This window comes from Streptomyces sp. x-80, from assembly GCF_046549095.1.
GTDB lineage: Bacteria > Actinomycetota > Actinomycetes > Streptomycetales > Streptomycetaceae > Streptomyces > Streptomyces celluloflavus.
Genome location: NZ_JAJPWM010000006.1, coordinates 171965 through 228378, shown reverse-complemented (window position 1 = coordinate 228378; position 56414 = coordinate 171965). Strand labels below are relative to the sequence as shown.

Genomic DNA, 56414 nt, shown 5'->3' with positions numbered 1-56414 from the left:
AGCCGACAGTGCGTCCGCAAGAGCAGTGGGTCCGCGGAAGCCGGCAGCGCGCCCGCAGAAGCCGACAGTGCGCCCGTAAGGGCCGGAAGTGTCTCCGTGAGCCCCGTACGTCAGGTCACCGGGCGAAGCCCGCCGTCCGCCGTACCTCCCCATACGCCTGGCGAAGAGCCGCCATAAGGGCCACCTCTGGCCGCCGAAACGGCTCTGACCTGCTTCGCAGCAGCGCGGCGCGCGCCGCGAAGCCCGTCGGCCGCGCAGAATTCCCGTATCAATGGCGGCTCCCGGCATCGCCTATGGCGGTGAGGGAATCCGTGGCGCGGATCCGCGCTTGTCGATGCACGTCAGCTCACGAATGAGATGAGGGAGCGCAGCGGTCGCGGCGCAGTCGGGCCGTGGTGCGCTCGCCCCTCCGAGGCGAAGGACGACTCATGGGTTCTTTTGATCTGACCGGACGCGTGGCCCTGGTGACCGGAGCGACCAGTGGCATCGGCGCCGCCACCGCGGCACTGCTCGCCGAGCGGGGCGCGCACGTGGTGGTCGCGGGCCGGGACCGTTCCCGCGGCGATTCCGTGGTCGGTGCCATCCGGGGCCGCGGCGGCAAGGCCGACTTCGTCGCCGCGGACCTGCGCGCGGCGGAGCCGGTGCGACAGCTGGCGCGGGAAGCGGAAACCCTGGGCGGGGGCCGGGTCGACATCCTGGTCAACAACGCGGGCAGCTACCCCTTCGGCCCCACCGAGGAGGCGCGGGAGCACGACATCGACGCCGTCTACGAACTCAACGTGAAGGCCCCCTTCCATCTCGTCGCGGCGCTCGCCCCGGCGATGGCCGAGCGGGGCGGCGGCGCGATCGTCAACGTCAGCACGATCGCCGCCGAGAGCGGTATCACGGGGATGGCGCTGTACGGGTCGAGCAAAGCGGCCGTGGAGCTGCTGACCAAGGCGTGGGCCGCCGAGTACGGCCCGCGCGGTGTGCGGGTCAACGCCGTCCGGCCCGGCCCGGTACGTACCGAGGGCACCGCCGGCATGGGCGAGGACCTCGAAGCCCTGGCGGCCCAGGCCCCGGCGGGCCGCGTGGCCGCACCGCAGGAGATCGCCGAGGCGATTGCCTATCTGGCCGGTGACGCGGCGAGCTTCGTCCACGGTGTGGTGCTGCCCGTCGACGGCGGACGCACCGCCGTCTGAGCCCGGCGGCGGCCCGCCCGGTGTCCCCGGCCCCGGAGCGGGCGGCGAGGACACCGGGCGGCGCCCCTGTTCCGCCGAGGGCCGCCCGGCACCTCAGTGGTGCGTCGAAGAGGCAAGGGCGGCGATGAACCGGCTCAGATCGCGTCGGGTCGCATCGGCCGGCCATACCGCCCACGTGCGCCGTACCAGCGGATGGCCGGCCAGCGGCGACCATGCCACCCGGTCCGGCAGCGGCTGCTGCCAGCGAGGCGGAGCCAGGGCGAAAGCCCGCCCCGCGCCGACGGACGCCAGTTTCACGTCGGCGATCAGGGCCTGCCCCTCCGGCGCCTCGGGGCCGAGGCCGAGACCGTGGCCCCGCAGGACCGCCGTCAGTTCGTCGTACCAGGCGGGGCTACCGGAGCGCGGAAACCCGACCCAGTGCAGGCCGATGAGCTCCTCCAGCGCGATGCCGTCCGGACCGGTGAGCTCGGCCGCCCGCTCCGCGGCGAGCAGCACCCCGAGCCGTTCGCGTACGACCAGCAGCGCATCGAACTCCGGCCCGGTCGGCCGCTCCCGCAGAAGACCGACGTCGAGCGCGCCGGTCCGCAACGCCGCCAGCTGTTCCGCACTGGAGAGATGGCGAGCCTGCACCCGGGTGTCCGGATGGGCCTCGGCCAACTCCGCCAGCGCCGGATCGAGCAGCCCGGCGGGCAGCTCCAGCGGGATGCCGATCCGCAGGGCCCCGCCTCCGGGAGCGGCGTACCCGGCCATCACCCGCAGTGCCTGGTCATGCCGGGCCAGCACCGCCCGCGCCTCGCCGAGCAGGGCGATACCGGCCTCCGTGGCACGCGCCCCGGTACTGCCGCGCACCAGCAGCTTCACCCCCAGCTGCCGTTCGAGACCGCTGACCGTCTGGGACAGCGCCGGCTGGCTCATCTGCAGCCGCCGTGCCGCCGCGGACAGTCCGCCCTCCTCCGCCACCGCGACGAACGCCCGCAACTCACGCAACTCCATGTCCCCATGCCATCACGCCCGTTCACCCGGCGTCACGCTCCCCGTACCGGCGCGGCCGGGCGCGGACGCCCACGACAGGCATCTCGCCGCGCGCGGACGCCCACGACAGGCATCCCGCCGTGCGCGACGCCGAGCCCCCAGCCCGTACCCACGGCCGGATCCTGACGCGAACACGGCGTTTCCTGCGTCACGCCCCGACGCCCCGACGCCCCGACACCCCAACACCCGGCCCACCGGCCGGAGTAGCCTCGGTGCGGGAACACCACGGGCCGGACCGGCCCGCCCGGACCGGCGTGCTCTCCCCGCCGGACGGGAGCCGTCGTCCGGGCGCGCGCCGAGACCGGTCGATGTACGTCTCCGCGGGCACCGAGTCCGCCGAGGGTGGCGCGAAGGGGCCGGGCCCCGGTCCGCTGCTCGCTCCACCGGGCGAAACGTCGGCGGGCCGTCCGCTCACGTGGTCCGTCCGCCCACGGGGACTGTCCGCCCACCCGCTCACGTGGTCCGTCCGTTCACGTGGTCCGTCCGTTCACGGGGACTGTCCGTCCACGGGGTCTGTCCGCTCACGGGGACCGTCCGCCCACGGGGACTGTCCCCCACGGGGTCCGTCCGTCCACCCGGACCGTCCGCCCACGGGGACCGTCCGCCCACCCGGACCGGAGACCGGCGGCACCGCCGCCCCGCTCCCGCCGCCCCGCTCCCGACGCGACGGCGACCGTGCGCCGCCGCCCGGCGCCGCGGCGTGTCCTCACCTCACGCGTCCGGGGCCTCACGCGTCCGGGGCCTCACGCGTCCGGGACCTCACGCCTCCGGGGCCTCACACGCAGGGGACCTCACGCGTACGGCACGACCGCGACCGGCGCCGGGCAGTGGTGCAGGACGGCGTGTGCGACGTGCCCGATGCGGGGCGGTCCCACCCAGGAGCGGCCGGTCCGTCGGCCGATGACGACGAGGCTGGCCTCGGCGCCCGCCGTCACCAGGTGACGGGCCGGCGGACCGGACGCGGACTGCTCGATCACGTCGATACCGGGGTACTTCTCCCGCCACGGCCGCAGCGCGGTGCGCAGCGCGTCGGTCTGCTCCGCCGCCATGTCGGCGTGGAGGGTGGGGCGCGCCACCGCTCCGTAGGCGAAGTAGGCGGGCGGGTGCCAGCCGTGCACCACCCGGAGTGGGGCCGCCCGGAGCGCCGCGGTGTCGAAGGCGAACCGGATCACCTCCGCGCACGGCCGGCTCAGATCCAGGCCGAGCACCACCGGACGGTAGGCCATCGCCGCCGGGGGCTGTCCGTCCGGCGCGGGCCGGTGCTCGTCGTCGGCCGTCGTCCCGGCGCGTACGAAGACGACCGGCCGCTCGCTGTGCGCGGCCGTGGACAGTCCGACGGACCCGAGGAGGAAGCCGGCGAGGGTGCCGATCCGGGCGCTGCCCATGGCCAGCAGCTCCGCCTCCCGGGCCGCGTCGCACAGCACCTCCGGGGGCGGGCCCGTGCGGTGGTCCGTGGTGATGTCCAGGTCCGGGTAGCGGTTGCGGAGGTCCGCGGCGGCCTCGCGGGGCACGCGCTCGGACCACTGCCGGGGTCCCTCCGTCCCCGCGAGCGGCGCGTTCGTGTAGGGCTGCCACTCCCAGGCGTGGACGAGGCACAGCGGCAGCTCCCGGCGCAGCGCCTCCCGGGCACCCCAGTCGGCGGCGGCGAGGCTCGCGGGGGAGCCGTCCAGTCCGACGGTCACGGGGCGGGTCATGGCACACCTCCGGGCGGGGAGCGGTTCCACGGTTCACCTCCCACGGTCGTCCGGTACGCGCGCGGCTCGCGAGGGGCCGCAGGGCCCCCACCCGGGCCGACCGGCCCACCCGGCGGAACGGACGGCACCGGACTCGGTTCCCCCGTCAGCCGCCGGGCAGGTCGAGCCGGCAGGTCGTACCGGGGGCGACCGTGAACGTGTGGCCGCCGAGCTTCACCCGCACCGGGGCGTGGCCCGAGTCCGGTACCGCCAGGTACACGTGCTCGGCCCGGATGTGCAGGTCGATGTCCCAGTGGCGCAGATAGCGCAGCCGTACCCCGAACTCCGAGAGCTGGGGGATCGGCGCCGGGGCGAGCCACAGCGCACCGTCGCGGGTCTCCAGGCCTGTCATCCCGCGCTGGACGAGATCCAGCGTGCCCGCCATCGCGCCCAGGTGGATGCCCTCGGCGGTGGTGCCGCCCTGGAGGTCCGCCACGTCCCCGGTCAGCGCCTCCTCGCAGTACGTCCAGGCGTCGGCCCGGCGGGCTCGGGCCAGCACCCAGGCGTGCACCAGGGAGCTGAGCGTCGATCCGTGGCTGGTGCGGCGCAGGTAGTAGTCGACGGTGGCGTGCCAGATGTCGTCGTCGAGGGGGTAGCCGAGCTGCCGGAACACCCCGGCGAGTTCCGCCGGTGAGAAGAGGTAGCCCAGCATCAGCACGTCGGCCTGCTTGGACGCCTGGTAGCGGTTGGGGGTGTCGTCCTCCGCCTCCAGGATCCGGTCCAGCCGCCGGATGTCCCCGTACCGCTTCCGGTAGCCCTCCCAGTCGAGCTCCGCCAGGTCGCCGTAGCCCGCGAACTGGCTGATGACCCCGCGGTGGTGCGGCACATGGAGCCGGTGCGCGATGTCCTCCCAGCGTTCCCGCTCGTCCGGACCGAGCCGGATGCGCTCGAACAGCTGCTGCCGCCGGATCTCGGGGAGGGTGTGGCAGAGCTCCAGCGCGCGCCGCAGCACCCAGGCCGCGGTGACGTTCGTATAGGTGTTGTCGTCCAGCCCCGGTTCGGTGGCCGACGGATAGCCGTCGTGGTACTCGTCCGGACCGACGACCCCGCGGATGCGGTAGCGGCCCAGGTCCGGGTCCCAGACCGAGCCGGCCGCCCAGAAGCGGGCGATCTCCAGCACCATCTCCGCGCCCTTGGTGTGCAGGAACTCCGTATCGCCGCTGGCCTGGCAGTACTGCCACACGTTGTACGCGATCGCCGAGCCGACGTGGTGCTGCAACCGGGAGTGATCGGGCAGCCAGCGCCCCGAGCGCGGGTTGAGGTGGACCTCCGGCGCCTCCTCCCGGCCGTCGCTGCCGCTCTGCCACGGGTACATCGCCCCCGCCCGGCCCGCCTCCCGCGCCGACCGGCAGGCCGCGGGCAGCCGCCGGTGGCGGTAGCCGAGCAGGGCCCGCGAGACCTCCGGCAGATGCAGGTTCAGGAACGGCAGCACGAAGAGTTCGTCCCAGAAGACGTGCCCGCGGTACGCCTCGCCGTGCAGGCCCCGCGCCGGTACCCCGACGTCCAGTTCGGCCGAGTGCGGCGAGAGGGTCTGGAGCACATGGAAGAGGTGCAGCCGCAGAATCCGGCCCGCCTCACCGGGGACCTCCAGCTTCGTCTGCTGCCAGAGGTGCTCCCAGGCGCGCTGGTGCGCGGCCAGCAGCCGCCGGAACTGCGGGGCCTGGTGCGCGGCGCGGACGGCCGCGCTCACGGGGTTGCCGATCGCCGGGTCGTGGGAGGTGTACAGCGCCACCGTCTTGTCGACGACCGCGTCGGTGCCGGGCCCGACGGGCAGGGTCAGCGTCTGGCGGGCCCGGCGTGCGGTGAGACCGGCCACCGGCTTCGCGCTCCGGGGCCCGGCCGCCCGGGTGCGGGCGGCCAGTGCGACACGGATGTCCGAGGTGACGGTGCGGCAGCCCAGCCACACCGTGTCGTCCTGCTCGGAACCGGTCGCCCAGCCGGTCAGATGCCGGTTGGCGAGATCGCGGTACCGCTCGACGCCGGTGTTGCGGACATCCCCGTCGATCCCGGACACCACCTCCACCTCGCCCGTCCACCCGTCGGCCGTGAACGAGGTGCGCAGCGCGGCCAGATGCGGGTCGCCCATGTGCACCAGACGGCACTGCTCCACGCTCAGCCGCCGCCCGTCGCCGTCCGCGTAGACCGTCCACCGGGTCAGGGTGCCGTGCCGCAGGTCCAGCGTCTGCCGGTGCTCCACCAGCTGTCCGCCGTCGGGGGTCAGCCAGGGCCCGGGGGGCGCGTCCGCCGGGCGCATGCGGTAGCGCAGCGGCAGCCAGTTGGGCAGATTGACCATGTCCTCGTGCTCGACCCGGCGGTCCGCCACGGTGGAGGCCAGCCGGTTGTAACAGCCCGCCACGTACGTGCCTGGACCGTGCGTGGGACCGGCGGGCGTCTCGGACGCGGCGCCGCGGGTGGCGAAGTAGCCGTTGCCGAGGGTGCACAGCGTCTCGCGCAGCCGTTCCTCCGCCGGTTCGTACCCCTCGTACGACCAGGTCCAGGCGCCGGCCATCAGCCTTCCCCGGATGTCAGCAGCTCGCCGGGGTCGGTCACCACGACATCGGCGCCGTGGCGGCGCAGGGCTGCCGCGCCGACCGGGCCGGCCGTGCGGTCCACGCCCACCACGAGGCCGAATCCGCCGCGCCGGCCGGCCTCGACACCGGCCAGGGCGTCCTCCACCACGGCGGTGTCGCCGGCCGGGACGCCGAGGCGCCGGGCCGCCTCCACGAAGAGCGCCGGGTCCGGTTTGCCCGGCAGCGCCAGCCGCCGCGCCTCGTTGCCGTCCACCACGGCCTCGAAGAGGCCGTCGATGCCCGCCGCGGCGAGCAGCTCGGCCGCGTGGCGGGACGCCGAGACGGCCGCGCACGGCATCCGCCTGTGCCGCAGCACGTGCAGCAGGCGTACGGTGCCGGGCCAGGCGACGATGCCCTGCGCGCGCAGCAGCTCGGTGAACAGCTCCTCCTTGCGGGCCGCGACCGCCCACACCGTGGCGGTACCCGGCGGGTCGGCGGGGTCGCCGAGCGGCAGGTCCAGCCCCCGGGAGGCGAGGAACCCGGCGGCCCCGTCCTGCCGGGACAGGCCGTCGACATACCGGCGGTAGTCGTCCACCGGGTCGAACGGCCGCTGCCCCGCGGCCGCCAGGCAGGCGTCGAAGGCGCCCTGCCAGGCCGCGGCGTGGACCCGGGCGGAGTCGAGGAGGACTCCGTCGGTGTCGAAGACCACGGCCCGCAGCGAGCGCAGGCAGGCGGCCAGGGACGGCGCGTCGCCCATGATGGCGGATCCCTTCGTCAGGGGCTCCACTCCATGGCACCACGGCCCCCGGCCGAGGGCGCGTCGCGGCGGGGGTGGCAGGCAGGGCCGGTTGGTCCTCGGGCGGTCCCGGAAGGCCCCTGTGACCGGGCCCCGCGCCGTCCGATCATGGGAGTGCCGCCCGCGAGAGCCGGGCCGCGCGGCCGCCGTCGGCACCGGCCGCCCGGCGGGGCGGGCGCCGAAGGAGGCGTGCGATGAAGCCACGGAGGGTCGGCAGTGTGATGACCGGCGACGTGGTCCGGGCGCTGCGCGCGACCCCGCGCGAGGACCTCCAGCGGTGGCTGGCCGAGTACGACGTCGGCGCGCTGCCGGTGGTGGACGCCGACGAGCGGGTGACCGGGGTCGTCTCCGCGGCCGATCTGCGGCGCGCCCGGCGAACCGGCGGCGCGGGACCGCCGACCGCGGGGGAGCTGATGTCCGTCCCGGCGATCACCATCCGGGCGGACGATTCCCTCGTCCGCGCGGCCCGTCTCCTGGCCGAGCACCGCATCGGGCGGCTGCCGGTCGTGGACGAGGAGGCCCGCCTGGTCGGCATCGTCACCCGGCGTGACCTGTTGCAGATCTTCTGCCGGCCGGATGCGGACATCCGCGACGAGGTCCTCGACGAGATCATGGTCCGCACCCTGTGGCTGAGCCCGCACCGGGTGCGGGTCTCGGTACGCGGCGGCGTGGTGACGCTGAGCGGCTGCCTGGAGAGCAGCGGCGACGCCGCCGTGGCCGTACGGATGACGCGCCAGGTCCACGGCGTGATCGCGGTGGTGGACCGGCTCACGCACCGCCGCGCGGCCGCCCACCACCAGCCGGGGGAGACCACCCCGCGCACCGCGGCCGCGCCCGGCCGGGGACGGTACAGCGGCGGCGGCCCGGCCCGCCAGGAGTCCCCGGCCGCCGCCCCGGGACGGAGGACGAGATGACCACGACCAGAAGTCTGCTCGACGTGCTGCCCGCCGGGACGTCCGAGCGGCTGACCGAGGTGGCGCGCGAGGTGTCCCTGCCGCGTGGCACCCGCATCTTCGAGGAGGGCCGCCGGGCGGACCGGTTCTGGGTCATCCGCTCGGGCCTGGTCGACCTCGACCTGCACGTCCCGGGACGGCGGGCGGCGGTCGTCGAGACGCTCGGCCGGGACGACCTGCTCGGCTGGTCCTGGCTGTTCCCGCCGTACCTCTGGCACCTGGGGGCGGCGGCCGTGCGTCCGGTGGATGCCGTGGAGTTCGACGCCACGGCGGTGCGCGCACTGTGCGAGGCCGACGCCGTACTGGGCCGCGCGATGTACCGCTATGCCGCGCAGACGGTGGCCGACCGGCTGCACCGCACCCGCACCCGGCTCATGGAGCTGTACGGACCACCGGGCAGCGCCGACCGCTGGTGACCGGCGGCGACGGGCCGGTGCCGGCGGCGGCCGGCATCCGGTGTGCGCCGCCCCGGCCGGCCCTGGCGCGCGCCGGGCACCCGCCGCACCATGGGAGACGGGGCGACGCCGGGCGACAGCGTGGAGGACGCCATGAGCGACACCGGACAGTTCTCACCGCGGGCGCCCATCCGGGTGTTCCTGCTCGACGATCACGAAGTGGTCCGCCGCGGTGTGCAGGACCTGCTCGACGCGGAGCCCGATATCGAGGTGGTCGGCGACGCGGGCACCGCCGACCACGCGCTGGCCCGGGTACCGGCACTGCGGCCGCATGTCGCGGTACTCGATGTGCGGCTGCCGGACGGTGACGGGATCACCGTCTGCCGGCAGCTGCGCTCGCGCCTGCCGGGTCTGGCCTGTCTGATGCTCACCTCGTTCGACGACGACGATGCGCTGCTCGACGCGATCATGGCCGGTGCGGCGGGCTACGTCCTGAAGGAGATCAAGGGCGAGGATCTGGTCGCCGCGGTGCGCACGGTCGCGTCCGGCCGCTCGATGCTGGACCCGGCGACCACGGCGCGGCTGATGAGCAGTCTGCGCGGCCCGGACCCCGGCGCGGAGCACGAGGAGAACGCGCTGTCCGGCCTGTCGCCGCGGGAGCGGGAGATCCTCGGCCTGATCGGCGAAGGGTTGACGAACCGTCAGATCGGCAAGCGGCTCTACCTCTCCGAGAAGACGGTCAAGAACCACATCTCCCGCCTGCTGGCCAAACTCGGCGTCGGGCGCCGCATCCAGGCGGCGGTCCTCGCCACCCGGGCGACCCCGCCGCCGGACCCGGAGGCCGGACCGCACCGGAACTGACGGCCCTGCCCCCGGCCGGACCCCGGCACCGGGCACCTCCCGCAGCGTCCCCGACGGCCACACGCGACTACGCCGACGGGGCGGAATGCCCCGGTATCTGGGGAACTGCGTGCTTTCATGGCGTCACCGTATGCCGTCAACGCGTGTCGTCACGGAGGTACTCATCGATGAGCCGAGGACAGCAGCAGGACCGGCGCGCGGGTGCGCTGATGGAGCGGCGACGGCTGCTGGCCGGGGCCGTGCTGGTGCCGGTGATGGCCGGGGCGGGCGTGGTCGCCGCGAGCTCCGGAGCCAGCGCGCTCAGCGGGCCGGTGAAGGGGAGGCCGGCCAAGCCGGTACCCACGACCGAGACGGACTGGCAGAGCGTCGCGGCGACACTGGGCCGGGCCGGCACGCTGATCCGGGGGGAGTACCACCACACCGCCTTCCCGCGCACCGACCTGCACGTGGTTTCCCAGGGGATCACCGTCCGACCGGCGCTCGCGCTCGGCTCCCATGTGTCCTTCGTCCGCTACAGCGACGGCATGACGATGACCATGGGCGATCTGGTGGTCACCGAATGCGAGTTGCAGCCGTTCAGCGATGCCGTGCACGCGCAGGGGTTCACCCAGACCGCGATCCACAAGCACCTGCTCGCCCAGAACCCCGACATCTGGTGGACGCACATCCACGGGCACGGACCCGACCCGGTGGCCCTGGCCCGCGGTGTGCGCACCATCCTCGATCACACGGATACCCCGCCCCCGGCCCGGCAGAGCGTGGCGCCGCCCCTCGAACTGGACACCGCCGGCATCGACGCCGCACTGGGCGTCAAGGGAACGAGCGACGGCGGCGTCTACTCCTGCGTCTTCGTCCGCCGCGAGACCGTCACCGACGGGGGCCGCGTCCTGCCGTCGGGCCTGGGAGCGACCACCAGCTTCAACTTCCAGCCCCTGGGCGACGGCCGGGCCGCGCTCAACGGTGACTTCGCCATGGTCGCCGGGGAAGTCCAGAAAGTTCTCAAGGCACTGCGCCGCTGCGGGATCGATCTCATCGAACTCCACAACCACGGCCTGACGGACGAACCCCGCTTGTTCTTCACCCACGTCTGGGCCGTGGACGACGCCGTCAGGCTTGCCCGTGCCCTGCGCGCCGCGGTGGACCTCACGAACAACGCGCCGGCCACCGACACCACCGGGTGACGAGCGGCGCCGGTGGGCTCTGACCGGCGTACCCCGGGCCGCCCGCGGCAGCTGCCGCGGGCGGCCCGGGGCCAGGGAAGGAGCAGCCGATGTCGGATGCCGCCACGACCGATCTGTACGAAGTGACCATGGCGCTCTCGTACCTCCGCGAGCGGATGACGCAGCCGGCGACCTTCAGCTGCTTCGTGCGCGACCTGCCGCCCGGCCGGGCCTTCCTGGTCGCCGCCGGACTGGAATCGGCCCTCGACTTCCTCGCCGGATTCCACATCGGGGCGGCGGACATCGACACCTTCGCCGAGACCCTGCACCGGCCGGCCGGTGACCTGGCACCGCTGCGGGACCTGCGGTTCACCGGTGAGGTCAGAGCCGTCCCCGAGGGACACGTCGTACTGGCCGGTGAACCGCTGCTGGAGATCACGGCCCCGCTGCCCCAGGCACAGCTCGTCGAGACGTTCGTACTGAACCAGCTCAGCCATCAGACCGCCATCGCCGCCAAGTGCGCACGGTGCGTCATCGCCGCCCGGGGACATCCGGTCGTCGACTTCTCGCTGCGGCGCACCCACGGCACGGCCGCGGGATTCCAGGTGGCCCGGCTCGGCGCCATGGCCGGTTTCGCGGGCACCAGCAACGTGGCGGCGGCCCATGCCGAGCATCTGACGGCGGTCGGCACCATGGCGCACTCCTACATCGAGGCGTTCGAGGACGAGGCGGCGGCCTTCACGGCCTTCGCCCGGTCCCATCCGGGACCGGTGACATTCCTGGTGGACACCTACGACACGGAGTCCGGCGTCGCGGTGGCGGCGCGGGTGCTGCGCGACCTCGGCCGCGCCGAGGGGTCCGCCATCCGCCTGGACAGCGGCGACCTCGGCGCGCTCGCGGTGCGCGCACGGGCGGTGCTCGACGAGGCGGGGCTGCACCGCGTCCGCATCGTCGCCAGCGGCGGGCTGGACGAATTCGCCCTGGACGACCTGACGGCGGCGGGGGCGCCGATCGACGTCTACGCCGTGGGCACCCGCATCGGCGTCAGCTCCGACGCCCCCTACCTCGACTCCGCCTACAAGCTCGTCGAGTACGACGGGCGGCCCGTGATGAAGCTGTCGTCGGCGAAGGTGACCGCGCCCGGCCGCAAGCAGGTGTTCCGCCGCCCCGGCTGCGCCGATGTGATCGGCCTCGCCGACGAGCCGCCGCCCGCGGACGGGGTGCCGCTCCTGGAGACGGTGATGCGGGACGGGGTGCGCACCGGACCGCCCGGCCGGCTGCCGGACGCCGCCCGGCGGCTCGCGGCCGACCTGGCACAGCTGCCGGAGACCGCCCGGTCCATCCGCTCCCCGACACCGGTGCGGGCGTCCCTCTCGGGCCCGCTCACGGACCTCGCCGCACGCGTCCGGCACCGGATCGAACACCGCGTCCGGGGCGCCGGCACCCCGCCCGGAGACGGCCGCCGCGCCCGGCAGCCGCCCCGGCACACCCCCTGAGGCACCTCAGGCGCCCGGCCGCGGCCGGGCATCCGGGCGGAGCGGTACGCGCCATTCCAGCCGGGTGCCGCCGTCCGCCGGCGCCTCGACCGTCAGCGCACCGCCCAGGCTCTCGGCCCGCCTGGCGAGGTTGCGCAGCCCGCTGCGGCGGCCGCCCGGAGGGATGCCCACCCCGTTGTCCGTGACCCGCAGCGCCAGCGTGCCGTCGCGCGCGGTCAGCGAGACGTCCACGCAGGTGGCGTGCGCATGCCGCGCGGCGTTGCACAGGGCCTCCCCGAGGACGGCGACGACATGGTCGGCGGTGTCCTCGGGGACGTCCGTGTCGATCAGTCCCGCCATGTGGAGGGCGGGCGGGAAGCCCAGGGCGCGGGCCGCCTGCTCCACCGCCGTGACGGCGCGGATCCGCAGCCCGTGGGCCGCGCGGCCCCGGTCGTGGGTGCGGAGCCCGAAGATGGTCGACCGGATGATCTTGATCGTCTCGTCCAGATCGTCCACCGCGCGCAGCAGCCGCTCGCTCGCCTCGGGATGGTCCACGAAGCGCACCGCGCTCTGGAGCGTCATACCGGTGGCGAAGAGCCGCTGAATTGCCAGATCGTGCAGGTCACGCGCGATCCGGTCGCGGTCCGCGAGCAGCGCGAGCTGCTCGGCGGACTGGCGCTGTTCGGCCAGTTCCATGGCGAGCGCCGCCTGCCCCGCGAACGTCAGCAGCGGTGCGGTCTCCGACGCGGTGAACGCGGCCCGCTGCCGGAGGCGGGCCAGCAGGAGGACGCCGCGCACCCGCTCACCCGTGATCATGGGAACCGCGACGGCAGGCCCCAGACCCGCCCAGCGCGGGGGACCCGCGGTGACCTCGGGATCGTGCTCGACATCGAGGCTGAGCAGGGGCCCGCCGGCGTCCAGGGCCGCGCCGGCGAACGAACCGTCCCGGGGCAGCACCAGACCCTGGTGCGCCTCGGCGTCGACACCGGACGCCAGAACCACGCGCAGGGCGTGGTCCCCGGTGGGCAGCGCGAGGACACCGAGATCGGCGGCGAGAATGCGCAGCGCGTGGTCGACGATCGTCCGCAGGACGTGCTTCTCGTCCGCCCCGGGCAGCAGACTGCCGGGCAGCAGACCGGCGACGATATCGCGGTGCGCCTCCAGCCACTGCTGGCGGCAGCGGGCCTCCTCGTAGAGCCGGGCGTTCTCGATGGCCATCCCCGCCGCCACGGCGAGGGTCGACAGCACCGTCTCGTCCTGCGCGTCGAACTCTCCGCCGCCCCGCTTCTCGGTGAGGTAGAGGTTGCCGAACACCTCGTCGCGCACCGTGATGGGGACGCCGAGGAAGGAGTGCATCGGCGGATGGCCCGGCGGGAACCCGTAGGACGAGGGGTGCTCGGACAGCTCCGCCAGCCGCAGCGGCACGGGGTGCCGGATCAGCTCACCGAGGATGCCGTGACCGGCCGGCAGCCCGCCGATGGCGCGCTCCTGCTCCGGGGTCACCCCGACGGGCAGGAACTTCGTGAGCCGGGTGCCCTCGCCGACGACGCCCAGCGCGCCGTACTCGGCGTCCACGACCACCACCGCCGCCTCGACGATGCGCCGCAGCACCTGCGGCAGGTCCAGCCCCCGGCCCACCGACAGGACGGCTTCGAGCAGCAGATGCGGCGCCTCCTCGCCGGGGCCGCGCCGTACGGCGTCGAGGCGCTCCTGAAGGTCCTCCGGCAGCGCGCCCAGCCGTCGCCGGGCCGCAGCACTCCGGGCGGTTCCGTTGTCGCCCACCGCACCTCCGGCCGTGGCCCGTACGCCACCGGCAGGGCCACACCTCCACGGTAATCGCCGTGGCCGGATGGGCACCTCGAACGGGGGCGGACGGCTGCCGCCCGCCCTCACCCGTGGAGCCCGGCGGCGTGATCGGGGACGTAGGTCTGGAGGCTGCGGGGCGGCCGTCGGTAGCCGGTGGCCGGCGGGCGCGGCGGCAGAGTGAGCACCGGCGGCGGGACGGCCTCGTACGGGACGGTCGACAGCAGGTGAGCGATCATGTTCAGCCGGGCCCGCCGCTTGTCGTCGCTCTCGACGACGTACCACGGCGACTCCGGGACATCGGTGTGCACGAACATCTCGTCCTTCGCCCGGGAGTAAGCCTCCCAACGGGTGCGGGACTCCAGGTCCATGGCGGAGAGCTTCCAGCGCCGGGTGGGGTCCGCGAGCCGGCTCCGGAACCGCTGATCCTGGACGTGGTCACTGACCGAGAACCAGTACTTGCGCAGCAGGATCCCGTCCTCCACCAGCATCCGTTCGAAGACCGGGCACTGCCGGAGGAACCGCCGGTGTTCCGCCGCCGTGCAGAACCCCATCACCTTCTCGACACCGGCCCGGTTGTACCAGCTCCGGTCGAACAGCACGATCTCGCCGGCCGCGGGGAGATGCTCCGTGTAGCGCTGGAAGTACCACTGGGTGCGCTCCCGCTCGGTGGGCCGGGGCAGCGCGACGATCCGCGTCACCCGGGGGTTGAGACGCTCCGCGACGCGCTTGATCGTGCTCCCCTTGCCGGCCGCGTCGCGCCCCTCGAAGACCACGGTGAGCCGGACGCCTTCGGTCCTGACCCACTCCTGGAGCTTCACCAGCTCGGTCTGCAACCGGTACAGCTCGTGCTCGTACCACGACCGGGGGAGCTTTCCGGGCTGCTCGCTGCCGTGATCCTGCGCCATGGGACGACGCTACGGAACATCGCGCCGTCCGGCACGGTGAGCCGGCCGCACCGGCCTGCGCGGCCGGCCCCGCACGGATCCGCCGCCGGAAGCGCCCGGCACCGGCGGCTCGCGTCGCTCGTGCCCCGTTCAGAGCGCCGCGTCGGCCCATCCGTACGGGGCCGGCCGCGCCCGGCCGGGCGGTGCGGCGCCGAGGCCCGCCAGGTCCTGGTCGGCCACCCGCATCAGCAGGCGGCCGAGGCCGGTCAGGGCGCGTCCGGCGGCCAGTTCATCGCCGATCTCCGGCACGTCGAGGTCCTCGGGACTGCACCGCGCGGTCCCGTGGCCGGTGACCGTCGAGGTTCCGGTGTCGAGCACCGCCCGCGCCTTGGTCGTCCCGTCCTCCTCGAAGAGATACAGCCGTACCGCCCATTCCACCGTTCTGGCCATGACTCCCCACTTCCTCCGCTGCTCGTCGTACTCCGTACCCAGGGCTTCGGGGCTTCGGATTCCGTCCTCCGTCCGCCGCGGAACCGCGGCACCTCACGCGTACTCACCGGAGTCCACGCCGGAGTCCACACCGGTGTCGGCTCCGGCGTCCGGGCCGGGCGCCCGGCTCCGGCGCCGGGAGCCCTGGACGCGGATCCGGCGCCCGGTGACCCGCTTGGGCCGGATGGCGATCCACTGCTGGCGCCCGCCGCCGACCCAGGGGGCCGTGTAGGCGTTCTCCTCCAGCGTGAGCAGTTCGTCGAGATCGGTGACCGCATGGGCCGGACCCACGACCAGGACACTCCAGCCCGCGCTGAACGCGTCGTCGAGGTGATCGACTTCGAGCGCGGCGTCATGACCGGCCGCGGCGGCCGGCCCGGCATCCGGTGCCGTCCGGTAGGCGATCAGTTTCCCGGCGACGGTGTAGTTCACCGGGAAGACGGCGGGCGCGTCCGCCACCGTCACCGCCACCCTGCCCACGCCATGGGTGGCGAGCAGTTCCCGGCACTCCGGCACGGTGAGGACCAGCACCTCGGGCCGGGCGGCGGCCCGGCCCAGGCCCGGCGGGAGCTCCGCCGTCCCGCCGACCAGCTCCTCGACGCTGGTGTCCAGGGCCTCGGCGAGACGCAGCATGAACCCCATACCGGGCGTGGCCGGCTGCTCCTCCACGTACCGGAGGTAGTCCGGCGCGGCGGCGGCACGGGCCGCCACCTGTTCACGGGTGAGCCCCAGCTGCTGACGGCGCAGCGCCACCCGGCGGCCCAGGTCGCTGGGCTCCTGGGCCGGCCCGGCCGGGGAGCCGGTCTCGTGGTCCGTCATCGTGGCCACATCCCTTCGCCGCGTCCGGGGGCCGACGGCCGCGGCCCGCACGCCCAGCCTGCGGCGCCGCGCCCGCCCGGCGCATGGGCCGACCGGTCCCCACCTGCCGGTCCCCGGCGGGCGGTGGCACCGGACCCGGCCTGGTGGGTCCGGCCGGGAACCCGCGGGTCCGGGTGGTGCGGCGCCGCGGCCCGGCGCCGCCGGGTGCCCGTCCGGCGCGCCTGCGTAGCCTCGTCGCATGGAGCACACGGGGACGCCCACGGGACCAAAGCGCCGGACATGGTGGTGCGGCGTGGCCGTGGCGATGATGCTGTTGCCCGCCCTCGCCGGACCGCCCGGCGCCTGGGCCCTGGCGGGCGCCGCGGCGGTGGCGCTGGTGGCCGCGATACACCCCGGGCCCATGAAGCGGATCTCGCCGGCCCGGTCCGCGGGTGTCACCGCGGGCCTCTCCGTGGTGCTGGATTTCGCCTGGTCCGGGGCGGCGGGACCGGTCCTCCTCTGGCTGCCGTTCGAAATGACCGCCCTGCTGGTACTCCTGTACCGGGTGGTCCGGCGGGAGCCCCGCCCCCGCGTCAGCCGGCTCGGCGGGCTGATCGGGACCGCCGTGGTCGTCCTGCCGCTGCGGATGACGCTGCACGCACCCCAGCTCGGGTGGCGGGAGTCGGTCTTCGTGGCGCTGCTGGCCTTCCTCCCCGCCGCGGGTGCGACGGGCGTCGGGCTCTACCTCCGGTCGCTGGACGACCGGCGGGCGCGCGCGGTGACCGAGGCGCTGCGCGACCAGCGCGGCGAAGTCGCCCGCGATCTCCATGACTTCGTCGCCCACGAGGTGACCGGCATCGTTCTGGAGGCCCAGGCCGCCCAGCTCGGCGACGGGGTACGGGAGCGGAACCACGAGCTCTACGCGCGCATCGAACAGGCGGGGACGCGGGCGCTGGACGCCATGGACCAGATGGTGCGCACCCTGCGCACGGGAGAGGGCGGGACGTGGGCGGAGCCGCCGGCCACCCGGCTGTACGGCCTGGCCGATCTGGCCGAACTGGTCGGCAGGTTCGCCGCGACGACCGGGGCCCGGACGGAGCTGAACCAGGAGGACGGCATCGCGGGTGTCCTGGCGCGGGAGGCCGACGACGCGGCGTACCGCGCGGTCCTGGAATCGCTGACCAACATCCGGCGGCACGCCCCGCACGCCTCACGGATCGCGGTGACCGCCGTACGTACCGCCGGCCGGGCGGTGGAGCTGACCGTCGTCGACGACGGCGGCGGGACGCCGGCGCGCACCCGCGACGGCGGTGGTACGGGGCTGGCCGGACTGGCCGAGCGGGTCGGCGCGCTGGGCGGCACGCTGGAGGCGGGGCCGCACGGCGGGGGCTGGCGGGTCAGCTGTGTGCTTCCGGCGCCGGCGGCCCGGTGAGGGGATGACCGCCGTCCGGGGGCGTTGCCGGTACTCCCCGGCGCCGCTCACGGGCGCTCGGCCCGCATGAGGTCCGCGCACTTCTCCCCGATCATCATCGTCGTGATGCACGGATTGACCGCCGTCAGGAACGGCATGACCGAGGCGTCGGCGACGCGCAGTCCGGTGACGCCCTGCACCCGGAGCTGGGGATCCAGGGGTGTCGCCGGGTCGTCGGGGGCGCCCATGCGGACGGTGCAGGCGGGGTGGTACACGGTGTTGTGGGTGGTGCGGATGTATTCGAGGAGGTCGGCGTCGGAGCGGACGTCGGGCCCGGGGGCGAGTTCGGCACCGGCCCAGCCGGCCATGGGGGCCTGGGAGACGATGTCGCGGGCCAGGCGCAGACCGTGGGTCATGACGCGTACGTCGTGCTCGTCGGTGAAGTAGCGCGGATCGACCCTGGGCTTGTCGCGGAAGTCGCGGGTGCGCAGCCGGACGGTGCCCAGGGAGCGGGCGCGGGTGACGTTCGGGGTGAGGCAGAAGGCGTTCTCGGAGGTGGGGTAGCCGCGCCGGTAGGTGTTCATGTCGAAGGGCACCGAGCCGTAGTGGAACATCAGGTCCGGGCGGTCCAGGCCGGGTTCGGTGGCGGCGAAGATGCCGATCTCCCACCACTGGGTGGACGAGGTGACCATGGGCTGCCGGGCGTCCCACATGATCACGCCCTCCGGATGGTCCTGGAGGTGGGCGCCGACGCCGGGGGAGTCGACCAGCGGCTCGATACCGGTGGCGCGCAGATGTCCGGCCGGGCCGATGCCCGACAGCATCAGGAGCTTGGGGGAGTCGATGGCGCCGCAGGAAAGGACGACCTCGCGGCGGGCGCGGACGGTGCGGGTGTGGATCAGGTCGGGCGAGAGGTAGTCGACGCCGGTGCACCGCCGGGCGTCGTCGAGGACCAGCCGTTTGGCCTGGACCCCGGTACGGACGTCGAGGCGGGGCCGCTTGCCCAGGACGGGGTGCAGATAGGAGACCGAGGCGGAGGAACGGGTGCCGTCGGGGCGGCAGTTGATCTGGAACCAGTTCGCGCCGCGGAGGACGGTCCGGCCGGTGTTGAAGGGGGTGGTGGGGATACCGGCCGCCGCGCACGCCTCCAGGAGGGCCACCCCGCACGGGTCGTGGGGCGGGACGGTGCGCAGGGTCACCGGGCCGCTGCGGCCGTGGTGGTCGCCGGGGGCGTCGTTGGTCTCCAGCCGCCGGAAGAGCGGGAAGCAGTCGGCCGCGCTCCAGCCCGTACAGCCCAGCGCGCGCCACTCGTCGAGGTCCTCGGCCGGGGCCCAGAAGGCGATGCAGGAGTTGTGCGAGGAGCAGCCGCCCAGCACCTTGGCGCGGGCGTGCCGCAGGAAGCTGTTGCCGTTCTCCTGCGGTTCGACCGGATAGTCCCAGTCGTAACCGGATTCCAGCAGCGCCATCCACCGGTCGAGGCGGAGGATGGCGGGGTCGTCGACGTCGGAGGGGCCGGCCTCCAGCACACAGACGCTGACGGCCGGGTCCTCGGACAGCCGGGCGGCCACCACCGCACCGGCCGTACCGCCGCCCACCACCACGTAGTCGAACTCGTCCACCGGGGTCCGGTCCGCACGGTTCTCGTCCACAGGGGCCTCTCGGGGCATGGTGCCGTCTCCAGGTCAGGGGATGGTGGGACCGGCAGGAGCAGTGGGGGCGGCGGGGTCGGCGGGGTCGGCGAGAGCGGCGTGACCGGCCAGCACACCGGTGCGCTTGCGCTGGACGAACCAGTAATAGGTGAACCCGCCGAGCCCCACGATGCCGATGAACAGGAAGGCGCCCCAGCGCAGATACCAGTGCTGCGGACCGGTGGCGTTGTAGACCACGGCACGCGGCCAGGCGAGGTTGAGGGACATCCCCGCGCCCCACAGCACGGCGAGGATGTTCACCGGGAGGCCGAACTTCCCGAGCGAGAACTTGCCCTTCGCCGGTGTCCAGGTGCCGCGCAGGCGCTTGACCAGCATCGGCAGGGTGACCAGCAGATACGCCAGGTAGATCATGATGATCGCGATGCTGGTGAGCACCGAGAAGATCTGCGGCTGGTTCACATTGAGCACCAGGATGCCGATCGCCACCAGTCCGATGATGACCGCGGGCAGCACCGGGGTGCGGAAGCGCGGGCTGACCTTGGCGAGCAGCGAGGCGGCGGGGAGGTTGTTGTCCCGGGCCATCGCGAACGCCAGCCGGATGCCGGCGGTGTGCACCGCCAGTTCGCACACGGTGATCGCGATGACCACGCACCACAGCACCAGCTGCCCCATGGTCGAGCCGAGCGTCACCAGCACCACGTACTGGAGGCCGTCCACGGTCAGCCGCTTGGAGTGCAGATCGGGCGCCGCCAGGAGGGCGAAGAGCAGGATCGCCCCGCCGATGAGGAACGAGGCGATCAGCGCCCGCAGGATCGCGCGGGGCGCGTTGCGGCCCGGGTCCGTGCACTCCTCGCCGAGCGACGAGGCCGTGTCGAAGCCGTACATGACATAGGCCGAGGCCAGGGACGCGGTCAGGAACGCGCCGAGGTAGCCGAACGGCTGACCGCTGCCCAGGCCGTGGGTGTCGAGTACGGCGCTGGGGCCGCGGGTGGTGTGCGCGGCCAGCAGGATGATCAGCACGATGGCGGCGATCAGCTCGATCGTGACGCCCGCGGAGTTGATCCGGGCCATCAGTTTGACGCCGAAGGCGTTGACCAGGGTGGTGAACGTGACGAGCACGGTGCCGAGCACCACCGCGTTGGCCGCCGCGTCGGTCCGGCCGGTGCCGTTGCCGATGAACTGGAACCACGAGGAGATCTGCGGCAGCGTCACCTGGTAGGCGAGCGCCACGGCGGAGAGCGAGACCATGGTGGCGGTCAGCATCATCCAGCCGCCGAGCCACCCGACGTGCGGACCGCCCAGCCGCTTGGCCCAGTTGTAGATCGAACCGGCCACCGGGTAACGGGCGGCCAGCTCGCAGAAGCACAGGGCCACCATCAGCTGGCCGAGGAAGACCATCGGCCAGGACCACCAGTAGGCCGGGCCGCCGTGGTTCACACCGAAGTAGAAGAGCTGGAAGGTGCCGGTGAGGATCGAGATGTAGCTGATGCCGGCGGCGAAGGTGTGGAAGTTGCCCAGGGTGCGCTTGAGTTCGGGCCGGTAGCCGAACTCGGCGAGCGAGTCGTCGTCGTGCGCCGTCCCGGTGTCCGTACGCGCGGCGCGCGTCCCCGGCCGGGCGCCGGAGCGGTCGGATCCGGGGCGGGCGGGCCCGGGGCGGTCGGGTTCGGCGGGGGATCCGGAGCCGGCCGCGCTCACTCGAACCACCGCTGCGGACGCGGCGCCGTGTTGCGCCAGACGTGCTTGGCCTCCTGGTACTCGGCCAGCCCCGTCGGCCCCAGCTCCCGCCCGACCCCGGACTGCTTCATACCGCCCCATTCGGCCTGCGGCACATAGGGGTGGAAATCGTTGATCCAGACCGTGCCCGCGCGCATCCGGGCGGCCACCCGGCGCGCCCGCCCGGCGTCCTGCGTCCACACCGCCCCGGCCAGGCCGTACACGGTGTCGTTGGCGAGCCGGACGGCCTCGTCCTCGGTGCGGAACCGCTCCACCGTCAGCACCGGGCCGAACGACTCGTCGCGCACGACGGACATATCGGGGGTGCATTCGTCGAGCACGGTCGGCAGATAGTAGAAGCCGTCCCGCAGCGCCGGGTCGTCGGGCGGCGCACCGCCGCAGCGCAGCACGGCGCCCTCGTCGAGGCCGGCCGCCACATACGCCGCGACCTTCTCACGGTGTGCCGCGGAGATCAGCGGGCCGGTGCGGGCGTGCTCGTCGAACGGGCCGCCGAGCCGGATCCGCCGGGCACGGGCCACCACCTCGTCCACGAACGCGTCGTGCAGCTCGTCCTGGACGAGCAGCCGGGCGCCGGCCGAGCAGACCTGCCCGGAGTGCAGGAAGACCGCCATCAGGGCGTGGTCGACCGCGGTGTCGAACTCGGCGTCCGCGAAGACGATGTTGGGGTTCTTGCCGCCCAGTTCGAGGGCGATCTTCTTCACGGTGGGCGCGGCCGCCGCCATGATGCGCCGTCCGGTGACCAGCCCGCCGGTGAACGACACCATGTCCACCCGCGGGTCCTGGGTGAGCGGCGCGCCCACGGCGGGCCCGGCGCCCAGCACCAGGTTGGCGGCGCCGTCCGGCAGCCCGGCCTCGGCCAGCAGCCGCATGAGGTGGATGGCGGTGTGCGGGGTCAGCTCGCTGGGCTTGAGGATGAAGGTGTTGCCGGTGACGACGGCGGGGGCGACCTTCCAGGCCGTCTGGAGCAGCGGATAGTTCCACGGGGTGATCAGCGCACAGACACCGACCGGCTCGTGGCACACCGTGCTGTCCGTCTCCGGCCGGCCGGTGTCCACGACCCGGTCGGTACCGCCGGCCGCGCCGAGGTTGCCGAAATAGCGGAAGCAGTTGGCGATGTCGTCCATGTCGTAGGCGCTCTCGACCAGCCGCTTCCCGGTGTCCAGGGATTCGGCACGGGCCAGCTCCGCCTTGTCGCGCACCAGCAGATCGGCGACCCGGAGCACCAGCCGGCCCCGTTCGGCGGCCGGGGTCCCCGGCCACGGCCCGTCGTCGAAGGCGGTACGGGCCGCGGTGATCGCGGCGGCGGCGTCCTTCGGCCCGCCCTCGTCGACGGTCGCGACCGGTGTGCCGTCCGCGGGGCAGCGGATCTCCCGTACCTGCCCGTCGGCCGCTGCGGTCCACTGACCGCCGATGAACAGCTCCGGCATGGTCGTGCCTCCGGTCTCCGGTCCCGTACGAGACCGCCGTGGCGGGCACGGTGCCCGAGCGACGGCATACGGCCCGCCGGGGCGCCGGGCGGCCCGGCCGGGCGGGCCTCGGTGACGGTCTCTGCACCGAGAGTAGGACGGCCGGAGCGGGTCCGCACGGTACGCGGGGCCGGGGGAGGGGCACGGATGTGGCGGGGGGTGGCGCGGCGCCGGGCGGGGGCGGCGGGGACCATGGTGTCCATGCGCACAGAGCCCGACCGCCCCGCCCCGTACCCCGTCCCCGACGTGGCGGCGTATCTCGCCGGCCGCTGGTATGTCGCACGCACCGTCCAGGATCTGCGGGCCGGCGCCGAGGGCAGTTTCCGCGGCCTGGCCGACTTCCGGCCGGATCCCGCGGGGGACGGGCTGCTGCACACCGAGGAGGGCGAGCTGACCTGGGGCGGGGCGGTGCAGCCGGCCGGCCGTACGCTGCGGCTGCGCCCCCGGCCGGACGGCACCGCACAGGTCGCCTTCGCCGACGGCCGGCCCTTTCACGACCTCGACCTGCGCGGTGGCCGGTGGACCGCCGCCCACCCCTGCGCCGCGGACCGGTACGCGGGGACCTTCACCGCCGTCGGCGCGGACGCCTGGCACCTGGTGTGGCGGGTCGGCGGCCCCGCCAAGGACCAGCTGCTGCGGTCGGTCTACCGGCGCGCGGCGGACGATGCCACCCTCGCCGACGCGCCGGACCGGCTTCCGCTTCCGTAGCGCCGCCACCGCGCGTGCCACCGGCTACGCCGGGGCCGTACCCCGGTCACCGGGCCGGGCACCCGGCGGGACAGGGCCGTCCGCCGGTTTCACCGCCCGCACCGCGTACAGCAGGGGGATGGCCGGCTCCGACGGCGGCAGGCGCCACCAGCCGTTGTCGGCCGGCACCATGGCGTCGAAACGCTTCCAGGGCAGCAGCTCGGTCTCGCGGACCAGCTGGACGGTCAGCCCGGCGCCGGTGACGGCCGAGACGACCTCGCCGATGCCGTGCCGCCACTCGTAACTCGTCGTCGCACCCGTCAGGGGCGGGCCGTCGGTGTAGGTGCGCGGTGTATCGCTCCTGATGGGGCCGCGGCCGCCCAAGTAGTCGTAATGGAGCCGGAGCTGCTGCGGGTCCGGGCTGGTCGTCGGGCCGAGCGCGTCGAGCAGCGGGTGGAACTCGACCAGGTAGAAGGTGCCGCCCGGCCGCAGCAGCGAGCTGACGACACCGGCCCAGACGGTCAGATCCGGCAGGTAGCACAGGGCCCCCTTGCCGGTGTAGATCACATCGAAGCGGCGGTCGCCGAGCGCCGCCACGGCCCGGTGGACATCGGACCGGACGAACTCCACGTCCCGGCCCGCCGCCGCGGCGAGCCGCCGGGCCTCGGCGACCGCCGCGGCGGAGAAGTCGAGTCCCACCGTGTGCGCCGCACCCCGTTCGGCGAACGCGGCCGTCTCGGTGCCCAGATGGCACTGGAGATGCAGGACGTCCCGCCCCTGGAGGCTGCCGAGATCCGTCCATTCGAATGGCGCGAACCAGTCCTCGGTGGTCCGGGACCCGTCCAGGCCGTAGAACTCGCTGGCGACGTGGACGGGGGTGCGGGCGTCCCAGTTCGCCTGGTTGGCCCGCAGCATCTCCTCGGTCGACGGCGTCCCCCCGGCCGCCGGTGCCGCCTCGGCGGACGGCGCGGCCCCGGTCATCGGCTGACTCTGCTCTGTGGTCATCCACCTCTTCTACCGGCCCGGCGGCCGGCCGGCCAGACCGCCGGACACCCCTCCGAGCGGGGGCGTCACCGCCTCCCGGTCGGTCCGTCACCTGCTTGCCGGGCCCGCTGCCGCACCGTAATCTTACTTACTGGTAAGTTTACTTTTTGGTAAGGAGTGTCTCCGTGGCCGACGATGTGCGTGCCCTCCTGGCCCGGCTCGACTTCGCGAGCGTCACCCCCGACGAGTTCGCGAAGATCATGAAAGGGCTGACCAGCGGGCAGATCGACGAGATCGCGCACGGCGAGCTGCGGACGCGGGTGCTCGGCGAGGTCTTCGGGCGGATGGAGCGGCAGTTCCGGCCGGCGGCCGCCGGCGCGCTGAGCGCCCTGATCCGCTGGCGGATCACCGGTGAGTCCGAGGTGGTCTACGAGACCACCATCGCCGACGGCGTCTGCACTGTCCGCGAGGGCCTTACGGACACCGAGGCGCAGCTGACGCTGACGATGGGCGACGCCGCGTTCCTCAGGCTCGTCTCCGGCAACGGCAACCCGGTGACGATGGTCCTGACCCGCAAGCTCAAGGCGTCCGGCGACCTCGGCCTCGCCGCCGGGCTGAACCGCTACTTCGACATCCCCAAGGCGTAGCGCGTGCCGCCGGAGCGGCACCCGGCCGACGGGGCGGACAGCGCTCCTCGGCTGCCGCGGCAACGCACTCCGGCCGCGGTCACTCCTCAATCGAGCACCGGGAAGCGGCGCGGGGCCAGGAAGAGCGCGGCCACGGCGAGGGCCGCGGCCGCCGCGGCACCCACGTAGACCCAGTCGACGGCCGTGGCGAGGGCGTCGCGCAGCGGCCCGGCGGCCGAGGCGGGGGTGGCGGGGGAGGCGAGAGTGCTGGTGAGGGTGTCGAGGGTGCGGTCCCCGGCGGACGGGAGGCCGGAAGAGACCGCCTGGAGGCGGGAGTTGAGGATCGTATTGGCCAGGGATCCGAAGACGGCGGCACCGATGCTGGAGCCGAGCTGGCGGCAGAAGAGGATCGAGGCCGTCGCCGTACCGCGTTCCGACGGGGGGACCGTCGACTGGACTCCGACGATCAGGGGGAGCTGGGTGATGCCGAGGGCGGCGCCGAGGGCCAGCGAGACGAGGGCGGGCAACCAGGGACTGCGGGTGCCGGAGAGGGCGGGGAAGGCCAGCAGGACGGGGCAGGCGACGGCCATGCCGGCCATCGCCGACTGACGGAACCCGATGCGCCGGTAGACGTGCTGGCTGAAGGCCGCGGAGACGGGCCAGGCCACCGACATGACGGCCAGCACGAAGCCCGCCCGCAGGGGATCGAGGCCGAGCACGGACTGGGCGTAGGTGGGCAGGAAGACCGTCGGGGCGATGGTCAGCACGCCGAGCGCCGCCATGGCCAGATTGGCGGCGGCGATGGGGCGACGGCGCCACACCCAGCTCGGGAGGACGGGGTCGGCCGCCCGCCGCTCGATCACGACCGTGGCGGCCAGCAGGGCGGCGCCGGCGCCGAGGAGGGCGAGGGACGGCACGGAGAGCCAGGGCCAGGCGTGCCCGCCCTCGACGATGGTGGTGAGCAGAACGCAGCCGGTGAGGAAGAGTGCCAGTGCGCCGGCCCAGTCGACGGGCGGGCGCCCGTCGGCGCGCTCGCGGGGCGGCTCGTGCAGGCGGCGCGCCAGCAGGAGGAGGGAGACCAGGCCGAGCGGGACGTTGAGCAGGAAGATGAGGCGCCAGTCGGCCCAGGCGGTGATCAGGCCGCCGACCGCGGGCCCGAGAACGGCGGAGCCGGCCCACACGGAGGAGATGGCGGCCTGGATCCGCGGGCGTTCCTCCAGGGAGTACAGGTCGGCGGCGAGGGTCTGGACGGTGCTCTGGACCGCGCCGCCGCCGAAGCCCTGGACGATGCGGAAGACGACCAGCGCGGCCATGTTCCAGGAGCCCGCGCAGAGCGCGGAGCCGGCCAGGAACAGCGTGATGCCGAACAGCAGGACCGGCTTGCGCCCCAGTGTGTCGCTGAGCTTGCCGTAGACCGGCAGGGACACCGTGCCGGCCAGCAGATAGCCGGAGAAGAGCCAGGAGAAGTACGAGAATCCGCCGAGGTCGCCGACGATCTGCGGCACGGCCGTGGCGACCACCGTGCTGTCCAGGGCGGTCAGCGCCATCGCCATCATCAGGGCGACGGCGATGGCCCGGCGGCCGGGCGGCGCGGCCGGGCCGCCCGCCGTCCGTCGCGGGCTCGCGGTGTGCGGTTCCCCGGCTCCGCTCACCGTGCGCTCCCCTGGTGCGCCGGGCCGCCGGGACGGTAGCCGCCGGTCATCAGGGGCACGCCGAGCAGCGGTTCCAGACGGCTCAGCAGCTGCTCGGAGGTCCGTTCCAGGGCCGTCCGGTCGGTCTCCTGGACGATGAACCGGGCCAGTGCCTGACCGCGGGCCACTTCGCTGCCGGGACCGGTGCGGTACTCGCCGAAGCCGATGACCTCCTTCACCGAGGGGTGCTCGGCCAGTGGTGCCAGGGTCGCGCCGGGGCCGAGCCGGCCGGCCTCGCGGGGGATGACGACGCGGACCGCGGTGCAGCCGGCCCGGGGGAGCGGCGCGGGGACCTCGTCGGACCCGTCGAGGACGGCCAGCAGTGCGGCGTAGACCTCCTGCCCGGTGGCGTGGCGGTACGCCGCGGGCAGGCCGCCGCCCATGACCCGGGGGTTGAACTCGACGAGGACGGGCCCCCGCCGGGTGACCATGATCTCCAGGTGGAAGACCCCGATGTCGGCACCGATCGCCCGGCAGACCCGACGGGCGTACTCCCAGCAGGCGGCGGCCTGGTGCGCCGCCAGGTCGGCGGGGATGAACGAGCCGAGGGCGGTGACCCCGTCGCCCGCCCAGCGGAAGCGGCCGCTGATGCAGAGCGGGAAGAACTGCCCGTCCCGTGCGCCGATCTCCGCCGACACCAGCTCCCCCACCAGGAACTCCTCGACGAGGACGCCGCGCCGGAACTGCCCGCGCCAGTCCTCCGGAATCGCGTCGAGACTGTGCTGCCACGCGCGCCAGGCCGCCCTGGCCTCCGCCGCGTCGTGGACGATCCGCGCGAGCAGCCCGGCCGCCCCGGAGGGCGGCTTGAGCACCACCGGGTAGCCGATCCGCTCCGCCGCCGCCAGCGTCTGGGCCTCGTCGGTGGCGGTCGCGAAGCGTGCGGAGGCCAGGCCCGCGGCCTGGAGTGCCGCCCGGCAGCGGTCCTTGCGCCGGGCGAGGAGCACCGCCTCGGGGGAGGTGCCCCGCAGCCCCAGTGCCCGGCAGGCCGCGGCCACGGCCTCGGCGGACATCTCGTGCTGCGTGGTGACGAAATCGATGGGGTGTGCCGCGTGGCACTCGGCCAGGGCCTCGGTCACCGCGTCGTCGTCGGTGGTGACCAGCCCGTCGACCAGGCGGTCGACGGACGAGACCAGCGCCAGGTTGGCGTCGGTGAGCGGGTACTGGGTGTGTGCGGACTGGAGATAGGTGACGCGGTGTCCGGCCTCCTTGGCCAGCCTGATGGCCTGGAGGGCGGGGGGATTGGAGTCGACGAAGGCCAGGTGCATGGAATTCCCGGTGGGACAGGGTGGGTTGAGGACGCGGACGGTGCTCAGCGGTAGTGGGTGACACCGTCCCTGACGCGGTAGGCGTCGCGCTCGAAGAGCTGGAACGCGACCGCGTCGTGGCCGTGGAACAGCGCGCCCGCGGCAGCCATGTTGCGCCGCAGGAACCCCCGCGCGTAGCTCTCCGCGTCCTCGTCGGTGAGCGCTGCCAGATAACTCCGGTGCTCCAGCACCGCCTCGACGGCGCGGTCCTCGGCGCCCCCGACCTCCACCGCGTGCGTGGGGTACGGCGAGCCGGCGACGCCCGTCCACCGCACGCCCTCCCACGGTTCGAGGCCGTCCTCGGCGAAGACATAGCGGTTGCCGGCGTCGACGACGGCGTCCAGCGCCGCCCGGCCGACGACACGGTGGTCCGAGGTGTTCCAGTTGACGCCGCGCCAGTGCTCGTGATGGTTGACCGTGAGCACCATGTCCGGCCGGTGGCGGCGGATGGCGGCGGCGAACTCCCGCCGCAGCGCCAGGGAGTCCGTGATCAGCCCGTCCGGGTGGGACAGGAACTCCACCGAGGTCACTCCGGCGACCGCCGAGCTCGCGCGCTGCTCCCGCTCCCGCAGCGGTCCGGCCGTCTCCGGGGCGCAGCCGTCGATGCCCGCCTCGCCGCGGCTGGCCAGGACGTAGGCGATCTCCTTGCCGCTGCCGGTCCAGGTGATCACCGCCGGTCCCATGGCGTACTCGATGTCGTCGGGGTGTGCCACCAGCGCCAGCGCGCGCGACCAGGCGGTGGGCATCTCCGTCAGCCGTGCCGTCATTGTTGTTCCCTGCTCTCGGCGTGGGCGCCGCTCCGGGCGGCGGTGGGGTGGTCGTCCAGAACGGCGTCGATCCGGCGCAGGCCCTCCGCCAGGACGTCCGGCTCCCGGGCGAAGGTGAGGCGGATGCCGCGCTCGGTGCCGAACACCTCGGCCGGCATCAGCAGCACGCGCTGCCGTCGCAGTACCTCGCGGCAGAAGTCCAGCGAGGACGGCAGCCCGGGGGTGTGCAGCCAGACGTACGGGGTGCCCTCCGGCTGCCACATCCGCAGCGTGCCGCGGTGCCGGTCGGCCCACGGCGCCAGCACCTCCAGACCGTCGGCGATCAGCTTCCGGTAGCGCCGGACGTGCTCCTCGCGGCGCTCCAGGATCCCGGTGGCCAGCCGTTCCAGGACCACCGAGTTGGTGACGGTGGTGAAGTGCTTGTACTCCATGGCCGCGGCCACGACCCCGGGCGGCCCGCACATCCAGCCGACGCGCAGCCCCGGGACCCCGTAGACCTTGGAGACGCTGGAGACGGAGACGGCGTGTTCGTACGCCCCGATCCAGGAGTCGGCGCCGAGGTCGGCGACGTACTCCTCGTCGAGGACGAGATGGCCGCCGTGCGGCCGCAGCGCCTCCACCAGGTCCTGGACACCGGCGGCGGTGACCTGCCGGCCGGTGGGATTGCAGGGCGAGTTGAGCACCACGACCCTGGTGCGCGGACCGATCCTGCGCAGTGCCGCGGCGATGTCCGGGCGGCCGTCGGCGGTGGTGCCGACGGCGTCCACCCGGCATCCGGCACGGGAGAGCACCGGCTCCGCCTGCTGCCAGCCGGGGGTGAAGACCACGGCGTGGTCGCCCGCGGACAGCAAGGTGCGGTAGAGGAGATAGAGGGCTTCCTGCCCGCCGTGGGTGATGCCGATATGGGACGGGTCCCGTCCGTAGAGGCCGGCGACGAGGTTGCGGAGCGGGGCGGTTCCCCGGTTGTTGCCGTAGTCGAGGAGGCAGTCGGCGGGCAGGGCGTGGTCGGCGAGGCGGCTGCCGCCCACATAGCTGTCGCCGAGGTCGATGTCGTAGCGGCCGTGGGCCTCGTCGAAGTACCACTCGCGCATGCTGATCGCGGTCATGAGGCCAGCCGCCGACGGAATGCCGGGGTCCACCGTCCGGCCACGACGGGCCGGGCGGGGCCGGTCAGGGTGACCTCGCCGGTGCCGGAGACGCCGACGGCGAGACTGCCGCCGGGCATCTCCACGGTGACCTCGGGGCCGGTCAGCCCGAGGGCGTGGGCGGCGACGGCCGCCGCGCAGGCGCTGCTGCCCGAGGCGAGCGTGTAGCCGGCGCCCCGCTCATAGCTCTCGATGCGGATGCGGTCGGCGGCGCGCACCTCCATCAACTGGACGTTGATGCGCCGGGGGAAGCGTTCGTGGCCGGCGAGGACGGGGCCCAGGCGCCGGGCGAGTTCCTCGGTCACCTCGGCGCCGTCCAGCGGGAGGACGCAGTGCGGGTTGCCGAGGAAGACACCGGTGGCCGTCCACTCCCGCGCCAGCGCGGGCAGGGTTTCGCGCAGCATCTCCCGGCGGGGGCCGGTGGCGCCGATCAGCTCGCTGTCCAGGGACGCCCGTCCCATGGAGACGCGTACGGGCGCGGTGCCGTCGGGGTCGTCGGTACGGCCGGCGCCGGGGGCGGCGGCCGGCGCGTGCGGGTCCGGCTCCAGCAGCTCCACGGTGACCGGCCCGGCCACCGTGCGGACGGTGAACTCCGGCTCCTCGGTCCAGCCGTGGTCGGACAGATAGCGGCCGAAGATGCGCAGACCGTTGCCGCTCTTCTCGCACTCGGTGCCGTCGGAGTTGAAGGTGCGCAGCCCGAATCCGTGCTCCGCGGGGAGGGGGCCGTAGAGGATTCCGTCGGCGCCGGGGCCGTAGTGGCGGTCGCAGATCAGCCGGATGTTCTCCGGTGTCGGCGCCACCTGGCCGGCGGCCGGGGCGATGACCAGGTAGTCGTTGCCCAGGGCCTCGTACTTCACGAAGTCGTGGCCGTCCGGCACGGCTCCGAGCGGGTGCGGCAGGGGTTCCGCCATGTCCGTCCCCTCAGGCTTCCGCGCCGACCGCGACGGGGGACCGGCCCCGCATGCGCCGCAGCAGTTCGTCGAGGTAGTCCTGTGAGGTGTTGAGCCTGATCAGCGCGCCCAGGGCGATGTCCCGGCCGATCAGGGCGTCGCCGCCGACCAGCGGTGCCACGACGTTCTTGAACCAGCCGGAGGCGTGCCCGGCGTCGATGCCGATGTGCAGATCGTGGTAGGTGATACCGACTTCGTGCAGGCCCAGCTCGCGCCAGGTGTCGACCACGCAGCGGAAGCGGCGGGGCGCCAGGTACTCCGTCACGCCGAAGTAGCCCACGGCCTTGTAGTAATGACGGCGGGCGAGTCCGAGGCAGGCGGAGAGGTTCCCGGAGACCCCGGCCTCCAGCATGAAGCTGTCCCGGATGAAGTCGCGGTCCGCGCCGATGGCCTCCAGGGCCTGGGAGAAGAGACGGGTGTGGACCAGCTCGGCATCGCCGTTGCCCATCTCGTCCCAGTAGTTGGCGGCGATCTCCATCTTCTCGCCGCCGGTCCGGCCCATCTGCATCGAGGCGAGGATGTCGTCGAAGCGCGGGTCGAGGTTGGTCTCCTGGGCCAGCAGCAGTCGCAGGTCCTCCGGGGTGCCCCGCTGTGCGATGTGCTCGTGGTAGAGCGGGTGCCATCCGGCGGGGTGTGCGTTGACGAGGTCCTTGAGCCAGCGGACGTACTCCGGACCGGACCGGGGGTAGCCCGTGACGGTCTCCTCGTCGATGCGGGAGAGCTCGTGGCCCAGCATGGCCTGTTCCAGGATCGCGGCCACATCCCGCAGCAGGGGCTGTCGTTCGTGGTCGACCTCGGCTATCTCCACGCCGGAGAAGTCCTGGTCGTAGATGAGGGCGAGGAGTTGGTGGACCTCGGCGAGCGCGGTGCGGTCGTTGCCGCCGTAGGCGCGCTCGGTGAGCGTCCGGCACGCGGCGGCCAGCCCACCGCGGAACGTGTAGTTCCCGGTCAGCCGGCCCCATTCGCCGGCGGTACAGGACTCCAGGGCGCGCACCGCGGCCAGCGGGCCTGCGGCGAGCCGGTTGTTCCAGTCTTCAGGCATGCGGAATCAGCGCAATCTTCTCGGGGCGGATGGTGGGGGAGGGCGAGGGGACGGCGTCAGCCGGCGTTCTCGGACAGGGCGGCGGAGTCGTGCTCGTCGCCGTACCACTTGTGCTGCCAGCGGGAGAAGGCGACGATCACGATGTCCCGGTGTCCGGGCCGGCCGTCGGCCGAGACCACGTCCGTCACATCGTGGGCGATGGCCTGGTCGTCGAGGAGTACGGCCTGGCCCGCCTGGAGCGTCCCGGTCCAGAAGGGCTCGTCCGCGCCGGGGTTCCACAGCCGGGTCTCGCCGCCGTCCACGTTCGCCCGGCGCAGCGCGGCGATCATGACGTACTCATGGCCGTCGTGATGCACGCCCTCGGGGGTCAGGGGCCCGGGGCGGCCGGCCTCGGCCCGCGTACGGTTCTGGTGCACATTGATCTGCCAGTCCTCGCCGTGGTCGAGGCCGAGGTCGGCGATTCCCCGGGAGATCAGGCCGGTGAAGTCGGCCTTGACGGGCTCGTAGACCCTGCGGATGCCGCCGGCGGCCTTGTTGAACTGCTTGTACGCCGTGTAGTCCCGGTGCGGCAGCAGCTCGAAGTTCCAGGCGTCGCCGTCGGTGGGGGACAGCCGGTACTGCGAGAACCTCTTGAAGCGGGTGCCGTTGCCCATGTAGTCGTCGACCGGAAGGTCGTCGTAGCTGTTCAGGATCTCCGCTGGTACGGCGGGCAGGTCGATGAGGGTGAATCCCTGGGTGCCGATCGGCATGGAGTGCTCCTTTGTGAGGAGGAAGGGAGTCCTTGTGGGTGAGCGCCGCCCGGTGGGTTCGTCGGGTCGGTGCTGCGCGGCGCGGAGGTGCGGGCGGCCGGATGGTGGCCGGGCCGTCAGCCGGCGGCGCGGGAACCCGCCGGGTGCGGTGCGCGGGCCCACGCCTGGAGGGGTCCGGGGGTGGCCGGAGAGTCCGGCAGCCGGTCGTGGTCCCGTTCCTGGCCGGTCAGTGTCGCCATGGTGACCGGGTGCGGCTCCGCGGACCGGGCCGCGCGGCTGCCCGCGCCGGAGTCCTCGCGGGCGACAGCGGAACGGGGGGCGACGCCGAGCGCCTGGCAGGCGGCGGGATTCAGACCGTCGCAGTCACCTACGATCATGCCGATCTCGGTGGGAGGCGGGAAAGCGGCTAAATGAGCCTGGGTGCTGCTGGCCAAAATTCCTCCAATTGGTGCCGGCCAGGGGCGGCGCTGCAATGGCGCTCGCGGCGGTGGGGCGGCCAGTGCGGGGCGTCATCACGTCACCCCATGGAGCAGTCAAGAATTCGGAACCGTAACCTCCGGATATCGTCCCCCGTGTAGCGATCCCCGGCGTGTTTGCCGCGAGACGCATACCTTTCCCTATGGCCGATTGCGAACGCTCACCGCGCCGTCTTCGGCCATGAAGTCCCCATGGACTCCAGGCGGTTGGTGCTACGAACTCAAATTAGAGTAACGGGTGTTGAAAAAAGAACCCCATGTGTCGTGCGTCACTCTTGATGGCTGACGCGGTCGAGCGGGATCGGCTGTGCTGTTCCGGCCAACGTGCGAAGCGGGAATCCCGCGGATTGCCGAAACCGGCGTTGTCCATGGGGACTTGTCTGCCCGAAAGGGCAATTGGCGTGGCGCTTTTGGGCAGCCCGGGGCTGATCGTTCACCGGGCGGGAGGTCGGCCGTGTGGAGTGGCACTTCGGCGAGGGCCAGGTGGATCGGCTATGCACCCGCATCTTCGAGGAGCTGGAATTCCGGGAGAGCTTCCCGGAACCCTTGCCGGTGTTCCTGCGTGAGACGCATTCGGGGTTTCCTGCGGGATTCGCCTTGGAGGGCGGGGGCTGGTTCGGTGTGGCGCGGCCCCTCGGCATGGGCACCGGCCTTTCCGCCCGCCGTCCCGCCGGTGGAAGAAGCGGTGGCACCCCGGGGCGGCCGACGGCTGCGCCACCACGGCACCATGGAGCGGCGGACGAGCACGCGCGGCGGCGTTCGTTCAGCCGTGGGTACGGGGCGCCGCTGCCAGTGTTCCCCGGGACATCGTGGCCAGCCGCGGCGCCCGCCGGGCGAGGACGTCGTCCTCGGTGACCACGATCCAGGTGAGCCGGCCCTGCTGCCACAGCCGTTCGAGCAGGTCGGCGAAGCCGTCGCGGGCGCCGGGGTCGTCCAGCCCGGCGGTCGGCTGGTCCGCCAGCAGCACCGTGGGCCGTTTCACCAGCGCCCGCGCCAGCGCCACGCGCCGCCGCATGGCCTCGTCCAGCTCCGTGGGAATCCGGTCGAGTCGACTGCCCGCGCCGACCTCGTCCAGGGCCTCACCGGCCAGTTCCCACCGGTCGGCGGGCCGCAGTCGCAGCGGTACGAGGGCGCTGGCCACGTTCTGCTGCGCGGTGAGGCCGGGCGCGAGATCGCCGCGGCGCGGGACCAGGCCGATCGACTCGGCGCGTATCCGGCTCAGCCGGGACTCGGTGAGCGTGGCCAGGTCCGTGCCGTCGAGTTCCACACTGCCGTGGGTGGGGCGCTCCAGACCGCCCAGGATGCGCAGCAAGGTCGACTTGCCCGAGTCCGCCGGGCCCCGCACGACCAGGGTGCCACCGTCCTCGACGTAGAGCCCGATGCCGTCCAGGGCCCGTACGAGCTCGCGGCCGCGTCGGTAGCACTTGGTGACGCCGGTCAGGTGGTACACGTGCATTCTCCTCTGGGCTCCGTCGGCCGGGGGCGCCGAGCGGCTGTGCGGTGAGGGCTCGTAGCGGCGCAATCCGGGCAGGGCGGGGCGGTGACGGGCCTGCCGAGGACGGTAGGGGCACGGTGTGACGAGGTGATAAGCACTGTGTGAGAGCTCGATGAGATTTCGTGGCGCGAGCGGCGGGGCCGGGCGCCGGGCCGCGGACGCCGGCGAGCCCCGTGGACCGGAGCCCGTGGCGTGGCGCGAGGGGCGTACGAGGTACCGGCGGCGGGGGAGCCGGGCGCCGCGGTCCGGTGGGCCGCGGCCGCGACGGCTGTGCGGGAGGGACCCCGGGTGGCCGGTTGCGGCCTCTTGATCGGCATCCCGGCGGATGCCCGTCCCCCGGCAGCGAACGGCAACTCGCCCCCACCCGCGCCCGGGAGTACGCCGCTCGCCTGCAACAACCGCCATCCGGTGGGTATGTTGGGGACTGCACCGAAGCGGTCGTCCGTCGTGGCACGGTCGTCGCGCCCGCAGGGCGGTGGATGTCAGAGCGACGGGAAAGTGTGGAATGAGCCAGGAAACACAGCCGCGGTCCGGTGTCGTCGATGTCAGCATCGCGAGTGTGGCGCGGATGTACGACTACTACCTGGGCGGCAAGGACAACTACGCCGTCGACCGTGAGGCATGCGAGGAGTTGAGCAAGGCCGCCCCGAGCACCCAGGTGCTGGCGATCAACAACCGGCGCTTTCTGCAACGGGCGGTGCGCCGGCTGGCCCGCGAACACGGCATCCGGCAGTTCATCGACCACGGATCAGGTCTGCCGACGCAGGACAACGTCCACCAGGTCGCGCAGCAGGTGGATCCGGGGTCCCGGGTGGTCTACGTCGACAACGACCCGATCGTGCTGGCGCACGGCCGCGCGCTGCTGGAGGAGAACGCCAACACGGCCGTCATCCAGGCCGATATGCGGGACACCGAGGGCATCTTCACCAGCCCCGAGGTCGAGCGGCTGATCGACTTCGACGAGCCGGTCGCCGCTCTCTTCGTCTCGGTGCTGCACTGCATCCCGGACTCCGACGACCCCGCGGCGCTGATCAGGCGGGTCGCCGACCGGCTGGTTCCGGGCAGCTTCCTGGTGGTGTGCCAGCTGGTCAGCGAGGACGCGGCGACCCGCGACTTCGTCACCGAGTTCATGCGGGTCAGCACGCACGGCCAGTGGGGCCGGGTGCGGCAGGAGCACGAGCTGGCTTCCTACCTGGACGGTCTGGAGATCCTGGAGCCCGGTCTGGTGGAGGTCTCCACCTGGATGCCGGACTCGGATCTGGGGCCCAAGCAACTCTCCATGGAATGGATCGAGTTCGGCGGTGTCGCCCGCAAGCCGTAGCACGCGGACACCGGCAGGGGTACCGCCCGCCGGAAGATGTGGAAGAGGGACGAGCCCTGGTGGCCCGTCCCTCTTCTCCGTCGTACCGGGAGTCTTTCCCGTCCGCTCGCCGCCGATACCGTCGGCGCCCCGTCAGCTCTCCTGCGCCAGCAGCCGTTCCAGCATCTCCAGGGACTCGCGCGGCGATTCCGCCTGCGCGCTCAGCCGGTCCATCACGGCGAGATAGTGATCCACGTCGTCGCGCTTGTCCAGATAGAGCGCGCTGGTCAGCTGCTCCAGATACACGATGTCGGGCAGATCCGGCTCCAGGAACCGTAGGATCGTGATCGGACCACCGGCCGCCGCGAGACCGCCGAGGCTGAACGGCGCGATCTGGAGCGTGACATTCGGCAGCTGTGAGACCGCCAGCAGATGACGGAGCTGCCCCGCCATCACCTGCGGTCCGCCGAGCGGGCGGCGCAGCGACGCCTCGTCCACCACCGCCCACAGCCGCGGTGCGTCGGGCGTGGTCAGCAGCGCCTGTCGCTGGAGGCGCAGCGCGACCCGGCGCTCGATCTCCTCCGCCGAGGCCCGCGGGTGGCCGAGCTGGGTGACGGCACGGGCGTAGTCCGCCGTCTGCAACAGGCCCGGGACGAACTGGACTTCGTACGTGCGGATGACGGAGGCGGCCTCTTCGAGACCGATATGCGTCTCGAACCAGCCGGGCAGCACATCGCCGTACTGATGCCACCAGCCGGGCGTGCCGGTCCGGCGGGCCAGGGCGAGGAAGTCGGCGCGGAACGCCTCGTCCGTGACGTGATAGAGCGTCAGCAGGTCCGAGATGTCCCGCTCCTTGCAGCTCACCCGGCCGAGTTCGAGGCGGCTGATCTTCGCGTGCGAGCCGCGGATGGCGTCCCCGGCGGCTTCGCGGGTGACGCCGGCCGCCTCGCGCAGCCGTCGCAGCTGTGTGCCGAGCACGATGCGGAGCACGGTCGGGCCGCCGCGTGGGTGCTCAAGATAGCGACGCAGAGACGGGTCGTGGCTCGGCTGCGCGGCGATCATGGTGACTCCCCTGGGTGGTCGGGTGAGCGCCCAGTGTCCCATCGCTACGAACGTACGTACAGCGATGGGGACTATCCAGCCGACATATGCCTCAGTCTCGGCCGACGAGGTCGTCGAAGTCGCCGTCCTTGGCGCCCTGGACGAAGGCCGCCATCTCGTCGCGGGTGTAGATCAGCGCCGGACCCGACGCATACCGGGAGTTGCGCACGGCCACCCCGCCGTCGGAAAGAACCGCCAGCTCAACGCAGTTGCCGCTGGGATTGCTGCGGCGGCTCTTGCGCCATACGGCGTGCTCGATGCTGGTCGCCCGTATGCCGTTGGTCACCGGCTCCATAACTGCTGCTCCTTGCTGGAGGACGTGCCTCCGACCGATCCCGAGCCTGCGATCACGTTGGCGTGAACAAGCCCCTGAACGACCGTCCTTGCCGATGTAATTGCAGATGCACTTGCAGCGGGAGGCGGCCACCCAGGATATTAGCCGTCCCGGGCAACCCGGCCCAGCCCCCGAAAAGCCTCATTCGCGGAGATCGTGATGACCACACATCCGGCCGAGACCGTGCACGACGCCCTTCGGGAAGGACGGTGTGACGACGCCTGGTGGATACCGGGTCCCAACGGCTTCGCCGCCTGCGCGCTCAGCCGCTCCGCGCGGACGGTCGCGGACGCCCGCCGCTTCACCCGGTCGACGCTCGAAGGCTGGCAGGTGTGCGCCGCCGTCGCCGATGACACCGCGCTCGTCGTCTCCGAACTCGTCAGCAACGCCCTGCGCCACGGCGCCCGCCGGGGCGCCGACGACGCGGCCACCGCCGTGCGGTCCGGCGCCGTCTGCCCGGCCTGGCTCGCCCTGACCCGCCGGGACGCCACCGTGCTCTGCGCGGTCTCGGACCCCGGCAGCAGCGCACCGGTCGTCAGGTCCTTCGACAAGCTCACCGAGTCCGGGCGGGGGCTGCACATCGTCGACCGGCTCAGCGAATCCTGGGGCTGGACACCGCCGGACGGCTCCGGCAAGACGGTCTGGGCCACGGTGTCGACGCGCGGCTGACGCGCCCGGCCGACGGATGACGCACGAGGACGTCCGGGGCGGCCCTGTGACGCACGAGAACGTCCGGGGCGGCCCTGCCGGGTCAGGCCGCACACGGCGGTCGTGCGCCGTGAGGTGCGCGTCAGGGCCGGGGCAGGTCGGCGGGCGCACCGGACCGGTGCCGCGTCGCGAGGGCGAGGGACGCCTCGACACGGGCGGCGGCCGCGTACGCGCCGAAGGCGATCAGCCGTACCAGATCGGCGTCACCGGCCGCCCGGTCCGGTGCGGTGGACCGCCAGAACTCGATGTCGGTGTCGCGCACCTGATCCGGTGCCAGCGCGCCGAGCAGCGCCAGCGCGGCGGCCGGCCGGTCCGCGCCGCGCAGCGCGGACAACGCCCCGTACAGCCAGGAGCGCGTCGCCGGCGGATGGCCGCCGTCCCAGTCGGTCACCACCGCCAGCACGGTCGTGCGCACCGGGTCGGTCAGCGCCGGGCTGTCCGCCGTCGCGGCGCGCCGCAGCGCGGCGAACCCCGCGCCGACCGGCGCCCCGTCGGCCCAGGACGGCTCGGGGCCGGTGCCGCCGCCGAGCAGCGCCAGGCTCTCCCCGGGACGCGGCGGGCGCCGTTCGCCGGCCGTCCCCGACTGCCCGCCGAGCGCCCACACCGCCGACCGGAGCCGCCCGGGGCCCGCCGGTGCGCGCTCGGTGAGCAGCGCGGCGGCGACACGGCTGACGAAGTGGGCGGCGAGCGCGGTGCCGAGGTATTCGGGGGCGTGGCCGGGCGGGAAGGGCGGGTCGGCCAGTTCGGGGGCGCCCGGGGTGCGGGTGGCCGCGCCCCAGGCCAGCAGCCGGGCGTGCGCGGCGTCCTCAGGGACGGCGCCGGTCCGGAGCGCCTCGGTGAGCCGGCGGCCGCCGGCGACGTGCGGCGCGGGCAGGTGCCCGGCCACCCGGAACGTGCCGGGGGCGGCCCGCACGACACCGGCCGCGACCAGCGCCTTGGCGTCACAGGGTGCGCTGCCCGCGAGCAGTGATTCGCGCACCGCCACCCAGGACGCCACCAGCAGCGCGGGCGTGGCCGACAGCACCGTGAACGCCGGTGCCCGCCGGATGCCCAGGTCGAGGGTCAACTGCCGGTACACGGCGGCGGTCTCACCGGTGGCCGCACTGGGGGCGGCGGGCGTGGTGTAGCGGTAGGGGCTCGGCACGGCGTGATCTCCACTCCTGGACGCTGCGGCCCTGGTCGGCCGCTGTCTCAGTTCGATCTTCGCGGCCGGCCCGGCGGGCGGCGTCGTACGCAGGGCTGCTGTTTCCCCTACTGCATCCGGACCACTGCCCGGCCCTGCCTACACCGAGGGGAGTAGGGCAGCTCCCCTGTCCCGGAAGGGGCCGGATCAGGGCCGGTGTGCGGCGGGACCGGACGCCCACCCGGCCGGGCACCGCCGGTACGGCCGCCCGGCCCCGGGGCGACCCGCCCGGCGCGTACGGCGCGGCCGTCCCACGGCCCGGACTACCGTCCGTCCGGCACGCCGCCCGGGGAGCCGTCCGGCAGCCCGAACGCCGTCAGGATCCGTTCGGCGGCCAGCGTCGCGGTGATCTCGCCCGCGCGGACCTCCCGCTCGACCCCGGGGCCCAGGCGGCGCACCTCTGGATGGTCCCGGAGGCGGTCCAGCAGCCGTTCGCGCACCATCGCCCAGGTCCAGTCCACCTGTTGGGTGCGGCGCCGCTCGGCCAGCGCGCCGGTGGACTCCAGCAGGGCGCGGTGCTGTTCGATCCGCTCCCACACCGTCTTGAGCCCGGTGCCCTCGCGGGCGCTGCACGTCAGCACCGGCGGGGTCCAGGCCGCGTCCGCGGGCTGCAACAGCCGTAGCGCACCGGCCAGTTCGCGGGCCGCCGAGCGGGCGTCCCGCTCGTGCGGACCGTCGGCCTTGTTGACCGAGACCAGGTCCGCCAGCTCCAGCACACCCTTCTTGATGCCCTGCAACTGGTCGCCGGTGCGCGCCAGCGTCAGCAGCAGGAAGGTGTCGACCATGTTCGCGACGGCGGTCTCGGACTGGCCGACGCCGACCGTCTCCACCAGGACGACGTCGTAGCCCGCGGCCTCCATCACCACGATGGACTCGCGGGTCGCCCGTGCCACCCCGCCGAGCGTGCCGGACGTGGGGGAGGGGCGGACGAACGCCGCCGGGTCGGTCGCCAGCCGCTCCATCCGGGTCTTGTCGCCCAGGATGCTGCCGCCCGTCCGGCTGGAGGACGGATCGACGGCCAGCACCGCCACCCGGTGCCCGGCACCGGTCAGCAGCGTGCCGAGCGCGTCGATGAAGGTGGACTTGCCGACGCCCGGCACCCCGCTGATCCCCACCCGGCGGGCCGCACCGGAGTACGGCAGCAGCGCGATCAGCAGCCGCTGGGCCGCCGCCCGGTGGTCGGCGCGGGTGGACTCCACCAGCGTGACGGCGCGGGCGATCCAGGCCCTGGAGCCGGCCCGGACCCCCTCGGCGTAGCGGTCGACATCGATCCTGACAGACATGACGGGCACCCGCTCACAGCTCGTGGCCGAGGACCGAGGCCAGGTCCCGCACCAGGTCGTGGGCGGCGTCGGGGATGACCGTGCCGGGCGGGAAGACGGCGGCGGCACCCATGTCGCGCAGCGTCTGCACGTCCGCCGGCGGGATCACCCCGCCCACCACGACCGTGATGTCCGCGCGCTCCTCCGCGGCCAGTGCCTCGCGCAGCGCCGGCACCAGCGTCAGATGACCGGCCGCCAGCGAGGACACTCCGACGATGTGCACATCGGCCTCCACCGCCTGCCGGGCCACCTCCGCCGGGGTCTGGAACAGCGGGCCGACATCCACGTCGAAACCCAGGTCGGCGAAGGCGGTGGCGATCACCTTCTGGCCGCGGTCGTGGCCGTCCTGGCCCATCTTGGCCACCAGGATGCGCGGCCGGCGCCCTTCGGCGCGCTCGAACTCGGCCACCAGCGCCCGGGTGCGCTCCACACCGGAGGAGGGGCCCGCTTCGTCTCGGTACACACCGGAGATCGTACGGATCTGACCGGAGTGCCGCCCGTACACCGACTCCAGGGCGTCCGAGATCTCGCCGACCGTCGCCATCGCGCGGGCCGCGTCCACGGCCAGCGCCAGCAGATTGCCCGCCAGGCCCGCACCCGGCGCGGACCCGGCCGCCGCCGCCAGCGCCCGCAGCGCGTCCTGGCACACGTCCTCGTCGCGCTCGGCGCGCAGCCGCCGCAGTTTCTCGATCTGCTGGGTGCGCACCGCGGAGTTGTCGACCTTGAGGACGTCGATCTCCTCGTCGCTCGCCACGCGGTACTTGTTCACGCCGATCAGGGCCTGCCGCCCCGAGTCGATCCGCGCCTGGGTACGCGCCGCGGCCTCCTCGACCCGCAGCTTCGGGATGCCCGCGTCGATGGCCTTGGCCATGCCGCCGGCCGCCTCGACCTCTTCGATGTGCTGCCAGGCCCGCCGCGCCAGATCGTGGGTGAGCCGTTCGACGTACGCGCTGCCGCCCCACGGGTCGATGACCCGGCAGGTGCCCGACTCCTGTTGCAGGAAGAGCTGGGTGTTACGGGCGATCCGGGCGGAGAAGTCGGTGGGCAGCGCCAGCGCCTCGTCCAGCGCGTTGGTGTGCAGCGACTGGGTGTGCCCCTGGGTCGCGGCCATCGCCTCCACACAGGTCCGGGTGACGTTGTTGAACACGTCCTGCGCGGTCAGCGACCAGCCCGAGGTCTGCGAATGGGTGCGCAGCGACAGGGACTTGGGGTTCTTCGGGTCGAAGCCCCGCACCAGCCGGGCCCACAGCAGCCGGGCCGCCCGCAGCTTGGCGATCTCCATGAAGAAGTTCATGCCGATCGCCCAGAAGAACGACAGCCGCGGCGCGAACGCGTCCACGTCCATGCCCGCCGCCAGACCCGCGCGCAGATACTCCACCCCGTCGGCCAGGGTGTACGCCAGCTCCAGGTCGGCCGTCGCGCCCGCCTCCTGGATGTGGTAGCCGGAGATCGAGATGGAGTTGTAGCGCGGCATCTTCTGCGCGGTGTACGCGAAGATGTCGGAGATGATCCGCATCGAGGGCTGCGGCGGATAGATATAGGTGTTGCGGACCATGAACTCCTTGAGGATGTCGTTCTGGATGGTCCCGGCCAGTTTCTCGGGCGGTACGCCCTGCTCCTCGGCGGCCACGATGTACAGCGCCAGCACCGGCAGCACCGCGCCGTTCATCGTCATCGACACGGTCATCCGGTCCAGCGGGATGCCCTCGAAGAGCTGGCGCATGTCGTAGATCGAGTCGATCGCGACGCCCGCCATGCCGACATCGCCGGTCACCCGCGGATGGTCGCTGTCGTACCCGCGGTGGGTGGGCAGGTCGAAGGCGACCGACAGCCCCTTCTGGCCGGCGGCGAGATTGCGCCGGTAGAAGGCGTTGGACTCCTCGGCGGTGGAGAAACCGGCGTACTGCCGGATCGTCCACGGCTGGTTGACGTACATCGTCGGATACGGGCCGCGCAGATACGGCGCGATGCCCGGGTAGGTGCCCAGGAAGTCCAGCCCGTCGAGGTCCGCCCCGGTGTAGAGCGGTTTGACGTCGATGCCCTCGGGTGTCTCCCAGGTCAGGTCCGCGACGCTCTTGCCGGTGGCCTGCTGTACCGCGTCCGCCCATCGCCCGGCCCCGCCGCCGGCCCCGCCCGCGTCCCCCAGCCCGACCGTGCTGAAGTCCGGGATGGCGCCCGCCCGTCGCGTCGTGTCGTCCATCACGCCACCTCCATGACGTCCAGGGCCGAGGTGAGGACCTCGACCGCATCGCAGCCCGCGAAGACGAAGGAGTCCACGCCGGCCTCTACGTAGTGCGCCCGGCGCTCGCCGGGCCGGCCCGCCAGATGGACCCGCAGCGCGCCCGCCGACTTCAGCGCGGCCGCCACGGCCGCCGCCTGCTCGGCGTAGACCGCGTCGCCCGAGCACAGGCACGCGACGCCCGCCCCGCTGCGGACGAACGCGTCGGCCACCGAACCGGCGTCCACCGACGCCGGTTCGTGGACCGCCTCGATACCGCCCGCCTGGAAGAGGTTGGCGGCGAACGCGACCCGCGCGGTGTGCACCGCCGCCGGCCCCAGCGCCGCGAGGAACACCTTCGGGCGGGACCCGGTCGCCGCCAGGTGCGCGTCGGACCGGGACCGCAGCCGTTCGTACGCATCGTCCCGGTGCACCCGCGGCAGTCCTCCGGACCCCCGGCCCGCCGGCACCGGGGCCGCCTCGCGCGCCACCGGCACCTCGCCGAGGTACGGGAATTCGCTGACGCCGGTGATCGGTTCGCGACGGTGGGCGAGATCGGCCGAGCGCCGCTGCCAGGTGGCCGCCAGCCGCTCGCCGATCAGCCCGGAGCGCAGCGCGGCGGCCTGGCCGCCCGCGCCCTCGATCTCCTGGAACCACGCCCACCCCGCGCGGGCCAGCTCCTCGGTGAGCCGCTCCACGTACCAGGAACCGCCCGCCGGGTCGATCACCTTCGACAGATGCGACTCCTCCAGCAGCACGGACTGGGTGTTCCGGGCGATCCGCCGGGCGAAGGCGTCCGACAGGCCCAGCGCGGCGTCGAACGGCAGCACCGTCACCGCGTACGCGCCGCCCACCCCGGCGGACAGCCCGGCGACCGTCGTCCGCAGCATGTTCACCCACGGATCGCGACGGGTCATCATCACCGAGGAGGTGACCGCGTGCTGGCGCTGGGCGGACGCGGCGGGTGACACACCGCACACCTCGGCGACCCGCGCCCACAGCCGGCGGGCCGCCCGCAGCTTGGCGATCGTCAGGAACTGGTCCGCGGTGGCGGCGTAGCGGAACTCCAGCTGCCGGCAGGCCGCGTCGACGTCCAGACCGGCCCCGGTCAGCTCCCGCAGATAGGCGACGCCGGTGGCCAGCGACGTCCCCAGCTCCTGGGCGGGCGAGCCACCCGCCTCGTGGTACGGCAGCGCGTCCACGGCCAGCGCCCGCATCCCGGGCGCCTCGTCCGCGCAGCGCAGCGCCAGCCGGACGGCCGCGGCCAGATGGGAGCGGAGCGCGTCGGCGTCGCCGGTGCGGGCGAGCAGGCCCAGCGGGTCGGCGCCGAGACCGCCGCCCGCGTCGCCGAGCGGAGCTTCGGACACGGCGTGGAGCCGCAGCAGTTCCTCGGCGGCCGGGACGAATTCCGCGCCGGCGTCCAGGACCACCGCGGCCAGGTCCAGATAGACGCCCGCAAGGGCCGTCGCCAGCCCCGACACCGGCAGTCCGCCGTCCCCGACGGTCAGCCAGAGCGAGGTGACACCGTTCTCCAGATCGGCGAGGACCGCCGCGTTGGCGCGCCGCGGATCGGTGTCCGTGTGGCGCTGACGTACGTCCCACCCGGAGACGGCGCCGCCCTGGGGGCGCCCGGCCCGGACGAACGGGGGAAAACCGGGATGGCCCAGGGCGGTTCCGCCGTCCTCGGCGGTGTACAGCGGGCGGACGCGGATCCCGTCCTGGAGATCGGTGGCGAGCGCGTCCTCGGCGGCGTCGCCGGACGCCTCGGTGACGCCCGACTTGCGCAGCACGCCTTCGACGAGGCGCTGCCACTGTGCTCGGTCCGCTTCCGGGAACGCGGCGGCCAGGGGGAGTTCGGGGGACTCGGCGGTCATGGCAGCAGGCTAGGGGAACGGGTACGAGCGGGAGCAGGGGCTCCCGCTGTGACCTTGCACTCTTCGGCCGCGGGTCCACCCGTCCGGTCGGCCGGGTGCTCGTCCGTCCCGCGCCCGTTCGTATCCGGGGCGGGGTGTGCGGTGCGGAAGGAGCCGGCCCGCTGTGTCCGGCCGGCCGGCCCGCCGCTAACGACCGTGCCGGGCCCGCCAGTCGCGGGCGACCTCGTCGATGTCGAAGGGGACGAGCGGGCGCGGCGGGCCCTCCAGCGGAACGCGGTGCGCCGCGCGGATCTTGTCGTTGACGGCCGTCAGGACGCGGCGCAGTGCGGCCTCCGAGGGAGCCGTGGACGCCGCCTCCAGCGCGTCCTCGGCCTCCTTGCACAGGGCGAGCGTCGGCGGGAGGTACGAGAGGTTCTCCCGGCTCATCTTCTCCTTGACCCACCACAGCTCGTCATACGGCTTGTCGAGACCGGCGAGCGGTTTGCCCGCGCCCGTCAGATGGGCGAAGTCACCCCGCTCCGTCGCCTCGCGGATCTGCTTGTCGATCCACGACTCGAAGCTGACACCGGGTGGTTTGCGCTCGGTCATCGTGTGGGTCTCCCGAGGTCTCAGGGCCGTCCGATCCTCTTCGTGCCAGGCGGGTGCCTCCCTCCACCGTAACGCGCCCCCGCCACGGGCCCCCGGCCGCCTACGGCGTGGGGGCCGACGACCCCGTCGGGCTGGGCTCGATGACCGGGAAGGCGTTGTTGCCGCCGCAGATCATGGGGCCGACGCGGGCCTGCGCGTCCACCAGGGTCACCAGGACCTGCCCCGGCGGTTTGTGGCCGGGAACCCGGGCGTTGGCCACGGTGCACACCAGCTGGCTCATCGCGGCGGAGTTCAGCGCCTTGATGCTCGGCAAGGTGATCTGGACCCGGCCTTCGGTCTCGGCGGCGACCAGCGGGCCGGAGAACTTCGGCAGGACGCTGGAGAGCCCGCGCATCCGCTCCGCGTGGTCCGGCCCCGCCAGCAGGAGGTCGAGCGCGCTCTGCGGGCCGGCCGGCGTCTTCGTCGGCCGGGTCGCCGAGCGGAGCCCCGACTGTCCGTAGAAGAACAGCTGGACATCGGAGACGGGCTGGCCCGGGGCCTTCACCCCGGAGGCGGGCACGCCCGCGTCGATGACATCGGTGGGCGCGATGCCGCAGCCGGCCAGCGCACCGGCCAGCAGGCCGCCCAGGGCGATCCGCCCGGCCCGCGCGGCGGTCGGGGCGTTGCGGGCGCTCATGCCTCGCTCTCCTTCCCGGCCGGGGGACGCATCGCATCCCGGCCGTCGTCGGTGGCCGCGGGGGCCGACAGGGCGGCGGCCGGGTGCTTGGCGTCGTACGTGGCCGCCCGCTCGACCGCGTCGGCCGTCGGGTACCCCGCCGCGGCCGCGGCGGGATCGTCCTCCGCCGGGTCGTCGGTGGCCACGTCCTGGGCCGTGGCGGTCCGCTCACCGTGGTGCAGCGGCAGATCGACGGTGAACACCGCGCCGCCCTCGGGGGAGTTGGCGGCGCGTACCGTGCCGCCGTGCAGCCGGACGTTCTCCAGCGCGATGGCCAGGCCCAGGCCGCTGCCCTCGGACCGGGCGCGGGCCGAGTCCGCCTTGAAGAAGCGGTCGAAGACGTGCGGCAGGACCTCGGGGTCGATGCCGGGGCCGCTGTCCGAGATCTCGATCAGCAGCCGCTCCGCACCCGGCTCGGGCGCGTGCAGCAGCACCCGGACCGGTTCGCCGCCGTGGTGCAGGGCGTTGCCCACCAGGTTCGCGACCACCACGTCCAGCCGGCGGGGGTCGAGCCGGGCCCGTACGTCCGGCGCCAGGTCCGCCGTCACCCGCTGCTGCCAGGCCCTGGCCTGAAGGGTCTTGCGGATGGTCTCGGCGACGTCCACCTCGTCCAGGTGCAGCGCCGCGGCCCCCGCGTCGAACCGGGAGACCTCCATCAGGTCCTCCACCATCCGGGCCAGCTTGCCGGTCTCCTGGCTGATCAGCCGGACCGCGGCGGCGGTGTCGGGGTCGAGGGACTCGGCATCCTCGTCGAGGACATCGGTGACCGCGGCCATCGCCGCCAGCGGCGTACGCAGCTCGTGCGAGACATCGGCCGCGAACCGCCGGGCGTTGGACTCCAGCCGGCGCAGCTCGGCCACGCTCTCCTCCAGCTTCGCGGCCATGTCGTTGAAGGTGCGGGACAGATCGGCCAGTTCGTCGGCGCCCTTCACCTCCAGCCGGGTGTCCAGCTTGCCCTCGGCGATCCGCCCGGCGGCCTGCCGCAGCCCCCGTACGGGCCGCAGCACACCGCGCGCGGCGAGCAGGGCCGGGATCACGGCCAGCGCGAGCACCGGCACGGCCCCGCCGCGTGCGGCGCTCACCAGCGCCTCGACATTGGCCTCCTCGGCCCGCAGCGGCAGCTGGGCGTAGACGGACAGCGGCGACGCCGCACCGCTCGACTCCCGGACCGGCATCCCGATCAGCAGCCAGGGATCGCCGCCGCGGTCCACCCGCTGGAAGACCGGCACATGGCGCTTCTCGACCGAGTCGAGGACGCCCGCGGGCATCACCACATCGCGGCGCAGACCGCCTTCGCTGCTCTCCGGCAGACCGTGGTAGGAGACGGAGACGTCCCAGTCCCGGGACTTCCCGGAGCGCTCCAGCTGCACCCGGAAGGAGTCCAGATCGGCCTGGGAGGGCGGCACCGCGAGCTCCGGCGCCAGCGAATTGACCTGCGCCCGCAGATCGTTGACGGCGGCGTCCTGGGAACGCTGGAGGATGGCGTTACGGGCCTCGCGGTAGGTCAGCCCCGCGGTGGTCAGCGCGCTCACGGCGGCGACCAGCAGGAAGGCGACGACCAGCCGGGCCCGCAGCCCGCCCAGCTGCGAGCGGGTCGGTACGAGGCGGGCCAGGCGCCTCACAGTGGTCCGAAGCGGTAGCCGAAGCCGCGCACGGTCTGGACGTAACGGGGGCTGCGCGGGGTGTCCTCTATCTTCGTCCGCAGCCGCATCACACAGGCGTCGACCAGCCGCGCATCGCCGTGGTAGCTGTGCTCCCAGACGTGTTCGAGCAGTTGCTGGCGGCTGAAGACCTGCCCCGGAGTGGCGGACAGGAACAGCAGCAGCTTCATCTCCGACGGCGCCAGCGGCAGGTCCTTGCGGGCCTTGGTGACGACCAGACCGGCCCGGTCGATGGCCAGCTCGCCGTAGGTCTCGACCGGGGACGGACCCGGTTCGGTGACGGCCGGCGCACCGTCGGCGGGCAGCGCGGTACGGCGCAGCACGGCGCGGATCCGGGCCTCCAGGACCTCGCCGCGGGCGGGCTTGATGATGTAGTCGTCGGCGCCGGCCTCCAGGCCGAGGACCACGTCCAGGTCGTCACCGCGGGCGGTGAGCATGATGATCGGCAGCTGGCGTTCGGCGCGGATCAGCCGGCAGACCTGGAAACCGTCCTTGCCGGGCAGCATCAGGTCCAGCAGGACGATGTCGGGGCGGAAGGCCGGCAGGACGTCGAGGCCCTCCTCGCCGCTGGCCGCGGCCTCCACTTCGTGACCGCGCCGCCGGAGCGCGAGTGTCACTCCGTCCCGTACGGCGGCGTCATCTTCGATCAGAAGTACACGTGGCATGGGTTCAGTATCAATAAGTTTCATGATGGATCCGTAACAGGGGGAGCCTGCCCGGAATTCTGAGCATCTGTCGTGGTGCAGGGCGGCCGGCATACGCACGGGCCCGCTGTCATACGGTACGCACACGAGCACGGCACAAGGGACGGGGTTCACATGGCACGGCGCTTCGGCATCCAGGGCGGCATCATCGGAGCGGCGGCGGCAGCGGTGGTGTCGCTCGTGGTCGCGGGGGCGCTCGCCTTCACCCCGTCCGGCGACGGTTCCCAGGCCCGCGCCGACGCCCCGGAAACGGGGCAGCAGGCCGGCCGGACCCCCGCGGCCGCCAAGATCGACCCGTCCATCGTGCACGCCTCGGACCGGCCGGGCCGCAGCCTGAACATCACCATCGACGACGGCCCGGACCCGGTCTGGACCCCGAAGGTGCTCGCGGTGCTGAAGAAGTACGACGTCAAGGCGGTGTTCTGCATGATCGGCCCGCAGGCTCGGGCCCATCCGGAGCTGGTCAAGAAGGTCGTGGCCGCGGGCCACAAGCTCTGCGACCACACCATGGACCACAACACCGCCATGGACCACCGGTCGCAGAGCTACCAGTCGCAGCAGATCCTCGACGCCCGGAAGATGATCGAGGACGCGGCGGGTGGTGCGGAGGTGGAGTACTACCGCGCGCCCGGCGGCGCCTTCACCCCCTACAGCAGGCAGCTCGCCGCGGCACACGGTATGCGCCCGCTGGGCTGGAACGTCGACAGCAAGGACTTCGAGGGCGGCAGCGTCGCGACGATCGAGGCGACCGTACGCGGTGAGCTGCCGAACGGCCCGACCGTCCTCTTCCACGACGGCGGCGGCAACCGCGCCCGGACGGTGACGGCGCTGGACCAGCTGCTGCCGTGGATGCAGCAGCAGGGTTACGGCTTCGGCTTCCCGCAGCGCTGACCGTGCCGAACGGTGGGGGCGGTGGGGCGGGCGGACCGGGCGGTGCCGGCCGGGCGTCGGGCCCCGCCGCCGGTGCCGCCTCACGCCGCGCCGAACAGCTCCGCGAGACCGCGCTCGACGCCCAGATGCGCCGGCTCACGTCCCGCCGGCACCACCGCGTAGGAGCGCGTCAGGAACTGCCGGACGTCCGCGGTGTCCAGCTGGACCATGGCGATGCCCTCGTCCGCGTGGAACTCCATCACGGTGCGGTCCGGGCCGCACGGCCGTACCCGCACATCCCCCCGGCCGGCCGGGGAGGACAGTCCCTCGGCGAGCAGTTCCCGGGCGAACGCCCAGTCCACCGCGACGCCGTCCAGTGAGATCTCCGGCGGGAACGACATCCGGACCGCGAGCGGATCGGCGAGGTGATAGTGCAGCACCGCGGGCACCGCGTGCGGGCCGGGCGCCGTCGCGATGAGACGGACCTGGACGGCTTGATCGATGACTCGGTCCATCGCGGCGGCTCCCTCACGGTGTCGGGTCATGGGCATGGCGCATGGAGTAGGACGGCGCGCCCGTGCCCGCCGTGCATGCGACAGGTGTGTGATCTGCGTCATGTTGTGAATCCCGGGTGTGAATCGGGGTAGCGGGCAGGGCCCGGAAATGGATACGGAAGCACGGCCGTACCCGCGAATCCAGTGGGAATGCGCGATATATGCCGAAATCAGCTGCTTCTACGTCTTCCGTGCGACCGATGCCCGCGCGCCCGACCGCGCCACGCACCTGGCCCGCCGCCTCACTGAACTTCCGGAGTTCCCGGGGGAGTTGATGCCGCCCGCGGCCGGACCCGGCCGCCTCGCCTATCCGGTGGCTCCCCTCGCCCCCCTCCGCACCCGCTTCGCGTGCTTCGCGCCGGGTGCGCCGTACGCCGGAACCTCCTGCGGCGCCTCGTCCGGACGCAGCAGGAATTCCTCCAGGATTCCGGGGGCGGCCCTCGCGGCGAAGGCCGGGGCGTAGTCGGCGGCGATGTCCGGGATGCGGTAGCCGTCCTCGCCCGCCGCGACCGCCGCGGTGAGGGCGACGAGGCCGGCGCGGCGGGTGAACGGGGAGGTGGTGAACGTCCAGGCGATGACCGCCTCGCGCTGGAGGGCGAGGGTGTCGCGGCTGAAGGTGCCCGAGCGGACGACCAGATGGCGGTCGCGTACGCCGTGCCCCAGATTGCGGTACGCGTCGTGGGCCAGCCACCACACGGCCGGCGTCGTGAGGACGGCGTAGATCCAGGCGCAGTGCAGCAGCACGGGCGTGAACGCCACCCCGAGGCCCGCGAGGACGGCCGTGCCGGGCAGGACCGCGAAGAGCAGGCCGCGCGTCCGCCGCCGGCGCAGGGCGACCCGCGGATGCCGGGTCAGCGCGTCCGGTGCCTGACCGGTCCGCGGCGTCAGCTCCGGATCGGGGAAGGGGGACCGGAGGGCGCCGCCCGCCACCCGCAGCGCCTCCCGGCGGGGCGCGGGCGGCAGCAGCGCGCTGCGCCGCCGGTTCTCCTCGCGGTCGCCGAGCCCGCCCGCCACCGCGCGGACCGTCGCACCCCCGCCGGCCCGCAGCAGCAGCGGTTCGCGGAGCAGTACCCCGCGCAGCCGGGCCCGTTCGATGGTGACCGAGCGGGTGGTGAGCAGTCCGTGGCGCACCCGCAGCGTGCGCGCGTCGGCCCACTCCAGGGTGTAGTTCCACCAGCCCTCGACGTAGTGGACGAGGGCGCCGGCCGAGCCCAGGGCGACGATGGCGAGCAGCACCGCGGGGACGGTCAGCCACAGCATGCTCGATCCGAACTCCCGGAACGCCCGCTGGACGAAGCCCAGTTTCCACGGCTCGATGCCGATGCCGTCCAGCGCCCGGTAGCCGGCGCCCAGCACGAGGAACACCCCGCCGACGACCCAGAAGGTGAGCGGCGCGTACCGCAGCCAGCGCCAGTTGACGCGGGCCAGCACCGGGTTCTCGCCCGCCGCCTCGGTGTCGGCGTGCGCGAGCAGCGCGGTGCGCAGCCGGTCCGCCTCGGGTATCGCGAGCGCCTCCAGCGTCAGCTCGCTCCCGCCGTCCGCGGAACCCGCGGTACCGGCGCGCAGCACGGTGACGCCCAGCAGCCGGTGCAGCGGTGAGGCCGTCAGATCGACGGTGCGGATGCGGTGCAGCGGCACACTGCGCAGCCGCCGGGTCAGCAGCCCGCTCCGTACGTCGAGGGTGTCGTGGGTGACCCGGAAGTCCGTCCGGGCCCAGCGGATCAGGCCGAGCGCGGTGACGACGGCGAACGAGGCGGCGATGGCGGCCAGCGTGATGCGGGCCCCGGTGCCGATCCGGCCCCCGGTGGCCAGCGCGGTGAGCGCGAGCGAGCCGAGCGGCGCGGCCAGCCAGCCGCAGTGCACCAGCAGGGTGCGCGGATCCAGCCGGCGCCACGGCGGCGGTCCGCCGGGAGCGGGAGCGGGAGCGGGCTCGGGGGCGCTCATGCGGCATCACCCGGCACGTCCTGCGCGGCCTCGCCGATCCGGCGCGACAACTCCTCGGCATCGGCGTCGGACAATCCCGCGATCTTGATGTCGCCCGCGGTGGAGGCGGTGGTGACGGTCACCGTCGCCAGCCCGTAGCGCCGCTGGAGGGGGCCGCGCACGGTGTCCACCGTCTGCACCCGGGACAGCGGCGCGATCCGCCGCTGCTGCCAGAGCCAGCCGCCCGCCGCGTAGACCGCGCGCTCACCCAGCTCCCAGGCGTGGACGGTGTACCGCAGGCGCGGCATCACCAGGGGGTAGCCGAGGGCGGGCAGTACGAGCACGGCCAGCAGCAGCGGGCCCAGCCACGGCAGCGCGCCGGGGAAGAACAGCACACAGAGCACCGCCAGGGCCAGCGCGGTGAGCAGCAGCGGGCCGCTGAGCGTCAGCAGCGCCTGGCGGGTCCACCAGGCGCGGGCGCGGGGATCGACGCGATGGCGGGGCGGGCGCAGGAGTGGCGCGGGGTGCTCGGGCATCAGGGTCACCGGTTTCCAGGTCAATCGTATTGATTGCCGGTACGTTATAACGGTACAAGCGACTTGTAAAAGTGCGCCGGCCGGATGTCCGTACCCGGCCACCAGGCAGCGGAACCGGCCGCTGAGCGGAGGAAGGGGGCATCGGTGCCCAAGAAGGTGGACCACGAGGCCAGACGGCAGGAGATCTCCGGGGCGCTCTGGCGGATCGCGAGCACCCGGGGCCTGGACGGTGCGAGCCTGCGCGATGTCGCCGCCGAGGCCGGCATCTCGCTCGGCCGGCTCCAGCACTACTTCCGCACCAAGGACGAGATGCTCGCCTTCGCGCTGCGGCGGATCAACCAGCTGGCCGGTGACCGGATCCGCGCGAGCGTCGAGGCGGCCGGCGCCGAACCGTCCCCGCGCCTGGTGCTGCGCGCCTGCCTGACGGGGATGCTCCCGCTGGACGCGAAGAGCCGCGTCGGGGCGCTCGTCGGCGTCGCCTACTTCGCCCGCGCCGTGCACGACGAGCAGCTACGGGCCGAGGCCAGGGACGGCATCCCCGTACTGCGCGCCTTCTTCGCCGACCAGCTGCGGCTGGCCGCGGAACGGGGCGAACTGCCGCCGGAACGCGCCACCGAGGACACGGCGATGCTGCTGATCAGCCTGGTCGACGGGCTCTCCACCTACCTCCTGCTGGACGTACACGGCCCGCAGCAGGCGCTGGAACTGCTGGATCTGCATCTGGCGAACCTGTTCGACTCGCCCGCGGACGAGGAAAAAAAAGGGCGGCGCGCGATCAATGATCACCCGTCGTGACAATTCACCGTCGTGGCAGCTTCGCGGCTCAGAAACCGCCGGGGCGGGGCGCCGCTGTGCGGTGCTGCGGTGGCAGGGGAGGGGCAGGCCGGAGGTATCCGTACAGTACGGGCGCGCTGACCGAACGGTGCGGGCCGGCCTACGGGGGCCGGACGTCGCGGTACGCCGCCGCGGCCGCCATCGCGGCGGCCCCGGCGGCGTACCCCGCGGCGAACGGGTCAGACCGGCGCGATCTCGATGACGCTGAGACCGACATGGGACGGCAGCGGCACCACCTTGGTGACGGCGAGTCCGGCCTGCGCGCACAGCTGGTCGAAATCGGCGCGCGTGCGTTCCTTCCCGCCGACGAGTACCAGCATCTGAAGGTCCTTGATGTAGGGGTCCAGCCCCACGGTGTCCGGGGTCACCAGCTCGGGCAGCACGACATCGATGATCAGCAGCCGGCTCTCCGCGGACATCGCCGCACGGCAGTTGCGCAGGATGGCGGCCGCGCGCTCGTCGTTCCAGTTGTGGATGACGCTCTTGATCACGTACAGATCCGAGCCCGCCGGTACGGCGTCGAAGAAGTCCCCGGTGGCGACCGCGCACCGCCCGTCCAGCCCCGCGGCCTTGAGGGTGCCGGCGGCCTGGGCGGCCCCCTCGACGGTTTCGAAGATCACGCCGTTCAGCCCGGGATGGCGTTCCAGGATCGCGGTGATCAGCGTGCCGTCGCCGCCGCCGATGTCGGTCACCGTGGTGAACGGGCCGAAGTCGAAGTGCTCGACCACCGTGTCGGCCGTTTCGCGGCTCTCCTCGCTCATGGCCGCGTTGAACAGCGCCGTCAGTTCCGGTTCATCGGCGAGATATTCGTAGAGCGGCCTGCCGAAGTGCTCGTCGAAGGCGGTGCGCCCGGTGCGGATGCTGTCCTCCAGACGGGTCCAGGGGCGCAGCGTCTGCGGTGCGGTGTGGAACCGCGCGAAGTCGTACAGGGAGCCCGGGTGCTCCTTGCGCAGCAGGGACCCGACGTCGGTGAGCGCGAACCTCCCCGGGGCACGTTCCTCACACAGTCCCAGACTCGCGAGCGCCCGGAGCAGCCGGTTCATCTGCTCCGGGGCGATCTCGTACCGCCGGGCGAGATCGGTGGCGTCCGACTCGCCCTCCCCGATCGCGTCGGGGAGATCCATCCTGGCCGCCAGGCTCACGACCTCGGTGATCCTCGAACCGAACAGCCGCCGCATCAGCGTCCGGCGTGCCTTGAGCTGTGCCGCGTTCCATTCCGCCATTTCTGGCACCTCTGGTCCTCTCGATGTCCGTGCTGTGCTGGTCTCGGGCTCCGGCGCGGACGGCGGCAGCCACTGGCCCCGTACCGGTCAGCCGAGTTCGCGGCTGCCGATGGTGTACACGTGCTCCGGCCGGGCCCTGGGGGCCCGCCCCTCGGCCGGGCGGCTGGATGCAGCGGGCTGAGCGGGACGGGAGCACGGCGGCCGGCACCGCTACCTGCTCGGGCCGGTTCTCCGGAACCGGCCCGGCCCTTCGCCACCACGCCCGTGGCGGTCAGCAGCTCGTCGACGGCGCGCGCGTGGCGGCGCAACCGGCCTCAGGTCCACGACCTGCCGTCGTGCTCGACGGCCGCCGCCTCGTCCGGAGCCTCGCGCGACGGCTGGGCGAGGCGGTCCTGTAACCCCACCGTGCCCCCGCTCGCCGGCGCGACGCCCGGCCGCGTGTCAGCTACGTGATCGGATTCACGCACCCTGAAGTGAACTCATGGGAAAACGCCGGGAGTTCGGCGGCCGAAGGATGTCCGCGGAGCCGGTCCTGGTGCCTCTCCCGGCAGGCTCTGCCCCGTCGGGCCGCCCAGCACGCACGCTCGCCGCGGTGGCCAGAAGTCCTGGTAGCTCCGGTACAAGGACTTCCGGCCGCCTCGCGATCGCACGCACCGGACGACGCTCCTCACGGGGCGGACACTGCCGGTCACGGCACTGGCGTGCGCGAGGGCCGGCCCGTGACGTGCGTACTCGGCGCACCGCGCGGAGCGCCGTCGCCCGCGCAACGCCCCGCGCGGCTGCCCGATGTCCGTCCGGTGCGGTGTCCGGGCACGGCGGGCCCGCCGGACGAGCCGTCGCCCGGCGCCGCACCGTGCCCGCGGTCCCGCCCGTCCTCACCTCGACGTCGTACACCGGCGCCCCCGGCCCGGCCGTCCCGTCGTCGGTGAGGCACGGGACCGGCGGAGCTCAGTCGGTGCCGGGGGGCGCCTCACCCCAGCCCCAGGTCTTGATGGTTTCCCGGGTGGCCGGCTTCGCGTCCAGCTGCGAATTGGCCATGGCGCGGCGCGAGCCGAATTCCACATAGCCCACGAACGCGGACCGGAATTCGGCGTCGGTGGGCACTCCGACGTGGTCGGCGGCCTCCATGAAGAGTTTTACCCAGCGCTCCCGCTGCTCCGGCCGGATGCCCCGGCCGCGGTGCCGGGAGAGCATATGCGGAAAACCGCCGTGCCCCTCGGTATAGGCTTCCGGCCCGCCGAAGACCTCGCCGAGCCAGACCGCGACATGCTGGGGGTGGTCATCCGCCATGCGGGCGAAAAGCGGGGCGAGTATCTCGTCCTCGCGGACCCGCCGGTAGAACTCCTCGGTCAGCCGCTCCAGCCGCTCCGCGCCGCCGATCCATTCGTACATGGTGGGAACCGTGTCCGTCATCGTGCCACCTCCGATTGGCCATCCGTTGTCCACGACGCAAACCCGGTTCGGGTGGCGGCGAGGTACACCGCCCGGCGGGCGCTCGCTGTCCCGGGACAGCAGCTCCGTGCGCGGCGCGAGGCGGTTCATGGTCGTTGTGCCGTTGTCCTCGCCAGAACATAGAAGCGACGGACGGCGGCCTCAATACGGTGCCGCCGAAGGGATGACCGAAGGATTGCCTCCGCTGCGCCGGGAACCGGGCAGGTCCGCAGGCCGGCCGCGGGGTCAGCGGCAGGCCGGGAATCGACGCCGCGTCAGTGGCCATGGCTGTGACTGTGGCTGTGGCCGGGACTGTGATGGTGGTTGTGGTCGTGGCCGTGCCCATGGCCCGGTTCACGGCCCGTCTCATGGCCGGACTTGTGGCGCCGGTGGGGCCTGGCGCGGACATGCATGCGTTCGCCCTGCCGGCCGAAGAGGCTGAGGAGTTCGACGGCGCCGTTCCCGGTGCTGCCGAACCAGTGCGGCAGCCGGGTGTCGAACTCGGCGGCCTCACCGGCGTCCAGGACCAGATCGTGATCGGCCAGGATCAGCCGCAGGCGTCCGGAGAGGACGTAGACCCACTCATAGCCTTCATGGGTGCACACCTCGGGCGTGCTCTGGGTCTCCGGGATCACCATTTTGAAGGTCTGGAGCGGGCCGGGCTGCCGGGTCAGGGGCAGGACCATGTTGCCGTTCACCTGCTTGGCGGCGAGGCGGATACGGGGGTCGCCGACCTCGGGGGCGCCGACGAGTTCGTCGAGGGGGACCTGGTGGGCCTGGGCGATGGGCAGCAGGAGTTCCAGGCTGGGGCGGCGCTGGCCGGATTCCAGCCGGGACAGGGTGCTCTTGGAGATACCGGTGGCCTCGGACAGCGCCGCCAGTGTGACGCTGCGCTGGGTGCGCAGCCGCTTGAGGCGGGGGCCGACTTCGGTCAGGGCCTGGGCGATGGCAGGAGAGTGTTCCACCCGCCCATTGCACCGCGCCTGTCCCGGAAACAGCAATAAATATCGTCGTGGACTTGCCACCGACAGCACTCTGCGGTCGGAGAGGAGCGCGATGAGTGGGACAGCTGCGGAATCCGGACGC

The 56414-nt window shown here is 73.3% G+C and carries 50 protein-coding genes; 13 read left to right on the top strand and 37 right to left on the bottom strand.

The features are described 5' to 3' along the window. Positions 1-428: 428 nt before the first annotated feature. Positions 429-1181: an SDR family NAD(P)-dependent oxidoreductase gene (locus tag ACLJWH_RS14055; protein WP_411141994.1), complete on the top strand. Its 753-nt coding sequence runs from the start codon at positions 429-431 to the stop codon at positions 1179-1181. A 93-nt stretch (positions 1182-1274) separates the two neighbouring features. Here the strand turns inward: ACLJWH_RS14055 and ACLJWH_RS14050 are convergent, their stop codons facing one another. The 4 genes from ACLJWH_RS14050 to ACLJWH_RS14035 all read right to left on the bottom strand — a co-directional run bounded on the left by ACLJWH_RS14050 (position 1275) and on the right by ACLJWH_RS14035 (position 7213). Beyond that, positions 1275-2174 (bottom strand): LysR family transcriptional regulator, encoded by a 900-nt coding sequence (locus ACLJWH_RS14050; RefSeq protein ID WP_411141993.1) that lies wholly within the window; start codon positions 2172-2174, stop codon positions 1275-1277. Positions 2175-3004: 830 nt separating this feature from the next. Then, the gene (locus ACLJWH_RS14045) at positions 3005-3907 is read right to left on the bottom strand and encodes a universal stress protein (RefSeq protein WP_411141992.1); all 903 of its coding nucleotides are present in this window, start codon (positions 3905-3907) and stop codon (positions 3005-3007) included. Between the two features lie 145 nt (positions 3908-4052). Further along, positions 4053-6455, bottom strand: a complete 2403-nt coding sequence (locus ACLJWH_RS14040; protein ID WP_411141991.1) for a glycoside hydrolase family 65 protein — start codon at positions 6453-6455, stop codon at positions 4053-4055. Next, complete coding sequence (locus tag ACLJWH_RS14035) at positions 6455-7213, bottom strand: HAD family hydrolase (protein ID WP_411141990.1); 759 nt, start codon at positions 7211-7213, stop codon at positions 6455-6457. Before ACLJWH_RS14035 ends, ACLJWH_RS14040 begins: the two co-directional genes overlap by 1 nt. Positions 7214-7446: 233 nt before the next feature. Here ACLJWH_RS14035 and ACLJWH_RS14030 point away from each other — a divergent pair, with 233 nt between their 5' ends. From ACLJWH_RS14030 to ACLJWH_RS14010, 5 genes are all read left to right on the top strand, one after another. After that, a complete protein-coding gene (locus ACLJWH_RS14030; protein ID WP_411141989.1) occupies positions 7447-8166 on the top strand; it encodes a CBS domain-containing protein in 720 nt (239 codons plus the stop codon). Further along, entirely contained in the window at positions 8163-8621 is a 459-nt protein-coding gene (locus ACLJWH_RS14025) for a Crp/Fnr family transcriptional regulator (protein WP_411141988.1), read from the top strand. The genes ACLJWH_RS14030 and ACLJWH_RS14025 overlap by 4 nt, the downstream gene beginning before the upstream one ends. A 132-nt stretch (positions 8622-8753) precedes the next feature. Continuing rightward, entirely contained in the window at positions 8754-9461 is a 708-nt protein-coding gene (locus tag ACLJWH_RS14020; protein WP_411141987.1) for a response regulator, read from the top strand. Positions 9462-9628: 167 nt separating this feature from the next. Continuing rightward, the gene (locus tag ACLJWH_RS14015; protein ID WP_411141986.1) at positions 9629-10642 is read left to right on the top strand and encodes a DUF1259 domain-containing protein; all 1014 of its coding nucleotides are present in this window, start codon (positions 9629-9631) and stop codon (positions 10640-10642) included. Between the two features lie 89 nt (positions 10643-10731). Beyond that, positions 10732-12117, top strand: a complete 1386-nt coding sequence (locus tag ACLJWH_RS14010; protein WP_411141985.1) for a nicotinate phosphoribosyltransferase — start codon at positions 10732-10734, stop codon at positions 12115-12117. Positions 12118-12123: 6 nt separating this feature from the next. Here the strand turns inward: ACLJWH_RS14010 and ACLJWH_RS14005 are convergent, their stop codons facing one another. The 4 genes from ACLJWH_RS14005 to ACLJWH_RS13990 all read right to left on the bottom strand — a co-directional run bounded on the left by ACLJWH_RS14005 (position 12124) and on the right by ACLJWH_RS13990 (position 16094). After that, on the bottom strand, positions 12124-13878 hold the full coding sequence (locus ACLJWH_RS14005; protein ID WP_411141984.1) for a GAF domain-containing protein: 1755 nt from the start codon (positions 13876-13878) through the stop codon (positions 12124-12126). Between the two features lie 107 nt (positions 13879-13985). Continuing rightward, positions 13986-14807 (bottom strand): polyphosphate kinase 2, encoded by an 822-nt coding sequence (gene ppk2, locus ACLJWH_RS14000; protein WP_411141983.1) that lies wholly within the window; start codon positions 14805-14807, stop codon positions 13986-13988. Between the two features lie 129 nt (positions 14808-14936). Then, positions 14937-15236, bottom strand: coding sequence for a DUF1876 domain-containing protein (locus tag ACLJWH_RS13995; protein WP_411141982.1), 300 nt, complete (start codon positions 15234-15236; stop codon positions 14937-14939). A 93-nt stretch (positions 15237-15329) separates the two neighbouring features. Continuing rightward, a complete protein-coding gene (locus ACLJWH_RS13990; protein ID WP_411141981.1) occupies positions 15330-16094 on the bottom strand; it encodes a helix-turn-helix domain-containing protein in 765 nt (254 codons plus the stop codon). 292 nt (positions 16095-16386) lie between these two features. Between ACLJWH_RS13990 and ACLJWH_RS13985 the strand changes: the two genes are divergently transcribed. Further along, positions 16387-17505, top strand: a complete 1119-nt coding sequence (locus ACLJWH_RS13985) for a sensor histidine kinase (RefSeq protein ID WP_411141980.1) — start codon at positions 16387-16389, stop codon at positions 17503-17505. A gap of 47 nt (positions 17506-17552) precedes the next feature. Here the strand turns inward: ACLJWH_RS13985 and ACLJWH_RS13980 are convergent, their stop codons facing one another. The 3 genes from ACLJWH_RS13980 to ACLJWH_RS13970 are packed head-to-tail and all read right to left on the bottom strand — an operon-like array spanning position 17553 to position 22294. After that, positions 17553-19151: a GMC family oxidoreductase gene (locus ACLJWH_RS13980; RefSeq protein WP_411141979.1), complete on the bottom strand. Its 1599-nt coding sequence runs from the start codon at positions 19149-19151 to the stop codon at positions 17553-17555. Positions 19152-19166: 15 nt separating this feature from the next. Further along, the gene (locus tag ACLJWH_RS13975) at positions 19167-20828 is read right to left on the bottom strand and encodes an APC family permease (protein WP_411141978.1); all 1662 of its coding nucleotides are present in this window, start codon (positions 20826-20828) and stop codon (positions 19167-19169) included. Further along, on the bottom strand, positions 20825-22294 hold the full coding sequence (locus ACLJWH_RS13970; protein WP_411141977.1) for an aldehyde dehydrogenase family protein: 1470 nt from the start codon (positions 22292-22294) through the stop codon (positions 20825-20827). Before ACLJWH_RS13970 ends, ACLJWH_RS13975 begins: the two co-directional genes overlap by 4 nt. A 240-nt stretch (positions 22295-22534) precedes the next feature. Here ACLJWH_RS13970 and ACLJWH_RS13965 point away from each other — a divergent pair, with 240 nt between their 5' ends. Further along, complete coding sequence (locus ACLJWH_RS13965) at positions 22535-23041, top strand: DUF6314 family protein (protein ID WP_411141976.1); 507 nt, start codon at positions 22535-22537, stop codon at positions 23039-23041. Between the two features lie 24 nt (positions 23042-23065). On the opposite strand, the gene ACLJWH_RS13960 is transcribed toward ACLJWH_RS13965, so the two are convergent. Further along, positions 23066-23935 (bottom strand): class I SAM-dependent methyltransferase, encoded by an 870-nt coding sequence (locus ACLJWH_RS13960; protein ID WP_411142212.1) that lies wholly within the window; start codon positions 23933-23935, stop codon positions 23066-23068. A 329-nt stretch (positions 23936-24264) separates the two neighbouring features. Between ACLJWH_RS13960 and ACLJWH_RS13955 the strand changes: the two genes are divergently transcribed. After that, positions 24265-24651 (top strand): SCP2 sterol-binding domain-containing protein, encoded by a 387-nt coding sequence (locus ACLJWH_RS13955; protein WP_411142211.1) that lies wholly within the window; start codon positions 24265-24267, stop codon positions 24649-24651. 86 nt (positions 24652-24737) lie between these two features. Here the strand turns inward: ACLJWH_RS13955 and ACLJWH_RS13950 are convergent, their stop codons facing one another. The 9 genes from ACLJWH_RS13950 to ACLJWH_RS13910 form a co-directional block, all read right to left on the bottom strand. After that, on the bottom strand, positions 24738-26282 hold the full coding sequence (locus tag ACLJWH_RS13950; RefSeq protein ID WP_411141975.1) for an MFS transporter: 1545 nt from the start codon (positions 26280-26282) through the stop codon (positions 24738-24740). Next, positions 26279-27586 (bottom strand): acetyl-CoA carboxylase biotin carboxylase subunit family protein, encoded by a 1308-nt coding sequence (locus ACLJWH_RS13945; RefSeq protein WP_411141974.1) that lies wholly within the window; start codon positions 27584-27586, stop codon positions 26279-26281. The genes ACLJWH_RS13950 and ACLJWH_RS13945 overlap by 4 nt, the downstream gene beginning before the upstream one ends. A gap of 44 nt (positions 27587-27630) precedes the next feature. Then, positions 27631-28392 (bottom strand): PIG-L deacetylase family protein, encoded by a 762-nt coding sequence (locus tag ACLJWH_RS13940; protein WP_411141973.1) that lies wholly within the window; start codon positions 28390-28392, stop codon positions 27631-27633. Beyond that, positions 28389-29498, bottom strand: a complete 1110-nt coding sequence (locus ACLJWH_RS13935) for a pyridoxal phosphate-dependent aminotransferase (RefSeq protein ID WP_411141972.1) — start codon at positions 29496-29498, stop codon at positions 28389-28391. The genes ACLJWH_RS13940 and ACLJWH_RS13935 overlap by 4 nt, the downstream gene beginning before the upstream one ends. Further along, complete coding sequence (gene dapF, locus ACLJWH_RS13930; protein WP_411141971.1) at positions 29495-30448, bottom strand: diaminopimelate epimerase; 954 nt, start codon at positions 30446-30448, stop codon at positions 29495-29497. The genes ACLJWH_RS13935 and dapF overlap by 4 nt, the downstream gene beginning before the upstream one ends. A gap of 10 nt (positions 30449-30458) precedes the next feature. Continuing rightward, positions 30459-31529, bottom strand: a complete 1071-nt coding sequence (locus tag ACLJWH_RS13925; protein ID WP_411141970.1) for an iron-containing redox enzyme family protein — start codon at positions 31527-31529, stop codon at positions 30459-30461. Between the two features lie 56 nt (positions 31530-31585). Then, entirely contained in the window at positions 31586-32278 is a 693-nt protein-coding gene (locus tag ACLJWH_RS13920) for a 2OG-Fe dioxygenase family protein (RefSeq protein ID WP_411141969.1), read from the bottom strand. Between the two features lie 116 nt (positions 32279-32394). Then, on the bottom strand, positions 32395-32655 hold the full coding sequence (locus ACLJWH_RS13915) for a hypothetical protein (protein ID WP_411141968.1): 261 nt from the start codon (positions 32653-32655) through the stop codon (positions 32395-32397). 862 nt (positions 32656-33517) lie between these two features. After that, complete coding sequence (locus ACLJWH_RS13910) at positions 33518-34204, bottom strand: ABC transporter ATP-binding protein (protein WP_411142210.1); 687 nt, start codon at positions 34202-34204, stop codon at positions 33518-33520. A 550-nt stretch (positions 34205-34754) separates the two neighbouring features. Here ACLJWH_RS13910 and ACLJWH_RS13905 point away from each other — a divergent pair. Continuing rightward, positions 34755-35570, top strand: coding sequence for an SAM-dependent methyltransferase (locus ACLJWH_RS13905; protein WP_411141967.1), 816 nt, complete (start codon positions 34755-34757; stop codon positions 35568-35570). Between the two features lie 132 nt (positions 35571-35702). Here ACLJWH_RS13905 and ACLJWH_RS13900 read toward each other — a convergent pair whose 3' ends face one another. Together ACLJWH_RS13900 and ACLJWH_RS13895 are read right to left on the bottom strand one after the other, a co-directional pair. After that, positions 35703-36611, bottom strand: coding sequence for a helix-turn-helix domain-containing protein (locus ACLJWH_RS13900; protein ID WP_411141966.1), 909 nt, complete (start codon positions 36609-36611; stop codon positions 35703-35705). A gap of 91 nt (positions 36612-36702) precedes the next feature. Beyond that, complete coding sequence (locus ACLJWH_RS13895) at positions 36703-36945, bottom strand: DUF397 domain-containing protein (RefSeq protein ID WP_411141965.1); 243 nt, start codon at positions 36943-36945, stop codon at positions 36703-36705. 198 nt (positions 36946-37143) lie between these two features. Here ACLJWH_RS13895 and ACLJWH_RS13890 point away from each other — a divergent pair, with 198 nt between their 5' ends. Beyond that, on the top strand, positions 37144-37653 hold the full coding sequence (locus tag ACLJWH_RS13890) for an ATP-binding protein (RefSeq protein ID WP_411141964.1): 510 nt from the start codon (positions 37144-37146) through the stop codon (positions 37651-37653). Positions 37654-37774: 121 nt separating this feature from the next. On the opposite strand, the gene ACLJWH_RS13885 is transcribed toward ACLJWH_RS13890, so the two are convergent. The 8 genes from ACLJWH_RS13885 to ACLJWH_RS13850 form a co-directional block, all read right to left on the bottom strand. Beyond that, positions 37775-38836, bottom strand: a complete 1062-nt coding sequence (locus tag ACLJWH_RS13885) for a DNA-binding protein (RefSeq protein ID WP_411141963.1) — start codon at positions 38834-38836, stop codon at positions 37775-37777. A gap of 302 nt (positions 38837-39138) precedes the next feature. Beyond that, on the bottom strand, positions 39139-40158 hold the full coding sequence (gene meaB / locus ACLJWH_RS13880) for a methylmalonyl Co-A mutase-associated GTPase MeaB (protein WP_411141962.1): 1020 nt from the start codon (positions 40156-40158) through the stop codon (positions 39139-39141). 13 nt (positions 40159-40171) lie between these two features. Then, a complete protein-coding gene (scpA, locus tag ACLJWH_RS13875) occupies positions 40172-42397 on the bottom strand; it encodes a methylmalonyl-CoA mutase (protein ID WP_411141961.1) in 2226 nt (741 codons plus the stop codon). Then, the gene (locus ACLJWH_RS13870) at positions 42397-44289 is read right to left on the bottom strand and encodes a methylmalonyl-CoA mutase family protein (RefSeq protein ID WP_411141960.1); all 1893 of its coding nucleotides are present in this window, start codon (positions 44287-44289) and stop codon (positions 42397-42399) included. Before ACLJWH_RS13870 ends, scpA begins: the two co-directional genes overlap by 1 nt. A 186-nt stretch (positions 44290-44475) precedes the next feature. After that, positions 44476-44877: a DUF1992 domain-containing protein gene (locus ACLJWH_RS13865; RefSeq protein WP_411141959.1), complete on the bottom strand. Its 402-nt coding sequence runs from the start codon at positions 44875-44877 to the stop codon at positions 44476-44478. A gap of 100 nt (positions 44878-44977) precedes the next feature. After that, positions 44978-45553 carry a hypothetical protein gene (locus tag ACLJWH_RS13860; protein ID WP_411141958.1) on the bottom strand — a complete coding sequence of 192 codons (576 nt, stop codon included), beginning with the start codon at positions 45551-45553 and terminating at the stop codon, positions 44978-44980. After that, positions 45550-47214 (bottom strand): ATP-binding protein, encoded by a 1665-nt coding sequence (locus ACLJWH_RS13855; RefSeq protein ID WP_411141957.1) that lies wholly within the window; start codon positions 47212-47214, stop codon positions 45550-45552. The genes ACLJWH_RS13860 and ACLJWH_RS13855 overlap by 4 nt, the downstream gene beginning before the upstream one ends. Beyond that, a complete protein-coding gene (locus ACLJWH_RS13850; RefSeq protein WP_411141956.1) occupies positions 47211-47918 on the bottom strand; it encodes a response regulator in 708 nt (235 codons plus the stop codon). Before ACLJWH_RS13850 ends, ACLJWH_RS13855 begins: the two co-directional genes overlap by 4 nt. Before the next feature lie 153 nt (positions 47919-48071). On the opposite strand from ACLJWH_RS13850, the gene ACLJWH_RS13845 reads away from it, so the two are divergent. Further along, on the top strand, positions 48072-48848 hold the full coding sequence (locus ACLJWH_RS13845; protein ID WP_411141955.1) for a polysaccharide deacetylase family protein: 777 nt from the start codon (positions 48072-48074) through the stop codon (positions 48846-48848). 80 nt (positions 48849-48928) lie between these two features. Here the strand turns inward: ACLJWH_RS13845 and ACLJWH_RS13840 are convergent, their stop codons facing one another. From ACLJWH_RS13840 to ACLJWH_RS13830, 3 genes are all read right to left on the bottom strand, one after another. Beyond that, a complete protein-coding gene (locus ACLJWH_RS13840) occupies positions 48929-49342 on the bottom strand; it encodes an SsgA family sporulation/cell division regulator (RefSeq protein ID WP_411141954.1) in 414 nt (137 codons plus the stop codon). 345 nt (positions 49343-49687) lie between these two features. After that, entirely contained in the window at positions 49688-51325 is a 1638-nt protein-coding gene (locus tag ACLJWH_RS13835) for a PH domain-containing protein (protein WP_411141953.1), read from the bottom strand. Then, positions 51322-51840 carry a PH domain-containing protein gene (locus ACLJWH_RS13830; protein WP_411141952.1) on the bottom strand — a complete coding sequence of 173 codons (519 nt, stop codon included), beginning with the start codon at positions 51838-51840 and terminating at the stop codon, positions 51322-51324. The genes ACLJWH_RS13835 and ACLJWH_RS13830 overlap by 4 nt, the downstream gene beginning before the upstream one ends. A gap of 144 nt (positions 51841-51984) precedes the next feature. Between ACLJWH_RS13830 and ACLJWH_RS13825 the strand changes: the two genes are divergently transcribed. Then, positions 51985-52635 carry a TetR/AcrR family transcriptional regulator gene (locus ACLJWH_RS13825; protein WP_411141951.1) on the top strand — a complete coding sequence of 217 codons (651 nt, stop codon included), beginning with the start codon at positions 51985-51987 and terminating at the stop codon, positions 52633-52635. A 218-nt stretch (positions 52636-52853) separates the two neighbouring features. Here the strand turns inward: ACLJWH_RS13825 and ACLJWH_RS13820 are convergent, their stop codons facing one another. The 3 genes from ACLJWH_RS13820 to ACLJWH_RS13810 all read right to left on the bottom strand — a co-directional run bounded on the left by ACLJWH_RS13820 (position 52854) and on the right by ACLJWH_RS13810 (position 56293). Next, positions 52854-53897, bottom strand: a complete 1044-nt coding sequence (locus tag ACLJWH_RS13820) for a methyltransferase (protein ID WP_411141950.1) — start codon at positions 53895-53897, stop codon at positions 52854-52856. A gap of 948 nt (positions 53898-54845) precedes the next feature. Then, complete coding sequence (locus ACLJWH_RS13815) at positions 54846-55310, bottom strand: group II truncated hemoglobin (protein WP_411141949.1); 465 nt, start codon at positions 55308-55310, stop codon at positions 54846-54848. 293 nt (positions 55311-55603) lie between these two features. After that, on the bottom strand, positions 55604-56293 hold the full coding sequence (locus tag ACLJWH_RS13810) for a helix-turn-helix domain-containing protein (RefSeq protein ID WP_411141948.1): 690 nt from the start codon (positions 56291-56293) through the stop codon (positions 55604-55606). Between the last annotated feature and the right edge of the window lie 121 nt (positions 56294-56414).

Bases quoted from the DNA above. Each gene is read 5' to 3' on its own strand.
- ACLJWH_RS14055 (WP_411141994.1), top strand. From the start codon at position 429: ATGGGTTCTTTTGATCTGACCGGACGCGTGGCCCTGGTGACCGGAGCG.
- ACLJWH_RS14050 (WP_411141993.1), bottom strand. From the start codon at position 2,174: ATGGAGTTGCGTGAGTTGCGGGCGTTCGTCGCGGTGGCGGAGGAGGGC.
- ACLJWH_RS14045 (WP_411141992.1), bottom strand. From the start codon at position 3,907: ATGACCCGCCCCGTGACCGTCGGACTGGACGGCTCCCCCGCGAGCCTC.
- ACLJWH_RS14040 (WP_411141991.1), bottom strand. From the start codon at position 6,455: ATGGCCGGCGCCTGGACCTGGTCGTACGAGGGGTACGAACCGGCGGAG.
- ACLJWH_RS14035 (WP_411141990.1), bottom strand. From the start codon at position 7,213: ATGGGCGACGCGCCGTCCCTGGCCGCCTGCCTGCGCTCGCTGCGGGCC.
- ACLJWH_RS14030 (WP_411141989.1), top strand. From the start codon at position 7,447: ATGAAGCCACGGAGGGTCGGCAGTGTGATGACCGGCGACGTGGTCCGG.
- ACLJWH_RS14025 (WP_411141988.1), top strand. From the start codon at position 8,163: ATGACCACGACCAGAAGTCTGCTCGACGTGCTGCCCGCCGGGACGTCC.
- ACLJWH_RS14020 (WP_411141987.1), top strand. From the start codon at position 8,754: ATGAGCGACACCGGACAGTTCTCACCGCGGGCGCCCATCCGGGTGTTC.
- ACLJWH_RS14015 (WP_411141986.1), top strand. From the start codon at position 9,629: ATGAGCCGAGGACAGCAGCAGGACCGGCGCGCGGGTGCGCTGATGGAG.
- ACLJWH_RS14010 (WP_411141985.1), top strand. From the start codon at position 10,732: ATGTCGGATGCCGCCACGACCGATCTGTACGAAGTGACCATGGCGCTC.
- ppk2 (WP_411141983.1), bottom strand. From the start codon at position 14,807: ATGGCGCAGGATCACGGCAGCGAGCAGCCCGGAAAGCTCCCCCGGTCG.
- ACLJWH_RS13995 (WP_411141982.1), bottom strand. From the start codon at position 15,236: ATGGCCAGAACGGTGGAATGGGCGGTACGGCTGTATCTCTTCGAGGAG.
- ACLJWH_RS13990 (WP_411141981.1), bottom strand. From the start codon at position 16,094: ATGACGGACCACGAGACCGGCTCCCCGGCCGGGCCGGCCCAGGAGCCC.
- ACLJWH_RS13980 (WP_411141979.1), bottom strand. From the start codon at position 19,151: ATGCCCCGAGAGGCCCCTGTGGACGAGAACCGTGCGGACCGGACCCCG.
- ACLJWH_RS13970 (WP_411141977.1), bottom strand. From the start codon at position 22,294: ATGCCGGAGCTGTTCATCGGCGGTCAGTGGACCGCAGCGGCCGACGGG.
- ACLJWH_RS13965 (WP_411141976.1), top strand. From the start codon at position 22,535: ATGCGCACAGAGCCCGACCGCCCCGCCCCGTACCCCGTCCCCGACGTG.
- ACLJWH_RS13960 (WP_411142212.1), bottom strand. From the start codon at position 23,935: ATGCTGCGGGCCAACCAGGCGAACTGGGACGCCCGCACCCCCGTCCAC.
- ACLJWH_RS13955 (WP_411142211.1), top strand. From the start codon at position 24,265: ATGAAAGGGCTGACCAGCGGGCAGATCGACGAGATCGCGCACGGCGAG.
- ACLJWH_RS13945 (WP_411141974.1), bottom strand. From the start codon at position 27,586: ATGCACCTGGCCTTCGTCGACTCCAATCCCCCCGCCCTCCAGGCCATC.
- ACLJWH_RS13940 (WP_411141973.1), bottom strand. From the start codon at position 28,392: ATGACGGCACGGCTGACGGAGATGCCCACCGCCTGGTCGCGCGCGCTG.
- ACLJWH_RS13935 (WP_411141972.1), bottom strand. From the start codon at position 29,498: ATGACCGCGATCAGCATGCGCGAGTGGTACTTCGACGAGGCCCACGGC.
- dapF (WP_411141971.1), bottom strand. From the start codon at position 30,448: ATGGCGGAACCCCTGCCGCACCCGCTCGGAGCCGTGCCGGACGGCCAC.
- ACLJWH_RS13925 (WP_411141970.1), bottom strand. From the start codon at position 31,529: ATGCCTGAAGACTGGAACAACCGGCTCGCCGCAGGCCCGCTGGCCGCG.
- ACLJWH_RS13920 (WP_411141969.1), bottom strand. From the start codon at position 32,278: ATGCCGATCGGCACCCAGGGATTCACCCTCATCGACCTGCCCGCCGTA.
- ACLJWH_RS13915 (WP_411141968.1), bottom strand. From the start codon at position 32,655: ATGATCGTAGGTGACTGCGACGGTCTGAATCCCGCCGCCTGCCAGGCG.
- ACLJWH_RS13905 (WP_411141967.1), top strand. From the start codon at position 34,755: ATGAGCCAGGAAACACAGCCGCGGTCCGGTGTCGTCGATGTCAGCATC.
- ACLJWH_RS13900 (WP_411141966.1), bottom strand. From the start codon at position 36,611: ATGATCGCCGCGCAGCCGAGCCACGACCCGTCTCTGCGTCGCTATCTT.
- ACLJWH_RS13895 (WP_411141965.1), bottom strand. From the start codon at position 36,945: ATGGAGCCGGTGACCAACGGCATACGGGCGACCAGCATCGAGCACGCC.
- ACLJWH_RS13890 (WP_411141964.1), top strand. From the start codon at position 37,144: ATGACCACACATCCGGCCGAGACCGTGCACGACGCCCTTCGGGAAGGA.
- meaB (WP_411141962.1), bottom strand. From the start codon at position 40,158: ATGTCTGTCAGGATCGATGTCGACCGCTACGCCGAGGGGGTCCGGGCC.
- scpA (WP_411141961.1), bottom strand. From the start codon at position 42,397: ATGGACGACACGACGCGACGGGCGGGCGCCATCCCGGACTTCAGCACG.
- ACLJWH_RS13870 (WP_411141960.1), bottom strand. From the start codon at position 44,289: ATGACCGCCGAGTCCCCCGAACTCCCCCTGGCCGCCGCGTTCCCGGAA.
- ACLJWH_RS13865 (WP_411141959.1), bottom strand. From the start codon at position 44,877: ATGACCGAGCGCAAACCACCCGGTGTCAGCTTCGAGTCGTGGATCGAC.
- ACLJWH_RS13860 (WP_411141958.1), bottom strand. From the start codon at position 45,553: ATGAGCGCCCGCAACGCCCCGACCGCCGCGCGGGCCGGGCGGATCGCC.
- ACLJWH_RS13850 (WP_411141956.1), bottom strand. From the start codon at position 47,918: ATGCCACGTGTACTTCTGATCGAAGATGACGCCGCCGTACGGGACGGA.
- ACLJWH_RS13845 (WP_411141955.1), top strand. From the start codon at position 48,072: ATGGCACGGCGCTTCGGCATCCAGGGCGGCATCATCGGAGCGGCGGCG.
- ACLJWH_RS13840 (WP_411141954.1), bottom strand. From the start codon at position 49,342: ATGGACCGAGTCATCGATCAAGCCGTCCAGGTCCGTCTCATCGCGACG.
- ACLJWH_RS13835 (WP_411141953.1), bottom strand. From the start codon at position 51,325: ATGAGCGCCCCCGAGCCCGCTCCCGCTCCCGCTCCCGGCGGACCGCCG.
- ACLJWH_RS13830 (WP_411141952.1), bottom strand. From the start codon at position 51,840: ATGCCCGAGCACCCCGCGCCACTCCTGCGCCCGCCCCGCCATCGCGTC.
- ACLJWH_RS13820 (WP_411141950.1), bottom strand. From the start codon at position 53,897: ATGGCGGAATGGAACGCGGCACAGCTCAAGGCACGCCGGACGCTGATG.
- ACLJWH_RS13815 (WP_411141949.1), bottom strand. From the start codon at position 55,310: ATGACGGACACGGTTCCCACCATGTACGAATGGATCGGCGGCGCGGAG.